This window comes from Streptomyces sp. JLSY215 (assembly GCF_059682825.1).
This window is the reverse complement of the sequence record NZ_CM185022.1, coordinates 6012206-6069876: the sequence shown is the minus strand read 5'-3', so window position 1 is coordinate 6069876 and position 57671 is coordinate 6012206. Positions and strand designations below refer to the sequence as shown.

Annotated in this window: 41 protein-coding genes (2 of these 41 running past the window's edge); 28 read left to right on the top strand and 13 right to left on the bottom strand. The window is 71.7% G+C overall.

Annotated elements, in window-relative coordinates:
* Positions 1-676 carry the 3' portion of a M56 family metallopeptidase gene (locus tag AC5677_RS27165; RefSeq protein ID WP_497190545.1) on the top strand. The gene continues 281 nt to the left of window position 1, outside the view, so only the last 676 of its 957 coding nucleotides appear in the window; its start codon lies off the left edge, out of view; it ends in the stop codon at positions 674-676.
* 43 nt (positions 677-719) lie between these two features.
* Here AC5677_RS27165 and AC5677_RS27160 read toward each other — a convergent pair whose 3' ends face one another.
* On the bottom strand, positions 720-2231 hold the full coding sequence (locus AC5677_RS27160; RefSeq protein ID WP_497190544.1) for a sensor histidine kinase: 1512 nt from the start codon (positions 2229-2231) through the stop codon (positions 720-722).
* 1 nt (position 2232) lies between these two features.
* Positions 2233-2976 carry a response regulator transcription factor gene (locus AC5677_RS27155; protein WP_497190543.1) on the bottom strand — a complete coding sequence of 248 codons (744 nt, stop codon included), beginning with the start codon at positions 2974-2976 and terminating at the stop codon, positions 2233-2235.
* A 204-nt stretch (positions 2977-3180) separates the two neighbouring features.
* On the opposite strand from AC5677_RS27155, the gene AC5677_RS27150 reads away from it, so the two are divergent.
* The 4 genes from AC5677_RS27150 (at position 3181) to AC5677_RS27135 (ending at position 6630) form a co-directional block, all read left to right on the top strand.
* Positions 3181-4428 carry a glycosyltransferase family 4 protein gene (locus AC5677_RS27150; RefSeq protein WP_497190542.1) on the top strand — a complete coding sequence of 416 codons (1248 nt, stop codon included), beginning with the start codon at positions 3181-3183 and terminating at the stop codon, positions 4426-4428.
* Between the two features lie 241 nt (positions 4429-4669).
* Entirely contained in the window at positions 4670-5224 is a 555-nt protein-coding gene (locus AC5677_RS27145) for a GH25 family lysozyme (RefSeq protein ID WP_497190541.1), read from the top strand.
* 58 nt (positions 5225-5282) lie between these two features.
* Positions 5283-6113, top strand: coding sequence for an NAD(+) synthase (gene nadE, locus AC5677_RS27140; RefSeq protein ID WP_497190540.1), 831 nt, complete (start codon positions 5283-5285; stop codon positions 6111-6113).
* A gap of 154 nt (positions 6114-6267) precedes the next feature.
* Complete coding sequence (locus AC5677_RS27135; RefSeq protein ID WP_497190539.1) at positions 6268-6630, top strand: hypothetical protein; 363 nt, start codon at positions 6268-6270, stop codon at positions 6628-6630.
* 81 nt (positions 6631-6711) lie between these two features.
* Here the strand turns inward: AC5677_RS27135 and AC5677_RS27130 are convergent, their stop codons facing one another.
* From AC5677_RS27130 to AC5677_RS27100, 7 genes are all read right to left on the bottom strand, one after another.
* Complete coding sequence (locus AC5677_RS27130) at positions 6712-7554, bottom strand: cytochrome c biogenesis CcdA family protein (protein ID WP_497190538.1); 843 nt, start codon at positions 7552-7554, stop codon at positions 6712-6714.
* Entirely contained in the window at positions 7551-8345 is a 795-nt protein-coding gene (locus AC5677_RS27125; protein ID WP_497190537.1) for a DsbA family protein, read from the bottom strand. The genes AC5677_RS27130 and AC5677_RS27125 overlap by 4 nt, the downstream gene beginning before the upstream one ends.
* A 59-nt stretch (positions 8346-8404) precedes the next feature.
* Complete coding sequence (locus tag AC5677_RS27120) at positions 8405-8836, bottom strand: hypothetical protein (RefSeq protein ID WP_497190536.1); 432 nt, start codon at positions 8834-8836, stop codon at positions 8405-8407.
* A gap of 107 nt (positions 8837-8943) precedes the next feature.
* Positions 8944-9471: an ATP-binding protein gene (locus AC5677_RS27115; protein ID WP_497190535.1), complete on the bottom strand. Its 528-nt coding sequence runs from the start codon at positions 9469-9471 to the stop codon at positions 8944-8946.
* A gap of 274 nt (positions 9472-9745) precedes the next feature.
* Positions 9746-10513: an enoyl-CoA hydratase/isomerase family protein gene (locus tag AC5677_RS27110; RefSeq protein ID WP_497190534.1), complete on the bottom strand. Its 768-nt coding sequence runs from the start codon at positions 10511-10513 to the stop codon at positions 9746-9748.
* A 94-nt stretch (positions 10514-10607) separates the two neighbouring features.
* Entirely contained in the window at positions 10608-11852 is a 1245-nt protein-coding gene (locus tag AC5677_RS27105; RefSeq protein WP_497190533.1) for a L,D-transpeptidase, read from the bottom strand.
* 198 nt (positions 11853-12050) lie between these two features.
* Complete coding sequence (locus tag AC5677_RS27100) at positions 12051-13367, bottom strand: L,D-transpeptidase (RefSeq protein WP_497190532.1); 1317 nt, start codon at positions 13365-13367, stop codon at positions 12051-12053.
* Positions 13368-13617: 250 nt separating this feature from the next.
* Here AC5677_RS27100 and glgX point away from each other — a divergent pair, with 250 nt between their 5' ends.
* The 12 genes from glgX to glgB all read left to right on the top strand — a co-directional run bounded on the left by glgX (position 13618) and on the right by glgB (position 37520).
* Positions 13618-15888 (top strand): glycogen debranching protein GlgX, encoded by a 2271-nt coding sequence (gene glgX / locus AC5677_RS27095; RefSeq protein WP_497190531.1) that lies wholly within the window; start codon positions 13618-13620, stop codon positions 15886-15888.
* An 89-nt stretch (positions 15889-15977) separates the two neighbouring features.
* Positions 15978-17909, top strand: coding sequence for an ABC transporter ATP-binding protein (locus AC5677_RS27090; RefSeq protein WP_497190530.1), 1932 nt, complete (start codon positions 15978-15980; stop codon positions 17907-17909).
* Positions 17906-19861 carry an ABC transporter ATP-binding protein gene (locus AC5677_RS27085; RefSeq protein ID WP_497190529.1) on the top strand — a complete coding sequence of 652 codons (1956 nt, stop codon included), beginning with the start codon at positions 17906-17908 and terminating at the stop codon, positions 19859-19861. The genes AC5677_RS27090 and AC5677_RS27085 overlap by 4 nt, the downstream gene beginning before the upstream one ends.
* Before the next feature lie 387 nt (positions 19862-20248).
* The gene (locus AC5677_RS27080) at positions 20249-21874 is read left to right on the top strand and encodes a DHA2 family efflux MFS transporter permease subunit (RefSeq protein WP_497190528.1); all 1626 of its coding nucleotides are present in this window, start codon (positions 20249-20251) and stop codon (positions 21872-21874) included.
* Between the two features lie 523 nt (positions 21875-22397).
* Positions 22398-24707: a M4 family metallopeptidase gene (locus tag AC5677_RS27075; protein ID WP_497190527.1), complete on the top strand. Its 2310-nt coding sequence runs from the start codon at positions 22398-22400 to the stop codon at positions 24705-24707.
* A 286-nt stretch (positions 24708-24993) separates the two neighbouring features.
* Positions 24994-26625 (top strand): M4 family metallopeptidase, encoded by a 1632-nt coding sequence (locus tag AC5677_RS27070; protein WP_497190526.1) that lies wholly within the window; start codon positions 24994-24996, stop codon positions 26623-26625.
* 130 nt (positions 26626-26755) lie between these two features.
* Positions 26756-27421, top strand: a complete 666-nt coding sequence (locus tag AC5677_RS27065; protein WP_497190525.1) for a response regulator — start codon at positions 26756-26758, stop codon at positions 27419-27421.
* Complete coding sequence (locus AC5677_RS27060) at positions 27418-28971, top strand: sensor histidine kinase (RefSeq protein ID WP_497190524.1); 1554 nt, start codon at positions 27418-27420, stop codon at positions 28969-28971. Before AC5677_RS27065 ends, AC5677_RS27060 begins: the two co-directional genes overlap by 4 nt.
* A 675-nt stretch (positions 28972-29646) precedes the next feature.
* Positions 29647-31650 (top strand): alpha-1,4-glucan--maltose-1-phosphate maltosyltransferase, encoded by a 2004-nt coding sequence (locus AC5677_RS27055; protein ID WP_497190523.1) that lies wholly within the window; start codon positions 29647-29649, stop codon positions 31648-31650.
* Entirely contained in the window at positions 31647-33365 is a 1719-nt protein-coding gene (gene treS, locus AC5677_RS27050; protein WP_497190522.1) for a maltose alpha-D-glucosyltransferase, read from the top strand. The genes AC5677_RS27055 and treS overlap by 4 nt, the downstream gene beginning before the upstream one ends.
* 290 nt (positions 33366-33655) lie before the next feature.
* A complete protein-coding gene (locus AC5677_RS27045) occupies positions 33656-35098 on the top strand; it encodes a maltokinase N-terminal cap-like domain-containing protein (RefSeq protein WP_497190521.1) in 1443 nt (480 codons plus the stop codon).
* Positions 35099-35369: 271 nt separating this feature from the next.
* Entirely contained in the window at positions 35370-37520 is a 2151-nt protein-coding gene (glgB, locus tag AC5677_RS27040) for a 1,4-alpha-glucan branching enzyme (protein ID WP_497196773.1), read from the top strand.
* Between the two features lie 557 nt (positions 37521-38077).
* Here glgB and AC5677_RS27035 read toward each other — a convergent pair.
* Entirely contained in the window at positions 38078-39463 is a 1386-nt protein-coding gene (locus AC5677_RS27035; RefSeq protein WP_497190520.1) for a cation:dicarboxylate symporter family transporter, read from the bottom strand.
* A 165-nt stretch (positions 39464-39628) separates the two neighbouring features.
* On the opposite strand from AC5677_RS27035, the gene AC5677_RS27030 reads away from it, so the two are divergent.
* The 8 genes from AC5677_RS27030 (at position 39629) to AC5677_RS26995 (ending at position 49895) form a co-directional block, all read left to right on the top strand.
* The gene (locus AC5677_RS27030; protein ID WP_497190519.1) at positions 39629-41287 is read left to right on the top strand and encodes a sensor histidine kinase; all 1659 of its coding nucleotides are present in this window, start codon (positions 39629-39631) and stop codon (positions 41285-41287) included.
* A 16-nt stretch (positions 41288-41303) separates the two neighbouring features.
* Positions 41304-41984, top strand: a complete 681-nt coding sequence (locus AC5677_RS27025; RefSeq protein WP_497190518.1) for a response regulator — start codon at positions 41304-41306, stop codon at positions 41982-41984.
* A gap of 232 nt (positions 41985-42216) precedes the next feature.
* The gene (locus AC5677_RS27020) at positions 42217-43581 is read left to right on the top strand and encodes an extracellular solute-binding protein (RefSeq protein ID WP_497190517.1); all 1365 of its coding nucleotides are present in this window, start codon (positions 42217-42219) and stop codon (positions 43579-43581) included.
* Entirely contained in the window at positions 43578-44501 is a 924-nt protein-coding gene (locus AC5677_RS27015) for a carbohydrate ABC transporter permease (RefSeq protein ID WP_497190516.1), read from the top strand. Before AC5677_RS27020 ends, AC5677_RS27015 begins: the two co-directional genes overlap by 4 nt.
* Positions 44501-45340, top strand: a complete 840-nt coding sequence (locus tag AC5677_RS27010; protein ID WP_497190515.1) for a carbohydrate ABC transporter permease — start codon at positions 44501-44503, stop codon at positions 45338-45340. The genes AC5677_RS27015 and AC5677_RS27010 overlap by 1 nt, the downstream gene beginning before the upstream one ends.
* 163 nt (positions 45341-45503) lie before the next feature.
* Positions 45504-46205: a helix-turn-helix domain-containing protein gene (locus tag AC5677_RS27005; RefSeq protein WP_497190514.1), complete on the top strand. Its 702-nt coding sequence runs from the start codon at positions 45504-45506 to the stop codon at positions 46203-46205.
* A gap of 149 nt (positions 46206-46354) precedes the next feature.
* On the top strand, positions 46355-47185 hold the full coding sequence (locus tag AC5677_RS27000) for an ABC transporter ATP-binding protein (protein ID WP_497190513.1): 831 nt from the start codon (positions 46355-46357) through the stop codon (positions 47183-47185).
* Positions 47186-47321: 136 nt separating this feature from the next.
* Positions 47322-49895, top strand: coding sequence for an ABC transporter permease (locus AC5677_RS26995; RefSeq protein ID WP_497190512.1), 2574 nt, complete (start codon positions 47322-47324; stop codon positions 49893-49895).
* A gap of 131 nt (positions 49896-50026) precedes the next feature.
* On the opposite strand, the gene AC5677_RS26990 is transcribed toward AC5677_RS26995, so the two are convergent.
* Positions 50027-51052: an ATP-dependent 6-phosphofructokinase gene (locus AC5677_RS26990; protein WP_497190511.1), complete on the bottom strand. Its 1026-nt coding sequence runs from the start codon at positions 51050-51052 to the stop codon at positions 50027-50029.
* Positions 51053-51300: 248 nt separating this feature from the next.
* Here AC5677_RS26990 and pta point away from each other — a divergent pair, with 248 nt between their 5' ends.
* The 3 genes from pta to pyk are packed head-to-tail and all read left to right on the top strand — an operon-like array spanning position 51301 to position 56138.
* On the top strand, positions 51301-53397 hold the full coding sequence (gene pta / locus AC5677_RS26985) for a phosphate acetyltransferase (protein WP_497190510.1): 2097 nt from the start codon (positions 51301-51303) through the stop codon (positions 53395-53397).
* 41 nt (positions 53398-53438) lie between these two features.
* Positions 53439-54650: an acetate kinase gene (locus tag AC5677_RS26980; protein WP_497190509.1), complete on the top strand. Its 1212-nt coding sequence runs from the start codon at positions 53439-53441 to the stop codon at positions 54648-54650.
* Between the two features lie 60 nt (positions 54651-54710).
* Positions 54711-56138, top strand: coding sequence for a pyruvate kinase (gene pyk, locus AC5677_RS26975; protein WP_497190508.1), 1428 nt, complete (start codon positions 54711-54713; stop codon positions 56136-56138).
* 108 nt (positions 56139-56246) lie between these two features.
* On the opposite strand, the gene AC5677_RS26970 is transcribed toward pyk, so the two are convergent.
* Complete coding sequence (locus tag AC5677_RS26970) at positions 56247-57536, bottom strand: hypothetical protein (RefSeq protein ID WP_497190507.1); 1290 nt, start codon at positions 57534-57536, stop codon at positions 56247-56249.
* On the bottom strand, positions 57526-57671 hold the 3' end of the coding sequence (locus tag AC5677_RS26965; protein ID WP_497190506.1) for a DUF6114 domain-containing protein. It continues 424 nt past the right edge of the window; only the last 146 of its 570 coding nucleotides appear in the window; its start codon lies off the right edge, out of view; it ends in the stop codon at positions 57526-57528. The genes AC5677_RS26970 and AC5677_RS26965 overlap by 11 nt, the downstream gene beginning before the upstream one ends.

Here is a 57671-nt window from a genome sequence, read left to right as displayed (position 1 = left end):
GGCCTGCGCGGTCGCGGCCGGCCGGCGTGCGCTGCGCCACCGCGCCGAGCTGCGCACCGCCCGGCGGGCCACCGACGCCCACACCGTGGCCGGTGATCTGTGCGTCCTCCCGGACCCGGTGCCCGATGCGTACGCCCTGCCCGGGAGGCCGGACCGGGTCGTGGTGACCGCCGGGATGCTGCGGGCGCTGGCGCCGGCCGAACGCGAGGCCCTCTTCGCCCATGAGCGGGCCCATCTCTCCGGCCGCCACCACCTCTTCGTGCTCACCGTCGCGCTGGCCTCGGCCTGTCACCCGCTGCTCCGCGGTCTGCGCGCGCCGCTGGCGTACGCCCTGGAGCGCTGGGCCGATGAATCGGCCGCGTCCCAGGTCGGCGACCGCCGTCTGACGGCCCGCGCCATCGGCCGCGCCGCGCTGGCCGGTCCCGGGGCGGCGGGGGGATCCGCCTCCCCGCACCGTCCGGGCGTCGCGCTCGCCGCCACGGCGGGACCGGTCCCCCGCCGCGTCGCCGCCCTGCTCTCGCCCGGCCGCCCGGCGGCGCACCGGCGGCCGGTGGGCCGCCGGCTGGTCGCCGCGGCGCTGCTCGCCTGTGTGGCGTTGTCGGCGGCGGGCGCGCTGGACGCCGCGGCCGATCTGCACCACAGCGTGGAGACGGCCCAGGGCGAAACGGAGCGGTGAGCGGGGCTCAGGGGCCGGCCACTGGGTCAGGGCCGCGCCCTAGCTAGTCCCCTGTCCCCTCGTCCTTCTCCGTACCGCTCGGGCCGCTGCGCCCCCGCCCCACCGTGAACCCCAGTACGGCCCCGCCGCCCGGCCGGCGGCTGACGAACGCATGCCCGCCATGGGCCGTGGCGACGTCGCGCACGATGGCCAGGCCCAGGCCCGATCCGGGGAGCCCGCGGGCCGCCGGTGCGCGGTAGAAGCGGTCGAAGACCCGGCTGAGGTCGGATTCGGCGATGCCGGGGCCGCGGTCGAGGACCTCGATGCGGGTGCCGGTGACCCTGACCTCGATGGGGCCGGTGCCGCCCGCGTCGAATTTGGCGGCGTTCTCCAGGAGGTTGGTGAGCGCCCGGTGCAGGGCGGCCGGGCGGCCCTCGACCTCGGCCGGGCGGACGGTCCCCACGGTGATCTCGCGGCCCGTACGACGGCGGGCGGAGGCCGCGGCCTTCTCCGCGACGTCCGCGAGGCGCACCTCGCAGAGCGGGTCGTCGTCGCGCTGTCCGGCGGCCAGGCCGACCAGTTCGTTGACCAGATCGGTCAGCTCGCGGGCCTCGCCCGCCAGGTCGGCGAGGAGTTCGTCGCGGGCGTCCGGCGGCAGCTCCTCGAAGCGCTTGAGCAGTGAGATGTTCGTACGGAGCGAGGTCAGCGGGGTACGCAGCTCATGTCCGGCGTCCTGGACGAGCCGCTGCTGGTCCTCGACGGAGCTGGCGAGCCGGCCGAGCATGTCGTCGAAGGCCCGCCCCAGCCGGGCGACCTCGTCGCGGCCCGCCACCGGCACCGGGACGTCCAGCCGCCCGTGTTCGGCCACGCTCTCGGCGACGGAGGTGAGCCGGATGAGGCGGCCGGTGATCCGGCGGGCCAGCCACCAGCCGGCCGCTCCGGCCAGCGCGATGACCGCGGCCGCCAGGAGGGCGGTGCGCTGCTGGAGCGCGGCGAGCAGGTCCTCGGTCTCGCTGAACTTCTGGGCGACCTGCACCGCCCCGCGCCCGCCGCCCAGCGCGACGGTCGCGACGTGGTACTTGTCGTCGCCGACCGCGGCCTCCCGCTGCGTGTACCGGCCCGCGCGGCGTTCCTCGGCGATCCGGCGCTCCTCGGGGCCGGCCGGGAGGGGCGGCCGGCCCAGGTCCACGATCCGGCCGCCGGCGCCCAGCACCTGGACATCGGTTCGGGTGGGGCGGGTGAGGTCGTCGCGCGGCCCGTCGTGGTCGGGGTCTGCGGTCACATAGTCGGCGGGCCGGAACGGCTTCTCCTGGACCTGCGTCCGCAGATCCCCGACGACCCCGGAGAACACCGACTTCTCGTCCACCCGCACCAGCCGGGCCGCCGCGTCATAGCTGAGGAAGCCGACGAGTACGGTCACCGCCGCGGCCCCGGCGGCGAAGGTCAGCGCGAAGACGGTGCGCAGGCTGGCCGGTTTCCGGGTGCGCAGCCAGGCACTCAGACGGTCCCGCAGCCGGCGGATACGGCCGCGGAGGCGTCCGCCGCGGGACCCGGTGCGGCCCGCGGGCCCGGCCACCTCAGTCCTCCCGGAGGACGTAGCCGACGCCCCGCACGGTGTGGATCAGCGGCCGGGTGCCGGGCACATCGACCTTGCGGCGCAGATATCCCACGTAGACCGCGAGGTTCTTCGAGCCGGGGCCGAAGTCGTAGCCCCAGATCCGGTCGTAGATCGTCGAGTGGTCGAGGACGATCCCGGCATTGCGGGCGAGCAGTTCCAGCAGTTCGAACTCGGTGCGGGTCAGTTCCAGCTCGCGCTCACCGCGCCAGGCCCGGCGGGAGGGGCCGTCGATGCGCAGATCGGCCGCCTCGACGAGGCCGCTGTCCGCCGCCCGGCCGTCGCCGTGGGGCTCCTGGCCGTCCCGGGCGTGCTCCGCCGGGCCGCCGTCGCCGGCCGGGGCGGTCCGCCGCAGCAGCGCCCGCAGCCGGGCGAAGACCTCCTCGACCTCGAAGGGTTTGACGACGTAGTCGTCCGCACCGGCGTCCAGGCCGGCGATCCGGTCGGCGGTCTCGACCCGGGCGGTGAGCATCAGGACCGGGGTGCGGTCCGCCTCGGCGCGCAGCACCTGGCACACCTGGAGGCCGTCGATCCCCGGCATCATCACGTCCAGCAGGATCACGTCGGGCCGCTCGCGGTGGGCCGCGGCGAGCGCCTGGATGCCGTCGGCGACGGCGATGACCCGGTATCCCTCCAGGGTGAGGGCCCGCTCCAGGGCGGTGCGGATCGGGCGATCGTCCTCGGCGAGCAGTACCAAATGGGTCACCCGGCAAGTCTGCCAAGGCCGCGGCGGTGCGACGGGGCCGGGCCGCCCGCCCCGGGGCTTTCTTACCGGGCTCTCACCCCCGGCTCTTACCGGTCTCTCACCTGGTCCACGCCGACGGCTTACCCCTTACCGCAACCGTTGCCCGATGCCGGACCGGCCGGCCACGGCGACGGGCCCCGCCCAACGGGCCCCGGGAAGAACCGTATGAAGATCACCCTTCTGCTGCACAACGCCTACGCCATCGGCGGCACCATCCGCACCACCTTCAACCTGGCCGCGGCCCTCGCCGGCCGGCACGACGTCGAGATCGTCTCGATGATGCGGCACCGCGAGGTCCCGCGGTTCGCGCTGGACCCCCGGGTGCGGCTGGTGCCCCTGGTGGACACCAGGGTCGGCAGCGACGACATGGCCGATCCGCTCTTCGGCGAGCCCGCCCGGGACTTCCCCGCCGCCGAGAAGCGGCACCACCAGTACAGCCGGCTGATCGATGTCCGGGCGGCGCAGTTCCTGCGGACGACGGACGCGGACGTGCTGATCGGCACCCGTCCCGGCATCAATGTCTACCTCGCCCGCTTCGGCCCGCGCCGGGCCCTGCGGATCGCCCAGGAGCATCTGCGGCACGATGCGCACGGCAAGCGGCTGCGGGCCGAGCTCGCCCGCCACTACCGGACGCTGGACGCCGTGGTCACCACCACCGAGGCCGATGCGGCGGTCTACCGCACGCGGATGCCGCTGCCGGGCGTGCGGGTCCTGGCCGTGCCCAACATCGTTCCGGCGCCGGACGACGCGCTGTCCGACGGCACCTCGACGGTGATCGCCGCGGCCGGCCGGCTGGTCCGCGGCAAACGCTTCGACCTGCTGATAGAGGCCTTCTCCGCGGTCGCCGCCAAGCACCCCCGATGGCGGCTGCGGATCCACGGCGGCGGCGCCGAGCGGGCGCAGCTCCAGGAGCTGATCGACGGGCTGGGGCTCGGCGACCGGGCGGAGCTGACCGGGCCGCGCTCGCCGATCGAGGCGGAGTTCGCCAAGGCGTCGATCGTCGCGTCGGCCTCGGACGCCGAGTCGTTCGGCATGACCCTCGTCGAGGCGATGCGCTGCGGTGTGCCGGTCGTCAGCACCGACTGCCCGCTCGGCCCGGCCGAGATCATCGACAGCGGCGAGAACGGGCTGCTGGTGCCGCTCGGCGACGGGCAGGCGCTGGCCGACGGGCTGCTGCAGCTGATCGAGGACCCGGCGCGGCGGCGCCGGATGGCCGGCGCGGCGCTGGCAAGCGCCCGCCGCTACGACCCGGAACCGATCGCCGCCCGCTATCAGCTGCTCTTCGAGGAGCTGCGGGCCACCCGGCACGGCCGGGCGGGGCGGCGCGCGCTGGGCCTGGCCCGGGGGCGCGCGCGGGCGCTGCTGCGGCGGGTCCGGCGGTCGGCCGGCGCGGCGGCCCGAGCCGCAACCTGAGCGGGCGGGGCCGGTCCGGTCGGCGGGACCGGCCCCTCCCCCTGACTCCTGCCCCCTGCCCCCTGACTCCTGTCCCCTGCCAACACATCGTTTTCGCGGGGAACTTCACCGCCGCGATCTGGCGTCTCGGAACATGAACATGCTGAACTGCTGGAACCCACAGGATGCTTCGAGCAGTTGACTCAGATGACGCTTCGCATCGCAGATCCGAAGCGCAGGTCCGATCGGCAGGAGGCCGCGCATGCTGCATGGTGTCGATGTCAGCTCGTACAACACCTCGTATTCCACCGCGGGGTTGGACTTCGTGTTCGTCAAGGCCACCGAGGGCCGCTCCTACATCAATCCGCACCAGTCGGCGCAGGCGGCGAAGGCCCGTAAGGCGGGCTGCGTGGTCGGCTTCTACCACTTCCTGTGGCCGGGGAACATCGCGGCGCAGGCCAGATACTTCGTCGAGAAGTGCGCCTCGGTGCAGGGGGACATCCTCGCCGCCGACTGGGAGCGCACCGGCGAGGGGACCTATGCGAGCAACGCGCAGAAGGACCAGTTCCTGCTGGAGGTCAAGAAGCTGCGGCCCACGCACCGCGTGATGCTCTACTGCAACCGCGATTTCTGGCTCAACCACGACACCACGTCGTATGCCGCGGACGGACTGTGGATCGCCGATTACGTCTCCGCCGGGCATCCCCGGATCAAGGCGAAGTGGCGCATCCACCAGTACACCGACCGGCCGCTGGACAAGGACGTCGCGGATTTCGAGAGCAAGGCCGCGCTCAAGAAATGGGCGCACCCGGCATAAGGTTCCCGCTGTTGGCATTATTCGTCCGTACGACCGAACAGCGACAAGAGGAGCAGCCGTGACCGACCCGGCGGCCAAGGCCCTGCAAGCGGAGATCGCCCGGGATCTCCAGGTGAGCGCGTCCTTCGACGCCGAGCAGGAGATCGAGCGCCGGGTGACGTTCCTCACGGAACGGCTGACGTCCACCGGCCTGCGGTCGCTGGTGCTGGGCATCAGCGGGGGCGTCGACTCCACGACCGCGGGCCGGCTGTGCCAGCTCGCCGTGGAGCGGGCGCGCGCCGCCGGGCACGACGCCACGTTCTTCGCGATGCGGCTGCCGTACGGCGTCCAGGCGGACGAGAAGGACGCGCAGCTGGCGCTGGAGTTCATCCGCGCCGACAAGGAGCTGACCGTCGACATCCGGCCGGCGAGCGATGCGGCGCTGGCGGCGGCGGTGGACGGCGGCGTCGTCTTCCGTGACGCGCATCACCAGGACTTCGTCCAGGGCAACATCAAGGCCCGGCAGCGCATGATCGCGCAGTATGCGGTCGCCGGTGCCCAGGACGGCCTGGTCGTGGGCACCGACCACGCGGCCGAGGCGGTCTCCGGGTTCTTCACGAAGTTCGGCGACGGCGCGGCCGATGTCGTCCCGCTCACCGGGCTGACCAAGCGCCGGGTGCGCGCCGTGGCGGAGGTCCTCGGCGCACCGGCGGAGCTGGTGTGGAAGGTCCCGACGGCCGACCTGGAGACGCTGGACCCGGGCAAGCCCGACGAGGACGCGCTCGGCGTGAGCTACGACCAGATCGACGACTTCCTGGAGGGCGGGACGGTCGACGCCGCCGCCTTCGAGGCCATCGTGCGCCGCTACCGCCTCACCGAGCACAAGCGGGCGCTGCCCGTCGCTCCCTGAGGGCCCTGCGCCCCGATCTGTCATCGCCCGTCCAGGCCCCGGTCACCGCGCCGGTGGTAAACCGTGGGCCCGGACGGGCATGCATGCGGCCATGGGAAGCCGCGAAGTGCGATCTCAAGATCAATTGTCAGTGGGTGCACCTACGCTCCGAGGCATGGGTTACGCAGACCTGCGCGAACTCCAGACCGCGCTGACCACCGCCTCCGACATTGCCTCCGCCCTCCAGCATGCGCCGACCCGGCGCGACGCAGACCAGCTCGTCGACGTCCTGCGGCGGGCGCTGACCGTCGCCGGCGCGCTGGGCGCCGAGACCGGCCCGACCGGCTGCGCCGAGCATCCCCACGGCGCCGTCGACCCCTTGTACGGCGACCCGGAGGATCCGCTTCCGCCGGGCTACGGCAAATGTCTGCTGTGCAACGACCGGCGGCGCCGGGCGGACGCCCAGCATCCGCATCCGCATCTGCGCCGGCGCCGGCCGCATCTGCAGCTGCACCACCGGCCACGGCAGAGCGCCTGAGGCCGAGCGCCTGAGGCGGAGCGAGGCCGGGCCGGGTGGGCCGGCGGCGGGCCGTGGGGCGGCCCGCCGCGCGGGCGGGCGCTACTCCTCCCCGCCCTCGGTCCGCCGCTCCGGCCGGCGCAGCGCGATCCGGCCCAGCACCGCGGCCACGGCCAGCGCGACGACGGCGATCAGGACGGCGTCCGGCACACCGTTCCCGATCCGCTGCGCCCATTGCTCCAGCCCGAATTCGGCGTCCGCGTCGAGCGCGCCGGGCAGCGCGCCGGCCCCGCCGAAGAGCAGGAAGAGCGCACCGATGCCGACGAAGAAGGCGCCGGACAGCACGGACGTGGTGTGCAGCTCCAGCCTGCCGAGCCGGAAGGCCCGGCCGCGCAGCCAGCCCCGGGTGCCCAGCCGGAAGCGGTCCCACAGCAGCGCGAGCACGAACAGCGGCAGCGCCATGCCGAGCGCATAGACGGCGAGCATCGACGCGCCGTACACCGGCGAGCCGCTGACCGCCGTCACGGTCAGCACGGCGCCCAGGATCGGGCCCGCGCAGAAGCCCGTGAGGCCGTAGACGCAGCCGAGGAGGAAGGTGGAGACGGCCGAGCGCGGGGTGATCCTGGCCGCGGCGGCCTGGGCGCGCCGGGAGGCGAAGCCCAGGCCCAGGATCTGGGCGAGGCCCATCGCGATGACGACCCAGCCGCCGATGGTGGTCAGCAGGTCGCGGTGGCCGTTGAACAGCCGGCTGGCCGCCGTGCTCGCCGCGCCGAGCGGGACCAGTGTGGTGGCGAGCCCCAGATAGAAGACGCCGGTACGGGCCAGCAGCCGCCCGGGGTGGGCGAGCGAGTACGCGAAGAAGGCCGGCAGCAGCAGTGCGCTGCACGGGCTGAGCAGGGCGAGCACGCCGCCCAGGAACGCCGCGAGGTAGCCGATGTCCGTCACTTCCCGGCCGCCTGCTTCTTCCCCGCCCGCGCCGCCGCGTCCCGGACGGCCTGCGCGAAGACCTCGATGGGCTGGGCCCCGGAGACCGGCCGGCCGTTGATCAGGAACGACGGCGTGGACTGCACCCCGAGGCGGTAGCCCTCGTCCTGGTCCCGCTTCAGGGCCCGCTCGGCGGCCGCGCTCTTCAGGTCCGTACGGAACTTCCCGAGGTCGCGCACGCCGCTGGCGCGCGCCATGTCGACGAGCTTGTCCTCGGCCAGCGCCTCGCCCTTGCGGGTCGTGGCGTACAGCTCGTCGTGCAGCTGCCAGAACCTGCCCTGCTGCCCGGCGGCCCAGGAGGCGCGGGCGGCGCGCTCGGAGTCGGCGCCGAAGACGGTGAAGTTGCGGAACTCGATGCGCAGGGTGCCGGCGTCGACGTACTTCTTGATCAGCTCGGGCTGGGTCTCGCGGGTGAAGCGGCCGCAGAACGAGCACTGGTAGTCGGCGTATTCGACGAGGACCACCGGGGCGTCCTTCTTGCCGACGGCGAGCGGATCGCCGTCCTCGCGCCGGCTGGTCTGCCGGGCGAGGTCGTCGAACATCTTCTGCTGTGCGGGGTCCTCCTCGGGCTGCGCCGTGACGGCGGCCCGCGGCGCGTCGCCGCGGCCGCCGTCACGGTCGCCCTCGACGGCCTTGCCGACGGCGATGGCGATGGCGAGCACGGCCACCAGGAGGGCGATGACCGCGCCGATGGCGGCCAGTTTGCGGGTGGGCGAGGCGGTGGTGCCGGTGGGCGGGGTGGACTTGGGCATGCGAAAGCTCCAGAGGTACGTACGGAGAGGGAAGTGAGGCCGGTCGTCGGGGCGACGGCCTAGATCCGCAGTACGGGCAGGAGCGCGGTGCGGTCGGTGGCGGGTGCGCTGCCGGTGGGTGGCCGGGCCAGCGCGAACTGCGCGGCGGCGTCGACGGCGAGCGGGGCGGGGCCCGTGGTGGCGGGCGCCAGGGGCTCGGCGCGGTGCGGGGTGGGCAGCGGGGCGGACTCGTTGGGGGCCGGGGCATGCTGGTTCGAGCAGCGCTTGGGGGCGGCGGCGACAGGGACGGACGCGCCGTCGGCGTGCGGATGGCCGGGGCCGGAGACGGCCGGGCGTTCCGCGGAGGCGGCCGCCACGGCCGCCGGGTCCGCCGGCCGGGCCAGCTCGCCGCCGGTCCGGCACAGCATCGGTCCGAAGGTGACCGCGAGGAGAAGCAGCAGCGTCATCACCGGCGAACGGCGTACACGGTGCAGCTGCGGATGCCTGGGCATGTCCTCCCCTCCGGATGCCTGGCGCGCGAGTGGGACGCGAGCGGGAACCGCCCATCCTACGGACCGCGGGCCGCGTACCGGGCCTCCCGGGGGCGTCCGGCCCCGTGTCAGCGGTCGCCGACCCGCATCTCGAACCAGGTCGTCTTGCCGCGCGGCAGCAGATCCACGCCCCAGCGGTCGGAGAGCTTGTCGACGAGGAAGAGGCCGCGGCCGCTGGTGTCCATCTCCTGCACCGGCATCAGGCACGGCAGTCCGCGGGAGGGGTCGCGCACCTCGATACGGATCCAGCCGCGGCGGCGCAGCATCCGCAGCGCGAAGCAGCGGGCGCCGGTGTGCCGTACGGCGTTTCCGACGAGCTCCGAGACGAGGAGGATGCCGTGCTCGGCGAGCTGCGGGCCCAGGGACCACTGCTTGAGGAGGACGCAGCCGGTCAGCCGCCGGGCGATGCGCGCGGACTCGGGGCGCGAGGGCAGCCGTACCTCGTCGAGCGTCGGATCGCCGATCAGTGCCGGCCCGGAGAGCGGGCCGCTCGGCACCGGCGTCGCCGGGGCGCCGTCCGCGCCGGGGGTGTCCCAGCGTGCGGCGGCCGTGCCGTTCTGCGGCCGCGGCTGCTCCATACCTTCGAGGCCCGCCATGCCCCCATCATGACCGTTACTTGGCGGTCGCGGTGGAGGAACCGACGGAATCCGTTGTCCGGAATCGTCGATTCCTACCTGCCGCGAGACATATGCCAACGGCAGTCGAGGCTCCGGTGCACCCCAACTGACCTGCGTGAACCCGCCGCGGACGGAGAGTCATCCGGCGACGCCGACAAGGCGCCGTCACGTCCGGATCAATTTTTCCGCAATTCGCCCGCACGAGGCAGCGCGCCCCGGCCACGCACCATGCGCCCCCTCAACACCAGGCGTTTCAGCGGAACTTGGCCTTGCCCGGCCCCTCCTCGACAAAGCTGCGCATTCCGGTCTCCCGGTCCTCGGTCGCGAAGAGCCCCGCGAACCAGTTCCGTTCGATCGTCAGGCCGGTGTCGATGTCCGTCTCCAGGCCTGCGTCGACGGACTCCTTGGCGGCCCGCAGCGCGAGCGCCGGACCGGCCGCGAGCCGGGACGCCCAGGCGTGCGCCCGCTCGTAGACCTCGGTGGCGGGCACCACCTGGTCGACCAGGCCGATGGCCAGCGCCTCGTCGGCCTTGACGTGCCGTCCGGTGAAGATCAGGTCCTTGGCCTTGGACGGGCCCACCAGCCGGGCCAGCCGCTGGGTGCCGCCGGCGCCCGGGATCAGGCCGAGCAGGATCTCGGGCTGGCCGAGCTTGGCGCCCTCCGCCGCGATCCGGAAGTCGGCGCAGAGCGCCAACTCGCAGCCGCCGCCCAGCGCATAGCCGGTGATCGCGGCGACCACCGGCTTGGGGATCCTGGCCACGGCGGTGAAGGAGTCCTGCAGGGCCTTCGAGCGGACGACCATGGCCGTATGGTCCATGGCCTGCATTTCCTTGATGTCCGCACCGGCGGCGAACACCTTCTCGCCACCCCAGATCACCACGGCGCGCACATCGTCGCGGCGGGTGGCCTCCTCGGCCAGCTCGCGCAGCCGGTCCTGGGTGGCGATGTCCAGTGCGTTCATCGGCGGGCGGTCCAGGCGGATGGTGCCGACGCCGTCAGCGACCTCGAGGTTCACAGTCATGAGGAAAGGTTAGTCCCCGTTAACGGTGGTGGGCCCGGTGCGCTGCGTCACAGTGCACCGGGCCCACCACCGTCAGAAAGCGCTCAGGGAGCCACTACTGCGCGGCCTTCCACTTCTCCCAGGAGAGGTTCCAGTCGCTGAAGCCGTTGTCCGGCTGGATCGTCTCGTCGTGCGAGTTCTTGACGATGACCACATCGCCGATGCGGGAGTTGCGGAAGAACCACGCCGCCGGGGTGGACCCGTCGCCGCCGCCGCGCTGGTCGAACAGGCCCACACAGCCGTGGCTGGCGTTACGGGTGCCGAACGTCGGCCTGCCGGACCAGTAGTTGCCGTGGATGAACGTGCCGGAGGTGCTCAGGCGCATGGCGTGCGGCACGTCCTTGATGTCGTACTCGCCGCCGAAGCCGACGGTGTCGCCGTTCATCCGCGTCACCGGATGCTTCTCGCTGATCACCATCTGGCCGTTGTAGGTCTCGGTGCCCGGCGCGCCGGAGGTGATCGGGATGGTCTTGATCTTCTTGCCGTCGCGGACCACGGTCATCTGCTTCGACTTGGCGTCGACGGTGCTCACCTGGCTGCGGCCGACGGTGAACGAGACCTCCTTGGCCTGGGTGCCGTAGACACCGGGGCGGCCCTCGACGCCGTTGAGGTCGAGCTTGAGGGTGACCTTGGTGCCGGCCGCCCAGTACTTCTCGGGGCGGAAGTCGAGGCGGTCGTTGCCGAACCAGTGGCCCTCGATGGGCACGGACGGCTCGGCGGTGACCTTGACGGCGTCCTCGACGGCCTTGGGGTCGGTGATGCCGCGGCTGAACTGGATCGAGACCGGCATGCCGACGCCGACCTGCTGGCCGTTCTCGGGGGTGTACCGGCCGATGAAGGTGTTCTTGGGGACGAGGGTGGTGAAGGTGGAGTGCTCGGCGGCCTCCCGGCCCCGGCTGTCCACCGCCACCGCGTCGACGGTGTACTTCGTCGAGGCGCCCAGATGACCGCTGGGCCGCCACAGGGCACCGCCGCCGGATATCTTCCCGGCGACCTCATTGCCCTTGCCGTCCTTGACCTGGACGGACTTCAGCCTGCCCTTGTCGGCGGTCACCTTCAGCGCGCCGCTGGTGGCGACGTCGTCCGCGCCGTCCTTGGGAGCAATCGTTACTGCGGCCTGCGAGGCGGCCTTATCGCCGCTCCCCGCTTTGCCGGCCGGATTCTTCCCGTCGGCGTCGTCGCCGCCGCACGCCGTCACCAGCAGCAGCATCGAGCCGAGCACCAGGGCGAGCGCACCGCCCCCCTTGTGTGGCCACCGCCGCCGGCGCGCCGGCTCCCCCGCATTCGGCTGCACATTCACGACTGGCCCCTTTTCCCCTCGCACGGCCCCGGTCCCCCGCGCGCGGACGCGCCACGCGCTTGCCGTTAGATAACCACACCGCGGTGACGGTGAACTCCCCGCCGATGTCACCGTTCCGTTCCAAGTACGGGACCACGTGCGGGTGCAAGTGTGGGGACGCCCCGGCGGCCGCGGGCGTGCGCCCCCGCCCGTCCCGTCTCAGCCCAGCGCGCTGCCGCGCCGCCACTTCTCCCACGGCATGTTCCAGCCACCGAGACCGTTGTCCGGCGCGAGGGTGCCGCCCCGGGAGTGCCGCACCTGGACGGTGTCCCCGACGATCGAGTGGCGGAACAGCCAGCCGGCCGGGGTGCTGCGGCCGCCGCCCTTGATGTCCTTCAGGCCCACGCAGCCGTGGCTGGTGTTGGCGGCGCCGAAGACCTGGGACCGTGCCCAGTAGTTGCCGTGCAGAAAGGTCCCGGACCTGGTCAGGCGCATCGCGTGCGGGACGTCCGGGATGTTGTACTCCCCGCCGAAGCCGACGGTGTGCCCGCTCATCCGGGTCACCGAGCGGCGCTCCAGGATCACCATCTTCCCGTTGTAGGTGGGGTTCTCGGCGTCGCCCGCGGTGACCGGGAAGGTGGCCGACGCCCGGCCGCGGGTACGCACCGTCAGGGTGTGCCGGGCGACGTCGACGGTGGTGACCTGGTCGCGGCCGACGCGGTAGTGGATCGTCTTGCGCTGTGTGCCGTAGGCGTTCGGCCCGGCCTGCACACCGCGCAGGTTCAGTGCGACGGAGATGTCGGTGCCCGGCCGCCAGCGCGTGCGGGGCCGGAAGTCCAGCCTCCGGTCGCCGAACCAGTGGGGGGCGATCTCGACGGCGGGGCGGGCGGTGACCGTGACGGCGCGTTCGACGGCCGCGCGGTCGGCGATCGGCCGGTTGAACTCCAGCGAGACGATCATGCCGGTGCCGACGGTGGTGCCGTCCTCGGGCGAGAAGAAGCCGGCGAACCGGCCGCGCGGCACGGAGGTGGTGAAGGTGGTGTGGCGGGCGGAGCGGTGACCGGCGTCGTCCAGGGCCACCGCGTCGACGGTGTACCGGGAGCCGGGGGCGAGCGCGCCGCCCGCCGGGCGCCAGATCAGCCCGTCGGGCGAGATCCGCCCGGCGACCCGCTGTCGGCCCGCCTCTCCGGTCCGCCGGACCTCCACCCGCTCCAGCCGCCCGGCCGGCACCCGCACCTCGAACCGGCCGCCGGCCCGTACGCCGTGCGCGCCGTCGTGCGGGACGACCCGGATCTCCGGCTCCCGGGAGGGCGCCTTGTCCCCGCCGGCCCCGTCCGAGGAGCCGCAGCCGGCGGGCAGCACCGCGGCCAGCAGGACTCCCAGGACGGCGAGGGCGGTACGGGGGCGGCGGCGCACCCGCGTGCGCACCCGCCGCGGTGCCCCTTCGCCGGCCGGGCCTCCGGCCGGGTCCTCGGCCGGGACCCTCGCCGGAGCCTTCGCCGGATCCTTCACTGCGCGCATCTCACCGCCGGTCATGTGCCGCATTGTGGCGGAAGATTGCGGAACGGTGCGGAATGCCATGGCGCGGAATGTCCTCAGATGTCACCAGTCCGCCGCGGCGCCCCCACGCCGACGGGAAACGTGAGGCAACGCCCGGTTGCGGGCAGAACAACGGGGAGGGCGGAGCCACGCGCGCAGGGCCGGGACTCTCCCCAGCCAACGCTGGGGGGTGCCCTGCTGCACGGGCCGCCGCCCGACCGAGCCATGAGCCCCAGGAGGCCGGCACGTGTCGAGCGCACCCGAGCAGGAGGCGGTCGAGGACGGACCACTCGCCCCGCCCGTCGTCATCCGCCCCGGCAGCCCCACGCCCCTCGGGGCCCGTTACCGCACGGCCTCCGACGGCGTCGCGGGCACCAACTTCGCCCTGTGGGCGGGCGGTGCCGAGGCCGTGGAGGTCTGTCTCTTCGACGAGGAGGACCGCGAGACGCGCCATCCGCTCACCGAACTGACCCATGAGATCTGGCACGGCTTCCTGCCCGGCGTACGCCCCGGACAGCGCTACGGCTACCGGGTGCACGGCCGCTGGGACCCCTGGTCCGGCGCCCGCTGGAATCCGGCCAAACTGCTGCTCGACCCGTACGCCAGGGCCGTGGACGGCGACTTCGGCACCTGTACGGAGGCGGTGGGCTCCGGGCGGGCGCTGCCCGCCCAGCTCTACGGGCACGTCCGCGACTGGCCGGAGCAGCGGGTCGCCGACACGGTGCGCGACGACCGCGATTCGGCGCCGTACGTCCCCAAGGGCGTGGTCGTCGCCGACGACAGCGGTGGGGACGGGGGTGAGGGAGGGCCCGACGAATGGCGGGACGACCGCCGGCCCAAGACGCCCTGGCCGGATTCCGTCCTCTACGAGCTGCATGTACGCGGCTTCACCATGCGCCACCCCGGCATCCCGGAGGAGCTGCGGGGCACCTACGCGGGGCTGGCGCACCCCGCCGCGCTGGAACACCTGGTCCGGCTCGGCATCACCGCCGTCGAGCTGCTGCCGGTGCACCAGTTCGCGCACGAGGACCACTTGGTGCGCCGGGGGCTGCGCAACTACTGGGGGTACAACTCCATCGGCTATTTCGCGCCGCACGCCGGATACGCCGCGACCGGCACCCGCGGCCAGCAGGTCGGCGAGTTCAAGCGCATGGTGCGGGCGCTGCACGACGCCGGGATCGAGGTCATCCTCGACGTCGTCTACAACCACACGGCGGAGGCCGGCGAAAGGGGCCCGACGCTCTCCCTCCGGGGCATCGACAACCGCGGCTACTACCGCCTGGCCGGCGATGCCCGCCGCTACGCCGACTACACCGGATGCGGCAACACCCTGCATGTCGTCCAGCCCAACGTCCTGCGGCTGATCACCGATTCGCTGCGCTACTGGGTCACCGAGATGGGCGTGGACGGCTTCCGCTTCGACCTCGCCGCGGCGCTGGCCCGCTCCCTGCACGACGTGGACATGCTCTCGCCGTTCCTCGCCGTGATCGCCCAGGATCCGGTGCTGCGCCGCGTCAAGCTCATCGCCGAACCCTGGGACGTGGGCTCCGGCGGCTATCAGGTCGGCGCCTTCCCGCCCCTGTGGACGGAGTGGAACGACCGCTACCGCGACACCGTCCGCGACTTCTGGCGCGGCGCCCAGCACGACGTCCGCGACCTGGGCTACCGCCTCTCCGGCTCCAGCGACCTCTACGCCTGGGGCGGCCGCCGCCCCTACGCCTCCGTCAACTTCATCACCGCGCACGACGGCTTCACCCTGCGCGACCTGGTCACCTACGAGGACAAGCGCAACGGCGACAACGGCGAGGGCAACCGCGACGGCACCCACGACAACCGGGCCTGGAACTGCGGCACCGAGGGCGAGACCGACGACCCGGACATCACCGCCCTGCGCCGCCGCCAGCTCCGCAACCTCCTCACCACCCTCCTCCTGTCCACCGGCGTGCCGATGCTGGTCGCCGGCGACGAGATGGGCCGCACCCAGCACGGCAACAACAACGCCTACTGCCAGGACAACGCCACCAGTTGGGTGGACTGGTCGCTGCTCGACGACCCGCAGTGGCGGCCGCTGGCCGACCTCGCCGCCCGCCTCATCGCGCTGCGCCGCGCCCATCCCGTCCTGCGCCGCCGCGCGTTCTTCTCCGGCCGGCCGCAGCGGCGGGGCGGACTGCGCGATCTCGCCTGGTTCACGGCCGGCGGCACGGAGATGACCGAACAGGACTGGTACGCGCCGGGGGCCACCCTGGGCATGTACCTCTCCGGCAACGACATCGCGCAGCGCGATGCGCGCGGCATCCGCATCGTCGACGACAGCTTCTTCGCCGTACTGCACGCGGACGCCCACCCCCGGCCCGTCGTCCTTCCCGGCCCGCCCTGGGCGAATTCGTACGAGCTGCTCCTGGACACCGCGCGGGAGGAGCAGCCGGTGGCGGGGGCACCCGGGAACGGGCATCCGGCGGGCGGCACGGTCACCGTGCCGGGGCGGGCGGTGATGCTGTTCCGGGCGGTGCCGGGGTGAGGCGGGGCGCCCCGCTTTCCGCGCCCGGCGCCTTCCGCGTGGCGAAAACCGCATGAGCATTGTCAGTGGTGCGCCTTACGCTCGCGAGTGTGGCCGCTACCGCACAGACGACGCCCGAACACCCGACCCCTGACCGTGCCGCGCCCCCGTCCGGCGGTACGGGCGACGCCCAACGCTCCGCGGTGCGCTCGCTGTTGCGCCTGTGGCCGTTCCTCCGTCCGGTGCGGGCGCGGTTCTTCACGGCCGCGTTCGTCGCGGTGTTCGCGTCCTGTCTCGGACTGGTGATCCCGCTGGTCCTCAAGTGGCTGGTGGACGGGCCGGTGGCGGCGCGCGATCCGGGCGGGGTGTGGCTGGGCGGCGGGTATCTGCTGCTCCTCGGGCTCGCCGAGGCGGGGCTGTTCGGGCTGCGGCGCTGGCTGGTGGCGCGGCCGCTCGCCGCGGTCGAGGCGGCCATGCGCGAGGCGCTCTACCGCCGCCTCCAGCGGATGCCGGTCGCCTTCCATGACCGCTGGGCCTCCGGCCAGCTGCTCTCCCGCGCCACCACCGACCTCTCGCTGCTGCGCCTCTTCCTCGCCTTCCCCCTGACGTTCCTGCTGGTCAACGCCACGACGATCGTGGTGGGCTGTGTGATCCTGCTGGTGCAGCGCTGGTCGTTGGGGCTGGTGCTGCTCGCTCCGGTGCTGCCGCTGACGGTGCTGTGCTCGGTCTTCGAGGCCAAGTACGCGCTCGCCGCCCGCCGGGCCCAGGACCAGCTGGGCGATCTGGCGACGGTGGTCGAGGAGTCGGTGCTCGGCATCCGGATCATCAAGGGCTTCGGCCGCCACCGCAGCCAGGCCCGCGCCTTCCGCGACCTGACGCGCCGGGTCCGTACGACCGAACTCCACAAGGCGCGGCTGCTGGCCTGGATCTGGGGCCTGATCACGACCCTCCCGGAGATCGCGATCGGTACGGCCCTGGTGCTGGGCACGCTCCAGGTGGCCGACGGCGCGCTGTCCGCCGGCACCCTCGTCGCCTTTCTCTCCACGGCGCTGGCGCTGCGCTGGCCGGTGGATTCCATCGGCTTCCTGCTGGCCCTGAGCAATGAGGCGGCGACGGCCACGGACCGGTACTTCGAGGTGATGGACGAGGAGACCGTGGCGGAGGGGGGCACGGGCGGCGCGGCGGACCCCGAGCCGGGGCTCGCGGCGGACCCCAAGGCGGACCCAAGCGGCGAGCCCGTCGCGGACTCCGGAGGCGGGCCGCCCGGCGAGCGGGACGGCCTGCGCTTCGAGGGCGTCGAGTTCCGCTATCCCGACGCCCCGGCGGACGCCCCGCCCACCCTCCGCGGCATCGACCTGCACATCCGTTCCGGCGAGACCATGGCCCTGGTCGGCGCCACCGGCAGCGGGAAGACGACCCTGACGGCGCTGGTGCCGCGGCTCTACGACCCCACCGCCGGCCGGATCACCCTCGACGGCCGGGACCTTGCGACGCTCCGCCGGGACGAGGCGCGCGCACTGGTGGCGATGGCCTTCGAGGAGCCGACGCTGTTCTCGGCGACGGTGGCGGACAACGTCCTGATGGCCGCCGGCGACACCGAGGAGTCCCAGGAGGCCGTTCTCGCACGGGCGTTGGCGGTGGCGCAGGCGGACGGGTTCGTCGGCGCGCTGCCCGAGGGCGCCGCCACCCAGGTCGGCGAGCAGGGCCTGAGCCTGTCCGGCGGCCAGCGGCAGCGTCTCGCCCTGGCCCGTGCCGTGGTCGGCCGCCCCCGCTTCCTGATACTCGACGACCCGCTCTCCGCGCTCGACGTCCACACCGAGGCCCTCGTCGAGGCGGCCCTGCGCCAGGTGCTGGCCACCACCACCGCCCTGGTCGTCGCCCACCGGCCGTCCACGGTCCTGCTCGCCGACCGGGTGGCGCTGCTCTCCGGCGGCCGGATATCCGCCGTCGGCACCCACCACGAACTGCTCCGGGACAACGCCGAGTACGCCGCGCTGATGTCCGGCGACGCCGACCGCCGCGAGAGGGAGGAGGCCCGATGACGACGACCACGCCCGATGCGCACGCCGACGGCCAGGAGGACCCGCGCCCGGAGCAGGACCCGGGCCCAGCGGGACGCACCCCCGGCCCCGGCTCCCCCGGTGCCGCGGAAGCGGGAGCGGGAGCGGGAGCGGAAGCGGGAGCGGAAGCGGGAGCGGAAGCGCCCGACGCCTTCGAACGCGATGTACTCCCCACCCCCCGCGGGGCCTCGCGCACCCTCCTGCGTTCGCTGCTGGCGCCGCACAAGCGCCGTGTCTGGCTCACGACCGTCGTACTGCTGCTCCAGCAGGCCGCCGTCCAGGCCGGCCCGCTGATCGTCGCGTACGCCCTCGACCGCGCGGTGCCGGCGCTCCGGGCGGGCGACCACGGTCCGCTGATCACGGTGGCGGTGGCGGCCGCGCTCTGCGCCGCCGCCTCCGGCGGCCTCCAGTTCGCGTTCATCCTCTTCTCGGCCCGGGTCAGCCAGGACGTCCTGCTCGACCTGCGCGGCCGGATCTTCCGCCACGGCCAGGCCCTGAGCCTCGACTTCCACGAGCGCTACACGTCCGGCCGGCTGATCTCCCGGGCCACGACCGATGTCGAGTCGCTGCGCGAACTCCTCGACGAGGGCCTTCAGGAACTGATCACCGTCGTCCTCCAGACCGTCTACATCACGGCGACCCTCATCTACCTGGACTGGGGCCTCGGCGCCGCGGCCGTCGCCTCGGCCGGGCCGCTGTACCTCCTCGTGCGCTCCTACCAGCGCCGCTCCCGGCGCGTCTACAGCACGAAGTCCACGGCCACCGCCGCCCTCATCGTGAAGTTCACCGAGACCATGAACGGCATCCGGCCGGTGCAGGCCTTCCGCCGCGAACGCCCCAACGACGCCGCGTTCACCCTGCTGAACCGCCGGCACGAGCGGGTCAACGGCGATGCCATCCTGGAGATGGCCCGCTATGTCGTCTCGTCCCGGACGGTGGCCAATATCGCGATGGCCGCGATCGTCCTGTGGGGCGCCTACCGCGTGGCCGTCGGCGGTCTCGCGCTCGGCGTGCTCGCCGCCGCGGTGCTCTACCTCCGCCGCCTCTACGATCCCATCGACCGCCTGGGGATGTTCCTCAACTCCTATCAGTCCGCGGCCGCCTCCCTGGAGAAGATCGCCGGGCTGCTCGCCCAGCGGCCCTCCGTCCCCGAGCCCGCCCGGCCGCTTCCGCTGCCCGCCGTCGCGGCCGGCCGGCCCGGCCGGGAGGCCGCCTTCCACGGCGTGCGCTTCGCCTACCGCACCGGCGGCGAGGTGCTGCCCCGCTTCGATCTGACCCTCGCAGCCGGCACGACCGTTGCCGTGGTCGGCGCCACCGGAGCCGGCAAGTCCACCCTCGCCAAGCTGCTGGCCCGCTTCTACGACCCCACCGAGGGGCGGATCCTCCTCGACGGCGTCGATCTGCGCGACCTGTCCGCCGCCGAGCTGCGCCGCGGTGTCGTCATGGTCACCCAGGAGGCGTTCCTCTTCTCCGGCACGGTCGCCGACAACATCGCCGTAGGACGCCCCGAAGCCACCCGCGAGGAGATAGAACGCGCCGCCAAGGCCATCGGCGCCCATGACTTCATCGCCGCCCTGCCGGACGGCTACGACACCGACGTCCGCAAGCGCGGCGGCCGCATCTCCGCCGGTCAGCGCCAACTGGTCGGCTTCGCGCGGGCCCTGCTCGCCGACCCGTCGGTGCTCATCCTGGACGAGGCCACGAGTTCCCTGGACATCCCCGGCGAGCGCGCGGTGCAACGCGCCATGGACACCGTCCTGCGCGGCCGCACGGCCGTCGTCATCGCCCACCGCCTGTCCACGGTCGAGACGGCCGACCGGGTCCTGGTCATGTCCGACGGCCGGATCGTCGAGGACGGCCCGCCCGGCGAACTCATCGCCGACCGCGGCCGGTTCGCGCAGCTGCACCAGGCCTGGCGCGAGAGCGTGGTGTGAGAGCGCGGTGTGAGCGGTACGGCCTGCGGGATCCACAACGCCGCGTGCGATGAAGCCAGTTGGGCGCGACGGAGCCTGCTCCGGCCTCCAGTCGCATGCGGGCCGAAGGCGCTGTGTTACGGTGCGAGCCGACTTCTCACCGTTGGGCTTTCCGCCTCGCCAACCAGCTTCACCCGCGTCCCGATGACGCGGGGAAGGTGGAAGTCACTCACCACATCCTGGAAAAGGGTGTTCTGTGACGTGGCGACGTGCGTCGACCCTTCCGGTTCCTTCCGCGCCCCCAGGGATCTGCCGGGGACCGCGCTCCGGCGTCGGCACTGTTGCGGCATCAGCGGCCCGGTCCGCGTCGCCACCAGCAGAGCCGGTTCCCTCAGGGAGGTCTCCGGAGTGCCGGAAAACAAAACCCCCTCACACCCGGTCACGCAGCGTCCGTGGCTGGTTCTCGCGATCATGTGCATCGGCTTCTTCATGTCGTTGCTCGACGGATCCATCGTCAACGTCGCCGTCCCCACGCTGATCCACGACCTGGGCGCCTCCTACGACCAGGTGCTGTGGATCGTCGACGGCTATCTGCTGGTCTTCTCGGTGCTGCTGATCAGCACCGGGCGGCTGGGGGACATCTTCGGATACCGCCGGCTGTACGTGATCGGCATCATCGCCTTCACCCTCGCCTCGGCGCTGTGCGGGCTGGCCGGCTCACCGGCCCAGCTGCTGACCGCCCGGGGGCTGCAGGGACTGGGCGGGGCACTGCTGTTCCCCCAGGTGATCTCGTCCATCCTGACGATCTTCCCGCCACAGCTGCGCGGCCGCGCGTTCGGCCTGTTCGGCGCGATCGTCGGTTTCGCCCCGGTCGTCGGCCCGGTCGTCGGCGGTTTCCTGCTCGCCCACCTCGGCTGGCGCTGGATCTTCTTCCTCAATGTCCCGATCGGGATCATCACCGTCGTGCTGGCGCTGGCCTTCGCACCGCCCATGCGGTCCGGCCGCACCCACCGGCTCGACCTGGTCGGCGTCGCACTGGCCACCGCCGGGCTGAGCGCCATGGTGTTCGGCCTGATCGAGGGGGAGCGCTACGACTGGGGCACCATCGCCGGACCGGTCGGCATCACCTCGGTGATCGTCGCAGGCGTCGCGCTGCTGGCGGCGTTCGTCGGGTGGCAGCACCGGCAGCGGAACGAACCCCTGGTGCCCCTGGCGCTGTTCGGCGCGCGCAATTTCGCGGTCGGCAACTGGGTCGGGTTCGTCTTTCAACTCGGCATGATCGGCATCATGTTCGTGCTGGTGCTGTACCTGCAGACGGCGCGCGGGTACTCGGCGCTGGAGACGGGCCTGGTGGTGCTGCCGAACGCCGTGCTCACCGCGATCGGCTCGGCGTATGCCGGGCGGCTGTCGGACAGGTTCGGCGGCAAGTACGTCCTGATGGCCGGGATGACGCTGTTGGCCGTCGGCCTTCTGGTGCTGGCCGTCATGGCCGGCCCCACCAGCAGCGCGTGGCACCTGCTACCGGGGTTGATCATCATCGGGACCGCCAGTGGCGCCACGTTCGCACCGCTGCAGCAGGCCACCATGGACGGCGTGGATCCGCGGCTGGCCGGGGCGGCCTCCGGCGTCTCCAGTACCACCCGGCAGATCGGCGGCGTCCTGGGCACGGCGGTGCTGGGCGCCCTGCTGTCGGCCCGCCTCTCCTCGACCCTGCGCAGCGCGGCCGAGCAGTTCGCCGGCCGGCTGCCGGAGGACCTGCGCGCCCAGTTCATCCGCCAGAGCGCGGCCGCCGCGCGGCACTACAGCCCGCCCACGCCGCCCGGCGGCCTGAGCCCCGCCACGACCGGCCGGTACGCACGCGTCACCGCCGACACGTTCGCCACCGGCTTCGTCGACGCCATGCGGACCACCTTCATGGCGTGCGCCCTGGTCCTGGTGGCCGCCGTCGCGTTCTGTTTCCTCTTCCGCCCGCACCGCAAGCCGACGACCGAGCAGGCCCTCAGAAGGCAAGCCCCCACCGCACCGCGGGACTGACCCGGCAATGACGACGGTCGCGGCCCGGTGGCCGCGACCGTCGTCGCCGGCGAGGGCACGGAGGCGACCATCGACCATCCGGAACGTGCACGACGCAGCAATCCGCCATAACTCCCCGTGGAACAAAGGGCGTTGAGGGATCGGCGCCGCCCGGTCCGGACGAGGCGACGGCCCTCCTGCGCATCCGCCCCCGCCCCGACGCCGCGTCCGGCTTCCGGACACCGATTTCGCGCAACGGACGTTTTCCGGCCAATTAGTTGAACGGAGCCTGACAACCGGCCGTCAGTGGTGGGACTCTTCCCCGCAGCCGCCGCACGGGCCCCCACAGCCCCACACCCGACGGCAGCCCGTACCACGGCACCACCGGTTGCACCTGTGCACCCGTGCACCCGTGCACCCGCACACGTACGTCTCCCCCCACACGCTCCAAGTGTTCTGCCTCGCTCTGCCCGGACGGCCCTTTCACCGCCCGGTCCCCCTCGGTCGCGCCCTCGACGTCGCGGCCACCGCAGAAGGAGTCAGTGTGAGACGCACCCCCCATGGGTCCACCCCACGGCGCCGCACCTCCCCCGCACGCACCACGGCGGCCGGCGCGCTCGTCGCCGTCACCGCGCTGCTGGCCGTCGGCGTACAGGCCGGCACCGGCACGGCCGCGGCCCCGCGGCCCGGCACGGCGCATGCCACGCCCCGCCCCGGCGCACTGCCGGCCAAGCTGTCCCCGTCCCAGCGTGCGGAGCTGATACGGGAGGCCGGCGCGACCACCGCCCGGACCGCCAAGCAGCTGAAGCTGGGCGCGCAGGAGAAGCTGGTCGTCAAGGACGTCTCGAAGGACGCCGACGGCACGGTCCACACCCGCTACGAGCGCACCTACGCCGGACTGCCGGTCCTCGGCGGTGACCTCGTGGTGCACGAGAGCAAGGGCGGCACGCTCAAGGGCGTCACCAAGGCCGTGCGCTCCCAGCTCAAGATCGCCGGCACCACGGCGAAGGTGACGCCGGCCGCGGCCGAGGCGCAGGCGCTCAAGTCGGCGCGGTCGCTGGGTTCGACGAAGACCGCGGCCGCCAAGGCACCGCGCAAGGTCGTCTGGGTGGCCGACGGCAAGCCGGTACTGGCGTACGAGACGGTGGTCGGCGGGCTACAGGACGACGGCACGCCCAATCAGCTGCATGTGATCACGGACGCCACGACCGGCGCGAAGATCTTCTCCTACCAGGGCATCGAGACCGGCGTCGGCAACAGCGAGTACAGCGGCAAGGTCACCCTCGGGACGTCGGGCTCGGCGCCGAACTTCTCGATGACCGACGCCACCCGCGGCAACCACAAGACCTACGACCTCAAGCACGGGTCCTCCGGTACGGGCACGCTCTTCACCGACGCGGACGACACCTGGGGCGACGGTACGCCGCAGAACGCCCAGACGGCCGGTGTCGACGCCGCCTACGGCGCGCAGGAGACCTGGGACTACTACAAGAACGTGCACGGCCGCAGCGGTATCAAGGGCGACGGCGTCGGCGCCTACTCCCGCGTCCACTACGGCAACAGCTACGTCAACGCCTTCTGGGACGACGGCTGCTTCTGCATGACGTACGGCGACGGCAGCGGCAACGCCGCCCCGCTGACCGCCATCGACGTGGCCGGCCACGAGATGAGCCACGGTGTCACCTCCAACACCGCGGGCCTGGAGTACAGCGGCGAGTCCGGCGGCCTCAACGAGGCGACCTCGGACATCTTCGGTACGGCGGTGGAGTTCTACGCCAACAACGCCTCCGACCCCGGTGACTACCTCATCGGCGAGAAGATCGACATCAACGGCGACGGCACCCCGCTGCGCTACATGGACAAGCCCAGCAAGGACGGGGGCTCGGCGGACTACTGGTCCAGCGATGTCGGCAACAAGGACGTGCACTACTCGTCCGGTGTCGCCAACCACTTCTTCTACCTGCTGTCCGAGGGCAGCGGGCCGAAGGACATCGGCGGCGTCCACTACGACAGCCCGACCTTCGACAACCTGCCCGTTCCGGGCATCGGCCGGGCCAACGCCGAGAAGGTGTGGTTCAAGGCGCTCAGCCAGTACATGAACGCCAACACCAACTACGCGGGCGCCCGCACCGCCACCCTCCAGGCCGCGGCGGACCTTTTCGGCCAGGGCAGCGCGTCGTACAACACCGTCGCCAACACCTGGGCGGCGGTCAATGTCGGCTCCCGCGTGCCGGACGGCGGCGGGGTCACGGTCACCAACCCGGGCAACCAGACCAGCACCGTGAACCAGGCGGCCAGCCTGCAGATCAAGGCGAGCAGCGGAACGGCGGGCGCGCTGTCGTACGCGGCGAGCGGGCTGCCGGCCGGGCTGTCCATCAACGCGAGCAGCGGGCTGATCTCCGGGACGCCGACCGCCACCGGCACCAGCAATGTGACGGTGACGGTCACCGACGCCGCGAAGAAGACGGGTACCGCCGCCTTCACCTGGACGGTCAACCCGGCGGGCGGCGGCAGTGTCTTCGAGAACGCCGATGACGTGGCGATCCCGGACGCGGGCGCGGCGGTCACCTCCCCGATCACCGTCAGCCGCAGCGGCAACGCGCCGAGCACGCTGAAGGTCGGCGTGGACATCGTCCACACCTACCGCGGTGACCTGGTCATCGATCTGATCGCCCCGGACGGTACGGCGTACCGGCTGAAGAACGCCAGCGCGTTCGACTCGGCGGCCAACGTGAAGACCACGTACACCGTCAACGCCTCCTCGAAGGCGGCGAGCGGCACCTGGAAGCTGCGGGTCCAGGACATCTACGCGCAGGACTCGGGCTACATCAACGGCTGGAAGCTCACGTTCTGAGCCTGCGGTGCCACCGAACCGTCATCTTCGTATGGCAGGAACGGTCCGGTGAGCATCCGTCGTCTCAACTGACCAGCTGAGCAAGCGAATTGGGCGTCGTCCCCGGAACATCGGGGGCGGCGCCCCGTTCCGTTATACGAACAGCGCTCCCCTCTCTACGGACGAATTTCAGCCAACCTTGCACCAGACTCCTGACATGCACGCGTTCGAATGGCAGTCTTCCCGACGCATGTCACACCCGCATCGCTTTGCACCCCCACCACTTGGCAAAGTTGAAGGAGCACGCGTGACCCCCCACATATCTCGTAAGACCCGTGTGATCGGTACCTCCGTCGTGGCCGCGGCCCTGCTGGCCGCCGGTATCACCGTCGGTACCGCCGGCGCCTCGACCAACCAGCCCACCGCGCTGGGCGGCGCTCCGCTGACGCTGAGCTCCACGCACCGCGCCCAGCTGCTGCAGGCCGCGGACGCCAACAAGGCGATGACCGCCAAGGCGCTCGGGCTCGGCTCGCAGGAGAAGCTGGTCGTCAAGGACGTCATCAAGGACGTCAACGGCACCACGCACACGCGCTACGAGCGCACCTACGCCGGACTGCCGGTCCTCGGCGGCGACATGATCGTGCACACCGCCAAGGGCGGCGCCATCAAGAGCACCACCAAGTCCACCGAGAAGGCCATCAAGGTGGCCTCCACCACCGCGAAGATCGCCCCGGCGGCCGCGCAGAAGTCGGCGCAGGGCGTCGCGGCGAAGTCCATCGGCGCGAGGTCGGCCGCCGCCAAGACCGCCCGCAAGGTCGTCTGGGCCGCCTCCGGCAGCCCGGTCCTCGCGTACGACACGGTCGTCAGCAGCGTCCGCAAGGACGGCACGCCCAGCCGGCTGCACGTCATCACCGACGCCAACACCGGCAAGAAGCTCTTCCAGTACGACGAGATCCACACCGGCAAGGGCGAGAGCGAGTACAGCGGCAGCGTCGAGCTGGGCACCAAGAAGGAGGGCAACGGCTTCACGCTGACCGACGACGGGCGCGGCGGTCACAAGACCACCAACCTGGAGAACGGCGAGTCCGGCGACGGCAAGGCCTTCACGGACGACGACGACAACTGGGGCACCGGCAAGCCCGACGACCCGCAGACCGCGGCCGTCGACGCGGCCTACGGCGCCGGCGTGACCTGGGACTACTACAAGACCGTCCACGGCCGTTCCGGCATCAAGGGCGACGGCAAGGGTGCCTCCTCGCGGGTCCACTACGGCAAGAGCTACGTCAACGCCTTCTGGGACGACAGCTGCTTCTGCATGACCTACGGCGACGGCCAGGACGACAAGGCCCCGCTGACCGCCCTGGACGTGGCGGCGCACGAGATGTCGCACGGTGTCACCTCGGCCACCGCCAACCTGGAGTACAGCGGCGAGTCCGGCGGCCTGAACGAGGGCACCTCGGACATCTTCGGCACCTCGGTCGAGTTCTTCGCCAAGAACGACAAGGACCCGGGCGACTACCTCATCGGCGAGAAGATCAACATCAACGGTGACGGCACGCCGCTGCGCTACATGGACAAGCCCAGCAAGGACGGCCAGTCGAAGGACAACTGGGACTCCGAGACCGGTGGCCTGGACCCGCACTACTCCTCGGGTGTCGCCAACCACTTCTTCTACCTGCTGTCCGAGGGCAGCGGCGCGAAGGAGATCAACGGCGTCAAGTACGACAGCCCGACGGCGGACGGCAAGAAGGTCGAGGGCATCGGCCGGGACAAGGCCGAGAAGATCTGGTTCAAGGCCCTGACCGAGTACATGACCTCCAACACCGACTACAAGGGTGCCCGCGAGGCGACCGTCAAGGCCGCCACGGACCTCTACAAGGCCGGCAGCCCCGAGGTCAAGGGCGTCGAGGCCGCGTGGGACGGCGTCGCGGTCAAGTAACGCGCACAGCAGTACCGCGCACCGTGCCGCAGACGCACGGAACGCGCTGATCGTCCCGGGGTAACGTGACCTCGGGCGGGCGGTGTCCGGAACCCTCCGGGCACCGCCCTCGCGCGTCACGGGGGACGGGATGAGCCGAACGACCACAGTGCTGCTGGCCGATGACGAGCCGATGCTGCGGGCCGGGGTCCGCGCGGTCCTCGGCACCGACCCCGGCATCGAGGTCGTCGCGGAGGCCGCGGACGGCCACGCGGCTCTCGCCCTGGCCCGCCGGCACCGCCCGGACGTCTGCCTGCTGGACATCCGGATGCCCGGCCTGGACGGGCTCGCCGCCGCGGAGCGGCTGGCCGAACTGGCCCCCGAAACCGCCGTCGTCATCCTGACGACGTTCTCCGACGATGCGTACATCGCGGCCGCCCTCGGCTCCGGCGCCGCCGGATTCCTGCTGAAGTCCGGCGATCCCCGGGAGCTGATCGCCGGCGTCCGGGCCGTCGCGGAGGGCGGCGCCGCGCTCTCACCGGCCATCGCCCGCCGCGTCATCGCGCATCTGGGCGACGGCCGGCTCGGCCGCGGCGCGGCCGCCCGCGCCCGCGCCGACGGGCTGACCGCGCGCGAGCGCGAGGTGCTCGGCCTGATCGGCGGCGGGCTGACCAACGCCGAGATCGCCGCGCGGCTGTTCCTGACCGAGGGCACGGTCAAGGCGTATGTCAGCGCCGTCCTGGCCCGGCTGGGCTTCAAGAACCGGGTGCAGGCGGCGATCCTGGCGTACGAGGCGGGACTGGTCCCCCCGTCATGAACCGCCTCCGCCCCCGGCTCCCCGGGCTCGCGCTGTGGCTGATTCTGTGCGTTCCGCCCGCCTACACGCTCGACGGACCCGACGCGCTCCAGCGGTGGGCGACGGCCGCCGCCTTCCCGCTGCTCGGCGCGGCCGTCCTGATACGCAAGGCCCGGCCGCTGACGGCGCTGGCGATTCCGGTCGTGCCGAGCCTGGTGCTCTCGGTGCAGCCGCCCACCGGTGCGTACACCCTGGCCCTCGCCGTCCTCGGCTATCTCGCCGGCATCCGGATGGCGCGCGCCCGGCCCGCGCTGTGGTTCATCGCCGGCCTGGCGCTGACCGGCGTCCCGCTGTACGCGCTCGTCAGCCGCTCGCTGTGGCCCTGGTTCACCTTCCTGCTCGCGCTGCTGCTCAATGTGGCGCTGCCGTGGCTGCTGGGCCGCTGCCGTCGCCAGTACGCTGAACTGGCCCGCAACGGTTGGCAGTTGGCCGACCGGATGGAGCGCGAGCAGCGGGCCGTCGCCGACCGCACCCGGCTGCGTGAACGAGCCCGGATCGCCGGCGACATGCATGACTCGCTGGGCCACGATCTGGCGCTGATCGCCTTGCGGGCGGGGGCACTGGAGCTGGCCCCGGAGCTGTCCGAGGACCGCCGGGCGGCGGCCGGGGAGCTGCGGGCGGCGGCCGGAGCGGCGACCGAACGGCTACGGGAGATCGTCGGCGTGCTGCGCACGGACGACGAGGGCGCGCCCCCGCCACCGACGGCCGGGAACGTGACCGCGCTGGTGGACCGTGCACGGGCCTCGGGGATGTCGGTGACGGTGACGGAGACCGGCGAGGGACCCGTGGCGCAGCCGCCGATGACCGGCCATGCCCTGCACCGCGTCGTCCAGGAGGCGCTGACCAACGCCGCCAAGCACGCGCCGGGCGCGGCCGCCCGGGTGCGGATCGTCCGGTCCGCCGAGCGCGTCGAGGTGACGGTGGCCAACGGCCCCCGGCCGGACGGCCCGCGCCCCGGCACTCCCGGGCCGGATCCGGTCTCCGGCGGCAGCGGGCTGGTGGGCCTGGACGAGCGGGTACGGCTGGCGGGCGGGACGCTGCGCAGCGGGCCGACGGCGGACGGCGGCTTCGCGGTCACGGCGTGGCTGCCGGCCGCCGACGGGCCGGTCACCGAAGCCCCGCCGGAGCCCGAACCGAGCGCCACGGAACGGGAGTTGGCGCAGGCGCGGCGCCAGGTGCGGCGGCGGCTGCGACAGACGGTGACCGTCCCGCCGACGGCGCTGGCCGGCCTGCTCGTCCTGATGGGCGTCTTCGCGCTGATCAGCCCCGGCTGGACGGTCCTGGACCGGGCCGATTACGCGCGCCTGCGGATCGGTATGCCGCGCACGGAGGTGGAGTCCGTGGTGCCGTTCTTCGCGCTGGACACCCCGCCGGACGGGACGCCGCCGCCCCCGCGCGGATGGCTGTGCGCGTACTACGGCGTGGACCCGGACACCACCTCCGCGTACGAGCTCTGCTACGCCGGCGACCGGCTGGTGCGGCGGGGCATCGTGCGGCCCCGGACCCCTTAGGGCCTGCCCCGGCGCCCACCCTCCCGGCGAGGAACTCACCGCCCCGGCAGAGGTGTTCGGTCGGTGCTACGGCGGCGCCCGGCCGCCGCACCGGGCCCGACCCGCGCGGGCACAGGCACCGGATCCGGCCACCGCACGGCGGCCACCGGAGCGCCTCCCCCGCCGCAGGCATGTGCTGCCCGCACTCCCCCTCCCCCACTGCACGGCCCCCCCACCCGTACCGCCGGGTCCGTCGATATGGCCGATTCCACCCCCTCAGGCGCTCTTGTACGGACTCCCTCCTGGCGAGAGGCTGCGGTGTGACGCCGACGGGCCCGGCGCGGCATCGGACATCCGCACACCGCAACTCCCTTGTGATTCAAATCTCTTGTGATTCACCTGAGTTGAGGAGGCGACCCGGTTGTGTCAGTGCATTTCGGCCCCGTCCCGCGAGAGTTCTGAAGGATTCCCGACGGGTCATGGCGGGCGAGGAGTTACGAACGAGTAGTTCACCTGCGTACCGGATTGCCCGGACCTGCACCCCGGGCAGGCTCACGGAGTACGCCGCTACTCGCCGCACCCACCGCCAACCGAGTGAAAGCGGACAGGAGCGCCCATGCCCGGACCCCTCCCCCCTACCGTGGAGCGGATAGAAAGGACAAAACCCCGCAAAGTATCACTAGCCCAGGTGAGCCCATGATCGGTCGCATCCCTGTACTGGACATCCGCCCGCAGATCGATTGCGGCCGCCGACCGTCGAAGGCGGTGGCCGGCGAGACCCTCGAGGTCTCGGCCACCGTATTCCGCGAAGGCCATGACGCGGTCGCCGCCAACGTGGTGCTGCGCAACCCCGCCGGCCGCTGCGGCCCCTGGACCCCGATGACCGAGGCCGCGCCCGGCACCGACCGGTGGACCGCCGAGGTCACCCCCGGCGTCGAGGGCCGCTGGACGTACACCGTCGAGGCCTGGTCCGATCCGCTCACCACCTGGCGCCGGCACGCCGCCATCAAGATCCCGGCGGGCATCGACACCGAGCTGGTCTGCGCCGAGGGCGCCGCCCTGCACGAGAGGGCCGCCGCCGACGTCCCCAAGAGCGACGGCCGCGAGGCGGTGCTCGGCGCCGTGGACGCGCTGCGCAACGGCGAACTCCCCGCCGCCACCCGCCTCGCCGCCGCCCTCGCCCCCGAGGTCACCGGCGCCCTGGACCGCCATCCGCTGCGCGAACTGCTCACCGTCTCCCGGCCGATGCCGCTGGTCGTCGAGCGCCGACGGGCCCTGTACGGCTCGTGGTACGAGCTCTTCCCGCGCTCCGAGGGCGCCGTCACCGCACCGGACGGCAGCGTCATCGGCGGCACCCTGCGCACCGCCGCCGAACGCCTGCCCGCGGTCGCCGCGATGGGCTTCGACGTCGTCTATCTGCCGCCCGTACACCCCATCGGGACCGCCTTCCGCAAGGGCCCCAACAACGCGCTGTCCGCCGGGCCCGACGACGTCGGCTCCCCCTGGGCGATCGGTTCCGCCGACGGCGGCCACGACGCCCTCCATCCGGACCTGGGCACCTTCGAGGACTTCGCGCACTTCGTGCGCACCGCCCGCGATCTGCGGATGGAGGTGGCCCTGGACTTCGCCCTCCAGTGCTCCCCCGACCACCCCTGGGTCGACCAGCGCCCGCAGTGGTTCCACCACCGTGCCGACGGCTCCATCGCCTACGCGGAGAACCCGCCGAAGAAGTACCAGGACATCTACCCCCTCGCCTTCGACACCGACTTCCGCGGGCTGGTGCGCGAGACGGAACGGCTGCTGCGCTTCTGGATGGCCAAGGGCGTACGGATCTTCCGCGTCGACAACCCGCACACCAAGCCGGTGGCGTTCTGGGAGAAGGTGCTCACCGACATCAACCGCACCGACCCCGATGTCCTCTTCCTCGCCGAGGCGTTCACCCGCCCCGCGATGCTGGGCACCCTCGCCCAGATCGGCTTCCACCAGTCGTACACGTACTTCACCTGGCGCAACACCAAGCGGGAACTGACCGAGTACCTCACCGAACTGAGCGGTGCGAGCGCCGACTACCTGCGGCCGAATTTCTTCGTCAACACCCCGGACATCCTGCACGCCTACCTCCAGGAAGGCGGCCGCGCGGCCTTCGAGATCCGTGCCGTACTGGCCGCCACGCTCTCCCCCAGCTGGGGCGTGTACGCAGGTTACGAACTGTGCGAGGCGACGCCGCTGCACCACGGCAGCGAGGAGTACCTCGACTCGGAGAAGTACCAACTCCGGCCCCGCGACTGGGATGCGGCAACCCGCGAAGGGCGTACCATCGCCCCGCTCATCACCGCGCTCAACCGCATCCGGCGCCGGCATCCCGCGCTCCAGCAGCTGCGCAACCTGCACTTTCACCATGTCGACAACGACTCCGTGATCGCGTACTCCAAGCGCGCGGGACACGGGGCCGAGGCCGACACGGTGCTCACAGTGGTCAACCTCGATCCGCACCACACCCACGAGGCGACGGTGTCGTTGGACATGCCGGAACTCGGCCTCGGCCGGCACGATTCCTTGCCGGTGCGCGACGAGCTCACCGGCGACACCTACCACTGGGGCAGGGACAACTATGTGCGCCTGGAGCCGGGCCGCTCTCTCGCGCCCGCTCATGTGCTGTCACTGCGACCGTCCTCACCGATCGGAGGGTCACCCAATTGATCGTCAATGAGCCCGTCCCCGACACGTTCGAGGACACACCGGTAAAGGACCGCGATCCCGACTGGTTCAAACGGGCCGTCTTCTACGAAGTCCTGGTGCGCTCGTTCCAGGACAGCAACGGCGACGGCGTCGGGGACCTCAAGGGCATCACGGCCAAGCTCGACTATCTGCAATGGCTGGGGGTGGACTGCCTCTGGCTCCCGCCGTTCTTCAAATCCCCGCTGCGGGACGGCGGATATGACGTCTCCGACTACACCTCGGTGCTTCCCGAGTTCGGTGATCTCGCCGATTTCGTGGAATTCGTGGACGCCGCGCACCAGCGCGGTATGCGGGTCATCATCGACATGGTGATGAACCACACCAGCGATCAGCACCCGTGGTTCCAGGAGTCCCGCACCGACCCGGAAGGGCCGTACGGCGACTATTACGTCTGGGCCGACGACGACAAGCAGTACGGCGACGCCCGCATCATCTTCGTCGACACCGAAGCGTCCAACTGGACCTTCGACCCGGTGCGCAAGCAGTACTACTGGCACCGCTTCTTCTCCCACCAGCCGGATCTCAACTACGAGAATCCGACGGTCCAGGAGGAGATGATCTCCGCCCTGCGGTTCTGGCTCGACCTGGGCATCGACGGTTTCCGGCTGGACGCGGTGCCGTACCTCTACGCCGAGGAGGGCACCAACTGCGAGAACCTGCCCGCCTCGCACGCCTTCCTCAAGCGGGTCCGCGCCGAGATCGACGCGCATTACCCCGACACGGTGCTGCTGGCCGAGGCCAATCAGTGGCCGGAGGACGTCGTCGACTACTTCGGCGACTACGCCGTCGGCGGGGACGAATGCCATATGGCGTTCCACTTCCCGGTCATGCCCCGGATCTTCATGGCGGTACGCCGCGAATCCCGCTACCCGGTATCGGAAATCCTCGCCAAGACCCCGGCGATTCCCTCCGGCTGCCAGTGGGGCATCTTCCTCCGCAACCACGACGAGCTGACCCTCGAAATGGTCACGGACGAAGAACGCGACTACATGTACGCGGAATACGCCAAGGACCCGCGGATGCGCGCCAACATCGGTATCCGCCGGCGGCTCGCCCCGCTGCTCGACAACGACCGCAATCAGATCGAGCTCTTCACGGCGCTGCTGCTCTCGCTCCCCGGTTCGCCGATCCTCTACTACGGCGACGAGATCGGCATGGGCGACAACATCTGGCTCGGCGACCGCGACGCGGTGCGCACCCCGATGCAGTGGACGCCGGACCGCAACGCCGGATTCTCCTCCTGCGACCCGGGCCGGCTCTCGCTGCCGACCATCATGGATCCGGTCTACGGGTACCAGGTCACCAACGTCGAGGCGGCGATGAGTTCGCCCTCCTCGCTGCTGCACTGGACCCGCCGGATGATCGAGATCCGTAAGCAGAACCCGGCGTTCGGGCTCGGCAGCTACACCGAACTGCCCTCCTCCAACCCGGCGGTGCTCGCCTATCTGCGGGAGTCGCCCGGTACCGGCGGCGCGGACGACGACCTGGTGCTGTGCGTGAACAACTTCTCGCGCTTCGCGCAGCCGACGGAGCTGGACCTCCAGGCGTTCAGCGGCCGGCATCCGGTCGAGCTCATCGGTGGCGTCCGCTTCCCGCCGATCGGTGAACTGCCGTACCTGCTCACCCTCGCGGGGCACGGCTTCTACTGGTTCCGGCTGCGCAAGAACCCCGCGTGAGCGGCGCCTGACGGAGCCGCCTCACCGGCACGGGCTCCCAGAAATCCGCCCGTACGCGGCCGCACGCGCGTACGGGCGTTTTTTGACCTTTCGCTCGGGCAGTCTCCCTATTACCGCACGGGCCGGGCGAGTCACCGGCGGCCCCGGGATCCAGGGGACGCCGTGCAAGGCATGCAGCGCCGCCCCGGACTCCGTCTGGGGGTACCCCCACCGCGCCGCCGCACAGTCAAGGCCGCATTCCGGGACACTTTGGGCTATCTGTCGTGTGCCCGGGGAAAGGACGCGACGCCATGTCGGACACCGCCTCGACCCGTGCCATCCGTAACACCCCTGACCGCCCGCTCGTCGCCGCACCCGATCTGCTGTCGTCGCTCGTCCCCCTGCTCGCCGCATGGGTGCCCCGCCAGCGCTGGTTCGCCGGCAAGGGACGGCTGATCACCGGCTTCTCGCTGCTCTCGGCGACCGAACTGCTGCCGTGCACCGCCGACGGCGGCACACCGGGGATACTGCAGCTGCTCGTGCGCGCCCAGCAGTCGGCGCCGCCGAACCGCGCCACCGTCGCGGGCGACTGCTACCAACTCCTGCTCGGCGTGCACCCCGCGCTGCCGCCGCAGCTGGCACCCGCCGCGATCGGCCGCCCCACCGGCGGCCCGCTGCGCGGCCGCAGCGTCTATGACGCGCTGCTCGACAACCGGCTGTGCGGACTGCTGCTGGAGCGGCTGCGGGTGCCCGGCCGGATCGGCGCGCTGCGCTTCGACCGCGAGGAGGGCCAGGACATTCCCTCCGGGCTGCCGGCCCGGCCGGTCGCCGTCGAGCAGTCCAACTCCTCGATCGTCTACGGCGAATCGTTCATCCTCAAGGTCTTCCGGCGGATCGCGCCCGGCATCAACCCGGATCTGGAGCTGCCCCGCGCACTGGCCGACGCCAAGTGTGCGCGGGTGCCCGCCCCGGTGGCGTGGTTCGAGGCGGAGGCCGCCGAGGCGGACGGCGAGCCGACCACGCTGGGCGTCCTGCAGCCGTATCTGCCGGGCTCCGCGGACGGCTGGCAGCTGGCGTTGAACGCCCTGTCCGTACGCGCCGACTTCACCGGCTCGGCGCGCGCGCTCGGCCATGCCACCGCCGAGGTGCACACCGCGCTCGCGCAGACGCTGCCGACCACGGAGCTGCACCGCCCGCAGCTCGCCGCGATCGCCGCCCGGATGAACGCGCGGCTGGAGGCCACCGCCCGCGCGGTGCCCCTGCTCCAGCCCTACTGCCCCCGGCTGCGGGAGGCGTTCGACGCGCTGGCCGAGGTCGGCCGGGACGGGCACAGCTGGGCCGCCCAGCGCATCCACGGCGATCTGCATCTGGGCCAGACGCTGCGCTCCGCCGACGAGGGCCGCTGGTCACTGATCGACTTCGAGGGCGAACCGGCCCGGCCGCTGGCCGAGCGGCGGCGCCCGCAGCCGGCGCTGCGCGATGTGGCCGCGATGCTGCGCTCCTTCGACTACGCGGCGCGCAGCGGACCGGGCGGCGGCGATCCCTGGTCGCTGGACTGGGCGCGGCGCACCCGCGACGCCTACTGCCAGGGCTATGCCGAGGCCGGCGGGCTCGACCCGCGCTCGGCGCCCGAGCTGATGCGCGCCTACGAAACCGACAAGGCCGTCTACGAGGTGCTCTACGAGGCCCGGCACCGGCCCGACTGGCTGCCCGTCCCGATGGCCGCCATCCGGCGGCTGGCGGCGGGTGCCTGACCCTCCCCGTACCCCCTGTGATCCCGCCGGCTCCGGCCGATCCCCCGCCCCGCCCCGCCCCGAGGAGGCACCCCACGTGACCGCCCGCCCGTCCCCCAGCACCACCGACCCCACCCCCGCCCAGGACGCGACCGACGACGGCGCGCCGCACGCGCGGACCGGCGGACGCACCTCGGACGGCCGCCCGCCCGCGCCCCGGGGGCAGAAGCCCAAGGCCGCGGGCCGTGGGGTACGGGCCGCCGCCCCGCTCGGCGACGAGGACCGGGCCCGGCTGCTGGGCGGCGCCCATCACGATCCGCACGGGCTGCTCGGCGCACACCCGGTGCGCGGCGGGCTGCTCTTCCGGGTCCTGCGGCCGCACGCCACCGGCGTCACCGTCGTCGCCAAGGGACTGCGCGCCACCCTGCACGCCGAGGGCGACGGGCTGTTCGCCGGGGTGCTGCCGCTGCGCCGGATCCCCGACTACGAGCTGGTCGTCGAGTACGAGGACAGCACGGTGACGGTCCAGGACCCCTACCGCTTCCTCCCCGCGGTCGGCGAACTCGATCTGCATCTGTTCGCCGAGGGCCGGCACGAGCAGCTGTGGCGGGCGCTGGGCGCGCGGCCCATGGACCACCAGGGCGTCACCGGCACCCGCTTCACCGTCTGGGCGCCCAATGCCCAAGGCGTCCGGATCGTCGGCGACTTCAACTTCTGGGACGGCACCTCCCATCCCCTGCGTTCGCTGGGCTCGGCGGGCGTCTGGGAGCTGTTCGTCCCGGGCATCGGCGAGGGCGAGCTCTACAAGTTCGAGATCACCCGGCCGGACGGGTCGAAGACGCTGCGCGCCGACCCGATGGCCCGGCGGACGGAGTGCCCGCCGGCCAACGCCTCCGTCGTGGAGGAGTCGCACTACCACTGGCAGGACGCCGACTGGATGGCGCGGCGCGCCGAGCGCCCCGTCCACCAGGCGCCGTTCTCCGTCTATGAGGTCCACCTCCCCTCCTGGCGCCCCGGCCTCACCTACCGCCAGCTCGCCGCCCAACTCCCGGCGTACGTACAGGACCTGGGCTTCACCCACGTCGAGTTCATGCCGGTCGCCGAGCATCCCTTCGGCGGGTCCTGGGGCTATCAGGTGACCGGGTTCTACGCCCCGACCGCACGGATGGGCACCCCCGACGACTTCAAGTACCTGATCGACACGCTGCACCGGGCCGGGATCGGCGTCCTGATGGACTGGGTACCGGCGCACTTCCCGCGGGACGACTGGGCACTGGCGGAGTTCGACGGCCGTCCGCTCTACGAGCACCAGGACCCGGCGCGGGCCGCACACCCGGACTGGGGAACCCTGGAGTTCGACTACGGCCGCACCGAGGTCCGCAACTTCCTTGTCGCCAACGCCGTCTACTGGTGCGAGGAGTTCCACATCGACGGTCTGCGGGTGGACGCCGTCGCCTCCATGCTCTACCTCGACTACTCCCGCGAGGAGGGCGGCTGGACGCCGAACATCCACGGCGGGCGGGAGAACCTCGACGCGGTCGCCTTCCTCCAGGAGATGAACGCGACGGTCTACCGCCGCTGCCCCGGCGTCGTCACCATCGCCGAGGAGTCCACCGCCTGGGACGGCGTCACCCGGGCCACGCACCATGTCGGCCCCGGTGGCTTCGGCGGCCTGGGCTTCGGGCTGAAGTGGAACATGGGCTGGATGCACGACTCCCTCGTCTACGTCTCCAAGGAGCCGGTGCACCGCAAGTACCACCACGGCGAGATCACCTTCTCCATGATCTACGCCTACTCCGAGAACTACGTGCTGCCGATCTCCCACGACGAGGTGGTGCACGGCAAGCGGTCGCTGGTCTCGAAGATGCCCGGCGACTGGTGGCAGCAGCGCGCCACCCACCGCGCGTACCTCGGCTACATGTGGGCGCACCCCGGCAAGCAACTCCTGTTCATGGGCCAGGAGTTCGCGCAGGGCGCCGAATGGGCGGAGAGCCACGGCCCGGACTGGTGGCTGCTGGACCCGTCGTACGACGCGGAACCGGACCACCGGGGCGTGCGCGACCTGGTCCGCGATCTGAACCGCGGCTACACGGACACGCCCGCGCTGTGGGAACGCGACACCGACCCGGCCGGCTTCTCCTGGATCGACGGTGACGCGGGCGAGGACAACGTCCTCTCCTTCCTCCGCCACGCCGCCGACGGCACCCCGCTGATCGCGGTCACCAACTTCTCCCCCGTCGTCCGCCACGCCTACCGCCTGGGCGTCCCCGGCGACGTACCCGCCTGGCGCGAGGCCCTCAACACGGACGCGCTCCGCTACGGCGGCAGCGGCGTCACCAACCCCGACCCCCTGAAGCCGGAGCCCGTCCGTTGGAACGGCCGGGACATGTCGTTCACGCCGGTCCTGCCGCCGTTGGCCACGGTGTGGTTCCTCCCCACCTGACGCTGCGCTTTGCCTTGGCCCCACGTTGTCGGCTGTCCCGCCGTGGTGGTTTGTCGCCGTTGCGCCTGCGGCGGGCGTGGGTTTGTCGGGTGCGGTGCCACCCCTCCGGACTTCGTCCTGCGGGGTGGCCCCTCCCGTGGGTGGGTGGGAAAGGCCGGTGGGGGCGAGCGTCTCGTGTCAGGTGCAGGTGGTTGTGTCCACCCGGTGCACCTGACCACCGACGTACACCCCCAACCGTCCTCCTCCCCACCCCCAACGGGGAGGGGGCGGGCCGCAGGACGGAGTCCGGAGGCCCGGCCCCGCAGCCGAACAGCCCCGCGCAAGCGGCACCAGCCCGCCGCAGGCGCAACGGCGAAGAACCCCCGCGGCGGGCAAGCCGAAAACGTCGGCCCAGGCAAAGCGCAGCGGACCGGCCCGCCGCAGGCGCAACGGCGGCAAACCCCTACGGCGGGGAAGCCGAAAACGTCGGCCCAGGCAAAGCGCAGCGGACCGGCCCGCCGCAGGCGCAACGGCGGCAAACCCCAACGGCGGGACGGCAGACAACGTGGGGAGAAAGATCAGGCGTTAGCCGGCAACGTGGGTGCCGGGACGGCCGCCGGGGTCGCACCGTGCGCGTCGGCGGCCAGAGCCGCCTCGTCGAAGGGCACGCGCCCGGCCAGCACCTCGGTCACCCGGGTCTTGTCGATCTCCTTGGTCCAGGTGCCGATCAGGACCGTCGCCACCGCATTGCCCGCGAAGTTGGTCAGCGCCCGCGCCTCGCTCATGAAGCGGTCGATCCCGACGATCAGGCCGACGCCGTCGACCAGTTCGGGGCGGTGCGACTGGAGGCCGCCGGCCAGTGTGGCCAGGCCCGCGCCGGTGACGCCCGCCGCGCCCTTGGACGCGATGATCATGAAGACCAGCAGCGAGATCTGCTGACCGAGGGACAGCGGCTTGCCCATCGCCTCGGCGACGAAGAGGGAGGACATCGTCAGGTAGATGGCGGTGCCGTCGAGGTTGAAGCTGTAGCCGGTGGGGACGGTGATGCCGACCACCGGCTTGCTGACGCCGAGGTGCTCCATCTTCGCGATCAGCCGGGGCAGCGCCGACTCCGAGGAGGAGGTGGACAGGATCAGCAGGAATTCCCGGGCCAGGTACTTCAGCAGAAGGAAGATGTTGACGCCCGCCACGAGGCGGAGCAGCGCGCCCAGGACGACGATGACGAACAGCAGGCAGGTGACGTAGAAGCCGACCATGATGATGGCCAGGGACTTCAGCGCGTCCAGGCCGGTCTCGCCGACCACCGCCGCGATGGCGCCGAAGGCGCCCACCGGCGCCGCCCACATGATCATGGACAGCACCCGGAAGACCAGCTTCTGCAGATGCCCGACGCCGCGCAGCACCGGCTCGCCCGCCGCGCCCAGCGCCTGCAGCGCGAAGCCGACCAGCAGCGCCACCAGCAGCGTCTGGAGCACCTCGCCCTGGGTGAAGGCGGAGACCAGCGTCTTGGGGATCATGCCGAGCAGGAAGTCGGGCAGGCTTTCGCCGGGGCCCGCGGTCTGCGCCTGGCCCGCGTGGCGCACGGTCTCGGTCAGATGCAGGCCGGACCCGGGCTCCAGGATGTTGCCGACGACCAGGCCGATGGCCAGCGCGACGGTGGACATCACCATGAAGTAGCCGAGCGCCAGTCCGCCGACCGCGCCGACCTTGGCGGCCTTCCGCACCGAGCCGACGCCCAGCACGATGGTGCAGAAGATGATCGGCGAAATCATCATCTTGATGAGGTTGACGAATCCGGTGCCGAGCGGTTTGAGCTGCACGGCGACGCCGGGCGCGGCAAAGCCCACGATGATGCCGAGCAGTACCGCGCCGATGACGGCGAGGTAGAGATAGTGGGTCCGGTCCCGCTTGGCGGGTGCGGTGTCCTCGGTGGTGCCCCCACGTGGCGGGGTCTGTGCAGCCACGGCTGCCTCCTCGGGTTACGGCTGTGCGCTGGTCTGCGGCTCTGGTGCACAACAAGTCCCGGCGACTATGCACGCCGCTGTGGCGCCCGTCACCCTTGCGTGCATTACGTTCACGCGAAGCGACCGCGCCGAGCGCCGAAAAAGTGACCGTGCAGACTGTTCTGTATGCGACTCCCCCGTCCCCTGCCGCCCCGGCGGCTGCGCCGCCCGCGCAGCCTGGCCGGGCAGCTGTTCGCCATGCAGGTGGTGCTGGTGGCGGTGGTCGTGACGGGCTGCGCGCTGTTCGCGTATCTGAGCGCTCAGCGGCAGGCGGAGGCGACGGCGCGACGGCAGACGACCGCTGTGGCCACCGCCGTCGCCGATTCCCCGGCGGTCGTGGCGGCGGCCCGTACGAAGGACCCGTCGGCCGCGCTCCAGCCGTACGCGGAGCGGGTGCGGCGCGATGCGGGCGTGGACTTCGTGGTGGTGATGGCGCCGGACAAGACGCGCTGGACGCACCCGGACCCGTCCGCGATCGGGAAGAGGTACCTGGGACACATCGGGCCCGCGCTGCGCGGCAGGATCGTCCCCGAGACGTATCTGGGGACGCTCGGGCCGTCGGTGCGGGTCGTCGCGCCGGTCCACGACCCGCGGCGCGGCGGCCGGATCACCGCGCTGGTCAGCGCCGGGATCACCATCGAGACGATCAGCGCGCAGCTGCGGGACCAGGTGCTGGCGGGCATCGCGGCCGCGGCGGGCGCGCTGGCGCTCGGCGGGCTCGGCACGTACGTCATCAACGCCCGGCTGCGGCGGCACACCCACGGGATGAACTCCGCCGAGCTGAGCCGGATGTACGACTACCACCAGGCCGCGCTGCATGCGGTGCGCGAGGGACTGCTGATGCTCGACGGGCGGCGCCGGGTCGCGCTGATCAATGACGGCGGGCGGGAGCTGCTGGGGCTGTCCGGCGACGCGGTGGGCCGGCCGGTGGCGGAGCTGGGGCTGCCGGGGCCGCTGACCGAGGCGCTGCTGGCGCCCGGCCCGCGCGTCGACGAGCTGCATCTGACCGCCGAGCGGGTCCTGGTCGTCAACTCCTCCCCGGTCTCCGGCGGCGAGCGGCGCGGCAGCGTCGTGACCCTGCGGGACCACACCGAACTCCAGGCGCTGTCGGGCGAGTTGGACTCCGTACGGGGCTTCGCCGAGGCGCTGCGCTCGCAGGCGCACGAGGCCGCGAACCGGCTGCACACCGTCGTCTCGCTGATCGAACTGGGCCGGGCCGAGGACGCCGTGGAGTTCGCGACCGCCGAGCTGGAGCTGGCCCAGGCGCTGACCGACCAGGTCGTCGGCGCGGTCGCCGAGCCGGTGCTCGCCGCGCTGCTGCTCGGCAAGGCGGCGCAGGCCAACGAGCGGGGCGTCGAGCTGAGCCTGACCCCCGACAGCCGGATCGACGACAATCTGCTGCCGCCCGGCCTGCCCGCCCGCGATCTGGTCACCGTGCTGGGCAACCTCATCGACAACGCCATCGACGCGGCCGCCCCACCGCAGATGCACCCCCCGGCCGTCCACGTCACCGCGCGCGCGACGCAGGACGGCGCGCTGCTGCTCGGCGTCGCCGACAACGGCCCCGGGGTGGCCGCGGACGCCACCGAGAAGGTCTTCCGGCGCGGCTGGTCCACCAAGGCCGGGCCGGGCCACGGCCTCGGTCTCGCCCTGGTCCGCCAGGCCGTGCGCCGCAACCGCGGCACCATCGCCCTCGACCGGGCACCGGAGGGCGGCGCGCGGTTCACCGTCCGGCTGCCGCTGCACCCCGCCGGCGGGCCGGCCACGACAGAAGCCGCCCGGTGAACGAGAGGAGGGGCCGGTGAGCGCCCCCGACATCCGGGTCCTGGTCGTCGAGGACGATCCGGTCGCCGCCGACGCCCATGCGCTGTACGTGGGGCGGGTGCCCGGCTTCACCGTCTCCGGCACCGTCCGCTCCATGGCCGCGGCCCGCCGCCACCTCGACCGGCACGCCGTCGACCTGCTCCTGCTCGACCTCTACCTCCCCGACGGCCACGGCCTGCACCTCGTCCGGACGTTGCGCGCGGCCGGGCACGGCGCGGACATCATCGCCGTCACCTCGGCCCGCGATCTGGCGATGGTGCGCGAGGGCGTCTCGCTCGGCGTGGTGCAGTACGTGCTGAAGCCCTTCACCTTCGCCACCCTGCGCGACCGGCTCACCCGTTACGCCGCGTTCCGGGCCACCGCGGGCGAGGCCAGCGGTCAGGACGAGGTGGACCGGGCGATCGCCGCGCTGCGCCCGCCGCGGCCGGCCGCGCTGCCCAAGGGGCTGACCTCGGCGACCCTGCGCGCGGTGACCGATGCCCTGCGGGCCGCCGAGGGCGGGCTGACCGCGGCGCAGGCGGCCGCCGATGTCGGGATCTCCCGGATCACCGCCCGCCGTTATCTGGAACATCTCGTCGACAGCGGCCGGGCCGCCCGCGCCCCGCAGTACGGCCAGGTGGGCCGCCCGGAATTGCGCTATCGCTGGTCGGGCCATTGACCGGCTGTGATCGGTGGCTTACTTTCGGCGGGCAACCCGCCGTGGTTCGTGGTGGGCCTGCCCGAGGGGTCAGGGTCGGAAAGGCCGCGGCGTCTGGTGCGGTGCATCGCAAGGCGCCGGAGCGGCCTGATAGCGGAGCTATCGGGACGTTTCGGGAACGCTGCGAGGTGCCGTGCCAGGCGCCGCGGGCCCGGCCCTGACCCCTCGGACAGGCCCCTAGTTGGAGGTCGCCGTGCGCCCCACCGCCCCGCTGATTCTGCTCACCGCCGCCGTCCTCGCCGCCGGCACGCTCACCGCCTGCGGCAGCGGGTCCGGGAGCGACCGGAACACCGTCAAGGTCGCGTTCATCAAGGACACCAACGGCAAGGTCCTGGTCCGCGACCAGTACATCGGCCTCGTGGCCAAGGAGTTCGAGAAGGCCAACCCCGGGAAAAAGGTCCAGCTCATCCCGATCCAGGCATCGGAGAACGACTACTACACCAAGATCCAGCAGATGATGCGCTCCCCGAAGACGGCGCCGGATCTGGTCTACGAGGACACGTTTCTGGTCAACTCCGACATCAAGGCGGGGCTGTTGCGGCCCCTCGATCCGTATCTGGCCAAGTGGGACGACTGGCGGCAGTTCGAGGCGAGCGCGAAGACCGCGGCGCGGGCCCAGGACGGCAGGACGTACGGCGTCCCGGACGGCACGGACACCCGGGGGCTGTGGTTCAACAAGAAGATCTTCAAGAAGGCGGGGCTGCCGGCCGACTGGCGGCCGCGGAACTGGGACGAGGTCCTGGATGCGGCCCGCACCGTCAAGCGCAAGGTCCCCGGCGTCATCCCGCTGAACGTCTTCACCGGCAAGGGCGCGGGCGAGGCCGCCGTGATGCAGGGCTTCGAGATGCTGCTGTACGGCACCGGCGAACAGCCGCTCTACGACCCGGACGCCAAGAAATGGGTCACCGGCAGCAAGGGCTTCAAGGACAGCCTGGACTTCATCGACACGGTCTACCGGGAAAAGCTCGGGCCCGATGTCTCCGACGCGCTCAGCCCCAACATCCAGACCAGTGTGGCCGCCGAACTGCTGCCCGAGGAGAAGCTCGCGATCGATCTGGACGGCTCGTGGCTGGGCCAGCAGTGGCAGAAGACCGGGGGCGGCAACCCCTGGCCCGCGTGGTCGACGACGCTCGGCCAGGCGCCGTTCCCCACCCAGCACGGCGCCGCGCCCGGCAAGGTCAGCCTGGCCGGCGGCTGGACCTGGTCCGTACCGCAGAGGGCCCAACAGCCCGATCTGGCCTGGAAGCTGATCGAGACCTTCCAGTCGAAGAAGAACGCCCTGGAATGGTGTGTGCGGGGCGCGCAGATCGCGGTCCGCAAGGACGTCGCGGCCGATCCGCGCTATCTGAGGTCCGTCCCCGGCATCGGCTTCTTCACCGGCCTGGTCAAGATCAGCCGGTACCGGCCCGCGCTGCCCGCCTACCCCAAGGTCTCCGCGGCCATCGGTGAGGCGATGGAGGCCGTCACCGCCGACTCCGCCTCGCCCGGCCAGGCCGCCAAGGACTACGACGAAGCGCTGCCGTCCCTCGTGGACGGCCAGGTCGCCGCCCGGCCATGACCGGCGCCGTCACCGAGGCCGGCGCCGCCGCCAAGGCCGCGCGCCCGGCCCGTACGTCCCCCGTGCGCCGCGGCCTGCTGCGCTGGTCCCCCCTCGCCCCCGCCACCGTCCTCCTCCTGCTCTTCCTCGCCGGCCCCATCGGCTACTGCGTCTACATCGCCTTCACCGACACCCAGCTGACCGGCCAGGAATCCGCGTCCTTCGTCGGCCTCGCCAACTTCCGGCACGCCCTCACCGACCGCAACTTCCTCAACGCGGTGCTGCTGACCCTGGTGTTCACCCTGCTCTCCTCGGTCCTCGGCCAGAACACCCTGGGGCTGGCGCTGGCGGGCCTGATGCGGCGCGCCTCGCGGCCGCTGCGGTCGCTCACCGGCGCGATCGTGATCACCGCCTGGGTGATCCCGGAAATCGTCGCCGGCTTCCTCCTGTACAGCTTCTTCCAGCGGCGCGGCACCCTCAACGCCATCCTGGAATGGCTCCATCTGCCCACCCAGAACTGGCTGTTCACGCTTCCGATCCTGGCCGTGTCGTTCGCCAACGTCTGGCGCGGCACGGCCTTCTCGATGCTCATCTACTCCGCGGCGCTCGACGGGATCCCCCAGGAGGTCACCGAGTCCGCCCAGGTAGACGGCGCGGGCGGGCCGCGGCGGCTGTGGCACATCACGCTGCCGATGATCCGCCGCTCGATCGGCACCAACCTGATGCTCAACACCCTCCAGACGCTGTCCGTCTTCGGCCTGATCTGGGCCATGACGCGGGGCGGTCCGGGCAACCGCAGCCAGACCCTCCCGGTGTTCATGTACGACCAGGCGTTCCTGAAGTCCCTGATCGGGTACGGCACGGCGGTGGCGCTGCTGCTGCTCCTGGTGGGCGCGCTGTTCTCTGCCGTGTATCTGCGTCTGCTGCGCGAGGAGGGGTGATGGGCCGCCGAACGGTGCGCATGCGGCGCGCCCGCCGCCTTGCCGCCGATGCGGGACTGCTGGCCGTCGCGGTCGGCTTCGCGATTCCGCTGGTCTGGCTGGTGCTGTCGTCCCTGGACCCGGAGGCGACGCTGCGCGTACGGCTGCCGAGGTCGCCCACGCTGGGGAACTTCTCGGCCGTGCTGACGGACGACATCACCTTCACGCCGATGCTCAACAGTCTGCTGCTGTGCGGCGGCGCCACCCTGATCACGGTCGTCTGCGCCGCGCTGGCCGCCTATCCGCTTTCCCGTTTCCGTGCCCGCTTCAGCCGCCCGTACCTGCTGACCGTGCTGTTCTCGACCTGCCTGCCGATCACCGCCGTCATGGTCCCGGTCTACGGCCTGTTCGTGCAGGTCGATCTGATCGACACGATGTACGGCACCGCGCTGTTCCTGGCCGCCGCGCAACTCCCGTTCGCCATCTGGCTGATGAAGAACTTCATGGACGGCGTACCGACGGCCCTGGAGGAGGCGGCCTGGACGGACGGCGCCTCCTGGCGGCAGACGCTGCTGCGGATCGTCCTGCCGCTGATGGGCCCCGGCCTGACCGTCGTGACGATCTACACCTTCATCATGACGTGGGGCAACTTCTTCGTCCCCTTCATGCTGCTGCTCTCCCCCGATCAGCTGCCCGCCTCCGTCAGCGTCTTCACCTTCTTCGGCAACGAGGGCAGTGTGGCCTTCGGGCAGCTGGCCGCCTTCTCCATCCTGTACTCGACGCCGGTGATCCTGCTGTACGTGCTGATCGCGAAGCGGCTGGGCGGGGGGTTCGCGCTGAGCGGGGCGGTGAAGGGCTAGTCGACACACCGGTCGACAAGCCCTCGGCAAACCACTCGGCATACCGCTCGACATACCGTCTGCCCGGTACGCCTACTGCACACCTATTTCAGACGTAGGAATCTACGAGTTAACAACTTGTTCATCCGCACCATAGGGAGGAAACCGCCACGTCACTTACCGTGTGCTGGTGAACACGCACGTCGGGGAGCCCCGCAGGCCCCCATTCAACGCCGAGGCCGCGCGCCGGCTGCGCGAGGCCCTCGGTATGACCCCCGAACATGTCGCCTACGGGATGGCGGCCGCCTTCGGCCTGCGGATCTCGCCCGCCATGGTCGCCTCCTGGGAGCGGGGCGAGGGCACCCCCACGGATACGGAGCTGACCGCGCTGGCGGGTGCGCTGTGGTGCGCGCCCGGGGAGCTGCTGGGGGCGCCGGGCACGCTGCGCGAGTACCGGCTGGCCCTCGGGCTCGCGGCGGACGACCTGGCACGGCGGATCGGCATGGAGCGGCGTGCGTACGAGCGGCTGGAGGACGGCGGGAAGTGGATCGGCAGTGAACGCCAGGCCGCGGCGCTCCAGGAGGCGCTGGAGCTGCCGCTCCCCGCGCTGATCCGGTTCACCGGCCAGGACGAGAAGCTCACCGAACTGCTGACCAGCGCCGTCACGACGCGCTGGCAGGCGTATGTGCGGCCGGTCGGCAAGCTCGTACCGCTCCCCAAGGAGCGGATCCAGGGCGTGCTGCAGGAGCTGCACGCCGCTTACCAGGCGGGCATGGCCGGCACGCTCAACTGGGGCGGCGGGGACGTCTCCGACGAGTCCGGCAAGGCGGGGCGCGCGTTCCTCGACGGGATCGTGGCGGACTTCTGGGAGCGGATCGGGCGGTAGCGGCCGCGCCGTCCGCGGGGCGGCCCATCGGCCGGAGGTCAGGGTCCGTGTCCTCCTGTGGGAGGACACCGGGGGCCCATGTCGCACTTGCGACCGGTACGGCATTGGGTCCTTTGGGCTGACGACCTACCTGACCTGCGGATTCGAGAATGGGGACTCCCACCACAACGACTCGATCGTCCCCTCCTGGAGTTCCCGTGTCCCCTGCGGCCGCCGCATTCCCCCTTTCCACCGCCACCGCGGCCGTCGCCGCCCGCGCCACGGACCTGAGCAAGGTCTACGGTGCGGGCGAGACCCGCGTGGTCGCGCTGGACTCCGTCTCCGTCGAATTCGGCAAGGCCCGCTTCACCGCGATCATGGGACCGTCGGGCTCCGGCAAGTCCACGCTGATGCACTGCATGGCAGGGCTGGACGGCATCTCCGCCGGCTCCGCCCGGATCGGCGACACGGAGCTGGCCTCGCTGAACGACCGGCAGCTGACCCGGCTGCGCCGGGACAAGATCGGCTTCATCTTCCAGGCGTTCAATCTGCTGCCGACGCTGACCGCGCTGGAGAACATCACGCTGCCGATGGACATCGCGGGCCGCCGCCCCGACCGGGAGTGGCTGGATCGGGTGATAGAGACCGTGGGCCTGTCCGGGCGGCTGACGCACCGGCCGGCGCAGCTGTCGGGCGGCCAGCAGCAGCGGGTCGCGGTCGCCCGTGCGCTGGCCGCCCAACCGGAGATCATCTTCGCGGACGAGCCGACCGGCAACCTCGACTCCCGGTCCGGCGCCGAGGTCCTGGGCTTCCTGCGCGAGTCGGTCCAGGCGATGCAGCAGACCGTGGTGATGGTCACCCACGACCCGGTCGCCGCGAGCTATGCCGACCGGGTGGTCTTCCTCGCCGACGGCCGGATCGTCGAGGAGCTGCACGCGCCGACCGCCGGCGCCGTCCTGGACCGGATGCGGCTTTTCGAGGCCAAGGGCCGGACGAGCTAGCCAAGGGCCGGACGAGCCGGCCAAGGGCCGTACGAGCTGACGCGGCACGCCGCCCGCCGTACCCGCGCGCCGTACCTCGCGCGCCGCCCTCCGTATCCGAGCACCGGACCCTGACCTCAGGACTGAATCCACCACCATGCTGCGAACCGCCCTGCGCAACGTCCTTGCGCACAAAGCCCGTTTGATGATGACCGCGCTCGCGGTCCTGCTCGGCGTCGCCTTCGTCGCCGGCACCCTGATCTTCAGCGACACCGTCGGCGAGGCGGTCAAGAACGCCTCCGCCCGGAATCTCAAGGATGTCGCCGTCTCCGTCCAGGCCATCGATGCGGCCCCCGAAGACGGCGCGGCCGCCGCGGCCGCCGATCCGCAGAAGGACGGCAAGCGGACCACCGCCCTCGACGACAAGGTGGCGGACCGGATCCGCGCGCTGCCCGGGGTGGCCTCCGTACGGTCCGATGTCACCGGCCAGGCGACCCTCGCGGGCAAGGACGACCAGCCGATCGGCAACGGCTGGCAGAACCGCGCGGTCAACTACCAGCCGGGGAAGGACGGCAAGGACGGCCGCTACCCGATGGCGCAGGGCCGCGGCCCGCGCAACGCGGGCGAGATGGCGCTGGCCGAGAGCACGGCTCAGGCCGCCGGGTACCGCATCGGCGACACCGTGCGCTTCGCGACCGACGGGCCGGTGCTGACGAAGAAGCTGGTCGGGATCGTCGCGACCGACGACCCGCAGGTGACCGCGGGCGGCAGTCTGGCGCTGTTCGACACCGCGACGGCGCAGAAGCTGTATCTGCACCCGGGGCAGTTCGACGAGCTGGTGGTGGCGGCCACCCCCGGCACCGATCAGCGGGCGCTGACCGCCGAGGTCCGCAAACTGCTGCCCAAGGGCCGCGCCCAGGCGACCAGCGGCGCCGAACTCGCCGAGCAGCAGTCCAAGATGATCGCCGAGCAGAACAGCGCGCTGAGCCAGACCCTGCTGACCTTCGCCGGGATCGCCCTGTTCGTCGGGGTGTTCATCATCGCCAACACCTTCACCATGCTGATCTCCCAGCGCAGCCGCGAGATCGCGCTGCTGCGCGCGGTCGGTGCCTCGCGCCGGCAGGTCGTGCGCTCGGTGCTGGCCGAGGCCGCGCTGCTGGGGCTGGTCTCCTCCGCCGTCGGGTTCGCGCTGGGCGCGGGGATCGCGGTGGGGCTGCGCGCGGTGCTGGACGCCAACGGCGCGGGCTTCCCGGACGGGCCCGTCATCATCAGCCCGACCACGGTGCTGGCCGCGCTGGCCGTCGGCGTCGTGGTGACCGTACTGGCCGCCTGGCTGCCGTCTCGCAAGGCCGCGAAGATCGCCCCCGTGGAGGCGCTGAACACCGTCGAGGCGCCGCCCGCGCCGCGCAGCCTGATCGTCCGTAACTCCATCGGCGCGGTGATCACCGGCCTCGGCGTCGCCGTGATGCTCTACGTCTCCACCCTGAAGTCCGGCGACGATCTGCCGATCGCCATGGCGGGCTCGATGCTGACGCTGATCGGCGTGATCATCCTGGCGCCGCTGCTGTCCCGGCCGCTGGTCTCGCTGGCCGGCGCGGTCACCACCCGGCTGTTCGGCATCGGCGGCAAGCTGGCCAAGGAGAACGCGCTGCGCAATCCCCGCCGTACGGCCGCCACCGCCTCCGCGCTGATGATCGGCCTCACCCTGATCACCGGCATGACGGTCGTCGGGCACTCCGCGCAGCTGGGCATGGACAAGATGATGGCCAACGGCCTGACCGCCGACTACAAGATCGCGACCTCGACGTACGTCGGCCTGGACCCCGAACTGTCCGAGAAGGTGGCGAAGGTACCGGGCGTCGAGGCGATGGTGCCGTTCCGCGGGACGGGCATCAGCAGCGACGGCGGCTTCGGCCACCTCCGCGGCACCGATCTCTCGCAGCTCGGCAAGGTCACCCAACTCACCTTCCGGCAGGGCTCGTTGGATGCGGTCCGGGCCGGCGGGATAGCGATCTCGCAGAGCTGGGCCAAGCAGCGTGGCTGGCACGCCGGTCAGGTGGTGAACGCCGAGTTCACCGACGGGAAGAAGGCGAAACTGAAGATCGCCGCGGTCTACGCGGACAACGAGACGCTCGGCGACGCCTTCGCCGACACCTCCCTGGTCGACCCGCACGCCACGCCGCTCAAGAACGAAGAGCTGCTGGTCAAGGCCGCCGGTGGCGGCTCCCCCGAGCTGGCGAAGAAGATCCGGCACGCGCTCGGCGACAGCCCGCTGCTGAAGATCCAGAACCATGACGATCTGCGCAAGGAGACCGCGGGACAGATCGACACCGTCCTGAACATGATCTACGGGCTGCTGGGCATGGCCGTCGTCATCGCGGTGGTCGGCGTCGTCAACACCCTGGCGATGTCGGTGTTCGAGCGGACCCGGGAGATCGGGATGCTGCGGGCGATCGGACTGGCCCGCAGCGGGATCAAGCAGATGGTCCGGCTGGAGTCGGTGGTCATCTCGCTGTTCGGCGCGGTGCTCGGCATCGGCGTGGGCATCTTCCTCGCCTGGGCCGGCGGCAGCATGGTCGGCTCGTCCTTCCCCACGTACGAGATGGTGCTGCCCTGGGGCCGGCTGGGACTGTTCCTGCTGATCGCGCTGGTCGTGGGCGTACTGGCGGCGCTGTGGCCGGCCCGTCGCGCCGCCCGGCTGAACATGCTGCAGGCCATCGGCGCGCAGTAGCACCCGGGCCGGGAAGCACGGCCCTCCGGGCCGGGAAGCACAAGAGGCGGCGCGCCCCGTGGCGCGCCGCCTCTTGCGTCGTCTTCCCTCGTGTTGCGTCGTGTTGCGTCGTGTTGCGTCGTGCCGAACGGTCAGAAGACCGACTCGGCCTCGTCCATGCGGTTCGCGGGCACGGTCTTCAGCTCGGTGACCGCCTCCGCCAGCGGCACCATCGTGATGTCCGTGCCGCGCAGCGCCGTCATCTTGCCGAAGTCGCCGCGGTGCGCGGCCTCGACGGCGTGCCAGCCGAAGCGGGTGGCGAGCACCCGGTCGTAGGCGGTGGGGGTGCCACCGCGCTGCACATGGCCGAGGATGACCGGGCGGGCCTCCTTGCCGAGGCGCTTCTCCAGCTCATGGGCGAGGGCGTTGCCGATACCGGAGAACCGCTCGTGGCCGTAGAGGTCGATGGCGCCCTTCTTGTAGTCCATGGTGCCGGGGGCCGGGTGGGCTCCTTCGGCAACGCAGATCACGGCGAACTTCTTGCCCCGGGCAAAGCGTTCCTCGACCATCTCGACCAGGTCGTTGACGTCGAACTCGCGCTCCGGGAGGCAGATGCCGTGGGCGCCGCCGGCCATACCGGACTCCAGCGCGATCCAGCCCGCGTGCCGTCCCATCACCTCGACGACCATCACGCGCTGATGCGATTCCGCGGTGGTCTTGAGGCGGTCGATGGCCTCGGTCGCGACGCCGACGGCGGTGTCGAAGCCGAAGGTGCGGTCGGTGGAGGAGATGTCGTTGTCGATGGTCTTGGGGACCCCGACGACCGGGAGCCCGGCGTCCGAGAGCATCCGGGCGGCGGTGAGGGTGCCCTCGCCGCCGATCGGGATCAGGACGTCGATGCCGTAGTCCTTGGAGTGGTCCTTGGCGTCCTCGCAGGCCTCGCGGAGGCGGGCGCGCTCCAGCCGGGAGGAGCCGAGGATCGTGCCGCCGCGGGCGAGGATGCCGCTGACCGCCTCCAGGTCCAGCTTGCGGAACCGGCCGTCGAGCAGGCCGGCGAAGCCGTCCTCGAAGCCTATGACCTCATCTCCGTGACCGGTGAGGGCGCGGTGGACAACAGACCGGATCACAGCATTCAGGCCGGGGCAGTCGCCGCCTGCGGTGAGGACTCCGATACGCATCGTGCTGTGTCTCCTGTGCTCGCTGTTGGTTCTTGTGAGCCGGTCCGATTGTTTCATGAGCGCGCGGGGCCCGCCGTCGCCTCAGGGGCCACCCCTACTGTCCCCTCACCGGACCGCTCAGGAGAAACTGAGAGCGCGGCGTAGCCATCTACGCAGGTATTGTCAAGAGGGGCAAGCTCGCCATATCGGCCTATTTGACCTTGCGAGCGGCGCCATCGCTTGCGAGCAGACGGAAGGACGGAGCACGCGTGACGCGCAGCGTGTACGTGACCGGGATCGACCGCGGCGACGGCCGCCAGGTCATCGAGCTGGGGGTCATGGAGCTCCTGACCCGCCATGTCGACCGGGTGGGCGTCTTCCGCCCGCTGGTCCACGACGACGGGCCCGACCGGCTGTTCGATCTGCTGCGGGCCCGCTACCGGCTCACCCAGTCCGCCGACACCGTGTACGGCATCGGCTACGAGGAGGCCGCCACCCTCCAGGCCGAGCGCGGCACCGACGAGCTGGTCTCCCGGCTCGTCGACCGCTTTCACGCGGTGGCCAGGGAGTACGAGTACGTCCTGGTCCTCGGCTCGGACTACGCCGCCACCAACCTCCCGGCCGAGCTGGCCCTCAACGCCCGCCTCGCCAATGAATTCGGCGCCGCGGTGCTGCCCGTCGTCGGCGGCCAGGGCCAGGAGGCCGACTCGGTCCGCGCCGAGGCCCGGAACGCCTACCGCGCCTACACCTCGCTGGGCTGCGACGTCGTCGCCATGATCGTCAACCGCGTCGCCCCCGAGCTGCGCACCGCCGTCGTCGAACGGCTCGCCGCGCGGCTCCCGGTGCCCTGCTACGCGCTCCCCGAGGACGGCTCGCTCTCCGCGCCGACCGTCGGCCAGATCGTGCACACCCTGGACGCCGAGGTGCTGCTCGGCGACGACTCCGGGCTCGCCAGGGACGCGCGGGACTTCGTCTTCGGCGGCGCCATGCTGCCGACCTTCCTGAAGGCGCTGACCCCCGGCTGCCTGGTGATCACCCCCGGCGACCGCGCCGACCTGGTCATCGGCTCGCTGGCCGCGCACAGCGCCGGTGCCCCGCCGATCGCCGGTGTGGTGCTCACCCTCGACGAGAAGCCCGGCCCCGACATCATGGCGCTGGCCGAGCGGCTCGCCCCCGGGACCCCCGTCGTCTCCGTACCCGGCGGGTCCTTCCCGACCGCGGGCGAGCTGTTCGCCATCGAGGGCAAGCTGAACGCCGCCTCGCCGCGCAAGGCGGAGACCGCGCTGGGCCTGTTCGAGCGGCATGTGGACACCGTGGAGCTGACGAACCGTATCTCCGTCGCCCGCTCCGGCCGGGTCACCCCGATGATGTTCGAGCACGAGCTGATCGAGCGCTCCCGCTCCGGACGCCGCCGCGTCGTCCTGCCCGAGGGCACCGAGGAGCGGGTGCTGCGCGCCGCCGACGTCCTGCTGCGCCGCGACGTCTGCGATCTGACCCTGCTGGGCGACGAGGAGGCGATCCGCAAGCGCGCCGCCGACCTGGCCATCGAGCTGACCGGCGCCCAGATCATCGACCCGCAGACCTCCGAGCTGCGCGAACGCTTCGCCGAGCGGTACGCCGAGCTGCGCGCCCACAAGGGCGTCGGCTACGAGCTGGCCTACGACGTGGTCGCCGATGTCTCGTACTTCGGCACGCTGATGGTGCAGGAGGGACTGGCCGACGGCATGGTCTCCGGCGCGGCGCACTCCACCGCCGCCACCATCCGCCCCGCCTTCGAGATCATCAAGACCAAGCCGGACGCCCAGATCGTCTCGTCCGTCTTCTTCATGTGCCTGGCCGACCGGGTGCTCGTCTACGGCGACTGCGCGGTCAACCCGGACCCCGACGCCGAGCAGCTGGCGGACATCGCCATCCAGTCGGCCGCCACCGCCGCGCAGTTCGGCGTCGAGCCGCGGATCGCGATGCTCTCGTACTCCACCGGCACCTCCGGCTCCGGCGCGGACGTCGACAAGGTCCGCAAGGCCACCGAGATCGTCCGTCAGCTGCGCCCCGACCTGCTGGTCGAGGGCCCGATCCAGTACGACGCGGCGGTGGACTCGGCGGTCGCGCAGACCAAGCTGCCCGGCTCCGACGTCGCCGGCAAGGCCACGGTGCTGATCTTCCCGGACCTCAACACCGGCAACAACACCTACAAGGCCGTGCAGCGCTCGGCCGGCGCGGTCGCGGTCGGCCCGGTCCTGCAGGGGCTGCGCAAGCCGGTCAACGACCTCTCGCGCGGCGCCCTGGTCCAGGACATCGTCAACACCGTCGCCATCACCGCCATCCAGGCACAGGGCGCCCGTCCCGGCGCCGGACACACCGCCTGAGCCCCCGCAGCCCCCTCCGCCACTTCACCGGAAAGCCGTACATGACTGCCACCGCCACCCGCGTCCTCGTCCTCAACTCCGGCTCCTCGTCGGTGAAATACCAGCTGCTCGACATGACCGACGGCGCCCGTCTCGCGGTCGGTCTGGTGGAGCGGATCGGCGAGGAGACCTCGCGCCTGACCCACACCCCGCTGGCCACCGGCGGCGACAAGCGCGAGACCGAGGGCCCGATAGCCGACCACGAGGCCGCGCTGAAGGCCGTCGCCGCGGAGCTGGCCGCCGACGGGCTGGGGCTCGACTCCCCTCAGCTGGCCGCGATCGGTCACCGGGTGGTGCACGGCGGGCTGAAGTTCACCGAGCCGACCGTGATCGACGAGGCGGTGCTGGCGGAGATCGAGCGGCTGGTGCCGGTCGCCCCCCTGCACAACCCCGCCAACATCACCGGCATCAGGACCGCCCAGGCGCTGCGCCCCGACCTGCCGCAGGTCGCGGTCTTCGACACCGCCTTCCACACCACGATGCCGGAGTCCGCGGCCCGCTACGCCATCGACGTGGCGACCGCCGACGCCCACCGCATCCGCCGCTACGGCTTCCACGGCACCTCGCACGCCTATGTCTCCCGTAAGACGGCGGCGCTGCTGGGCAAGACGCCGGAAGAGGTCAATGTGATCGTCCTCCACCTGGGCAACGGCGCCTCCGCGTCGGCCGTCCGGGGCGGCCGGTGCGTGGACACGTCCATGGGCCTGACCCCGCTGGAGGGCCTGGTCATGGGCACCCGCTCCGGCGACATCGACCCGGCGGTCACCTTCCACCTCAAGCGGGTGGCGGGGATGTCGGCGGACGAGATCGATGAGCTGCTCAACAAGAAGAGCGGGCTGATCGGGCTGTGCGGCGACAACGACATGCGCGAGATCCGGCGCCGGATCGACGAGGGCGACCAGCGCGCGAAGCTCGCCTTCGACATCTACATCCACCGGCTGAAGAAGTACATCGGCGCCTACAGCGCCGTGCTCGGCCGGGTCGACGCGGTGGCGTTCACCGCGGGCGTGGGCGAGAACGCCGCCCTGGTGCGGGAGGCGGCCATCGCCGGCCTGGAGGAGATGGGCATGGCGGTGGACGCCGCGCTGAACGCCGTACGGTCCGACGAGCCGCGGCTGATCTCGCCCGAGTACGCCCGGGTCGCGGTCGCCGTGGTCCCCACCGACGAGGAACTGGAGATCGCCCAGCAGACATACGCCCTGGTCACCGCCTAGACGTTGGTGTTTCCGCCCACCGGAATATTCCGCTCAGAAACAAACCGATAGGATTCCGCCATGCGCCGTTCCAAAATCGTCTGCACCCTGGGCCCCGCCGTTGACTCTTTCGATCAGCTCAAGACACTGATCGAAGCCGGTATGAACGTGGCCCGTTTCAACATGAGCCACGGGACCCACTCGGAGCACGAGGAGCGGTACCACCGCCTCCGCAAGGCCCAGGAGGCCACCGGCCGCGCCATCGGCGTGCTGGCCGACCTCCAGGGCCCCAAGATCCGCCTGGAGACCTTCGCCGACGGGCCGGTGGAGCTGGTGCGCGGCGACGAGTTCGTCATCACCACCGAGGACGTGCCCGGCGACAAGACCATCTGCGGTACGACCTACAAGGGCCTGCCCGGCGATGTCTCCAAGGGCGACCCGGTCCTGATCAACGACGGCAACGTCGCCCTCCAGGTCGTCGAGGTCGACGGCCCGCAGGTGCGCACCATCGTCATCGAGGGCGGGGTCATCTCCGACCACAAGGGCATCAACCTGCCCGGCGCGGCGGTGAACGTCCCGGCACTGTCCGAGAAGGACATCGAGGACCTCAAGTTCGCCCTGAACATGGGCTGCGACATGGTCGCGCTGTCCTTCGTCCGGGACGCCAAGGACGTGCAGGACGTGCACCGCGTCATGGACGAGGTCGGCCGCCGGGTCCCGGTCATCGCCAAGGTCGAGAAGCCGCAGGCGGTCGCCAACATGCAGGAGGTCGTGATGGCCTTCGACGCGGTCATGGTGGCCCGTGGTGACCTCGCGGTGGAGTACCCGCTGGAGAAGGTCCCGATGGTGCAGAAGCGCCTGGTGGAGATGTGCCGGCGGAACGCCAAGCCGGTGATCGTGGCGACCCAGATGATGGAGTCGATGATCACCAACTCCCGGCCGACCCGCGCCGAGGCGTCCGACGTCGCCAACGCCATCCTCGACGGCGCGGACGCGGTCATGCTCTCCGCGGAGTCCTCGGTCGGCGCCTACCCGATCGAGACCGTCAAGACGATGTCGAAGATCGTCGAGGCGGCCGAGGAGGAGCTGCTGTCGAAGGGCCTGCAGCCGCTGGTCCCCGGCAAGAAGCCGCGTACGCAGGGCGGTGCGGTGGCCCGCGCGGCCTGCGAGATGGCGGACTTCCTCAACGGCAAGGCGCTGGTCGCCTTCACCAAGTCCGGTGACACCGCCCGCCGGCTGTCCCGCTATCGCGCGACGCAGCCGATCCTGGCCTTCACCACCGACGTCTCCACCTGCAACCAGCTGACGCTGAGCTGGGGCGTGGATGCCTTCGTCGTCCCGCATGTGGACAACACCGACGCGATGGTCGACCTGGTGGACGCCGAGCTGCTCAAGCTCCAGCGCTACAGCAAGGGCGACACCATGCTCATCACCGCCGGTTCGCCCCCCGGCGTCCCCGGCACCACCAACATGGTGCGGGTGCACCACCTGGGCGGTCAGAGCGCCTGAGGCGCCCGGCAGCCGGAACGACCGTGGGCCGCCCCCCCTGGAGGGGGACGGCCCACGGTCGTTTTCTGCGGCTCCCGGACGGGTCCTGGGAAATCCTTCCCGGCCGGCTCAGTCGGTGATCGACTGGTGCAGACCCGGGATATGGAGGTTTCCGCCGAACTGTCCCGCCTGGTCGATCTTCACCTTGGTGAAGTACGCGAACGAGACGTTGATGGGCGGCGGGTGCTCGGGATCGAAGACGATCGGGATCAGCCCGAAAAGGTTGCCCTGCAGCCGCTCGGTGTACATCGTCACCTTGCCGCCACGGATCGTCGACGTGGACCCCGGGGCGCCCTGTACGTGGTAACGCTTCCCCTGCGGGCCGTCCACGATCTGGTGCAGATCGCCGATGTCGACGGTGTCGGCCGTGAACTTCAGCGCCTGCTTGGTGTGGCCGTTCTGCGTGGTGACGTTGACGACGCCCTCGTAGTTCAGACCGCGCAGGGTGAGCGCGCTGGACTCCAGGTGCCAGGGGTTGTCGGGCAGGGTGACGGGCGTCTGCTCGTCCTTGCCCTTCTGTGCGTTCTTGACGACACAGGGGAACGCCTTCTTGCCGTCGGCGTCCTTGCCGTCGAGTCCGCCACCGGGGAGGGCGTTGTCCACCGTGCCGACGGCACCGTGGGCGGTGTCGTTGACCGCGCGCGCCGGGTCCTTGAGGGCCCGGGTGGCGCCGTCCTTGAGCCCGTTGACCGTGTCCGTGACCTTGTCGGTCCCGGAGCCGGTCGCCGAGTCCTCGGACGCCGACGGCGACGGGGTCGCGGTGTCGGCGGACCCGGAATCCTTCGTCGCGGACTCCGACGGCGAGGCGCTCGGCTCGGCGGATTCCTTGTCGTCCGGGGTGAAGAAGTCCTTGATCTTCTCACCCAGACCCAGGCCCAGCAGGCCCCCGTCGTCCTTCTCCTCGGAGGCCGACGGCGACGGGGTCGCGGAGCCGGTGGGCTCGTCGCTCTTCGGAGCGGTGGACGGTGCGGGCTCGGACGTCTTGTCCGCGTCCTTGGAGGCCGAGGGCGAGGCGGACGGCGTGGCGGACGGCTTCGCAGCGTCCTTCGCGTCCTCCTTGGCCTTCGCGTCCTCCTTGGCCTTGGCGTCCTGCTTGGCCTTTGCGTCCTTCCCGTCCACCTTGTCCGGGGCGGTGACGCAGGGGCCGTCCTTGAACGGGCTCTTGGGCGCAGGCTTGGCGATCGCCATCTGGGGCGTGAGCCCCATACCCATGAGCACGGCGGACGGCATCGCGGCGATGGCTATCGCCTTGCCCGCGGGCACGTGGAGCCGAGTCAGCAGCGGCTTTCTCGGCGCCGCGTGGCGCGGCCCGGTTCTGGGCCCGGCGGCTGCGTTCTCGTGCAGCTCGTCACCCGGCACGGTGCCTCCCGTTCGATCCGTTGGTCGGGCTCGTTCCTGACAGGTCGTCCAGTCCGAAGCCCAACCCGGAACCGCCACCGGTGGCCGGTGCGGGGTTCGTGGCGACCACCGGTCCGGCGATCACCTCACGGTCCG

Coding starts and splice junctions, on each gene's coding strand:
- AC5677_RS27150 (WP_497190542.1), top strand. CDS start 3,181: ATGAAGATCACCCTTCTGCTGCACAACGCCTACGCCATCGGCGGCACC.
- AC5677_RS27145 (WP_497190541.1), top strand. CDS start 4,670: ATGCTGCATGGTGTCGATGTCAGCTCGTACAACACCTCGTATTCCACC.
- AC5677_RS27135 (WP_497190539.1), top strand. CDS start 6,268: ATGGGTTACGCAGACCTGCGCGAACTCCAGACCGCGCTGACCACCGCC.
- AC5677_RS27125 (WP_497190537.1), bottom strand. CDS start 8,345: ATGCCCAAGTCCACCCCGCCCACCGGCACCACCGCCTCGCCCACCCGC.
- AC5677_RS27120 (WP_497190536.1), bottom strand. CDS start 8,836: ATGCCCAGGCATCCGCAGCTGCACCGTGTACGCCGTTCGCCGGTGATG.
- AC5677_RS27115 (WP_497190535.1), bottom strand. CDS start 9,471: ATGGCGGGCCTCGAAGGTATGGAGCAGCCGCGGCCGCAGAACGGCACG.
- AC5677_RS27110 (WP_497190534.1), bottom strand. CDS start 10,513: ATGACTGTGAACCTCGAGGTCGCTGACGGCGTCGGCACCATCCGCCTG.
- AC5677_RS27100 (WP_497190532.1), bottom strand. CDS start 13,367: ATGACCGGCGGTGAGATGCGCGCAGTGAAGGATCCGGCGAAGGCTCCG.
- AC5677_RS27085 (WP_497190529.1), top strand. CDS start 17,906: ATGACGACGACCACGCCCGATGCGCACGCCGACGGCCAGGAGGACCCG.
- AC5677_RS27065 (WP_497190525.1), top strand. CDS start 26,756: ATGAGCCGAACGACCACAGTGCTGCTGGCCGATGACGAGCCGATGCTG.
- AC5677_RS27060 (WP_497190524.1), top strand. CDS start 27,418: ATGAACCGCCTCCGCCCCCGGCTCCCCGGGCTCGCGCTGTGGCTGATT.
- AC5677_RS27055 (WP_497190523.1), top strand. CDS start 29,647: ATGATCGGTCGCATCCCTGTACTGGACATCCGCCCGCAGATCGATTGC.
- AC5677_RS27045 (WP_497190521.1), top strand. CDS start 33,656: ATGTCGGACACCGCCTCGACCCGTGCCATCCGTAACACCCCTGACCGC.
- AC5677_RS27030 (WP_497190519.1), top strand. CDS start 39,629: ATGCGACTCCCCCGTCCCCTGCCGCCCCGGCGGCTGCGCCGCCCGCGC.
- AC5677_RS27015 (WP_497190516.1), top strand. CDS start 43,578: ATGACCGGCGCCGTCACCGAGGCCGGCGCCGCCGCCAAGGCCGCGCGC.
- AC5677_RS27010 (WP_497190515.1), top strand. CDS start 44,501: ATGGGCCGCCGAACGGTGCGCATGCGGCGCGCCCGCCGCCTTGCCGCC.
- AC5677_RS27000 (WP_497190513.1), top strand. CDS start 46,355: ATGGGGACTCCCACCACAACGACTCGATCGTCCCCTCCTGGAGTTCCC.
- AC5677_RS26995 (WP_497190512.1), top strand. CDS start 47,322: ATGCTGCGAACCGCCCTGCGCAACGTCCTTGCGCACAAAGCCCGTTTG.
- AC5677_RS26990 (WP_497190511.1), bottom strand. CDS start 51,052: ATGCGTATCGGAGTCCTCACCGCAGGCGGCGACTGCCCCGGCCTGAAT.
- AC5677_RS26980 (WP_497190509.1), top strand. CDS start 53,439: ATGACTGCCACCGCCACCCGCGTCCTCGTCCTCAACTCCGGCTCCTCG.
- pyk (WP_497190508.1), top strand. CDS start 54,711: ATGCGCCGTTCCAAAATCGTCTGCACCCTGGGCCCCGCCGTTGACTCT.